Below are 55728 nucleotides of genomic sequence, written 5' to 3' on the forward strand. Positions count from 1 at the left end.
CACCCGCTGATGCGGTCGGCCATCCCGGCGGCCGCGACGCTCACCGAGCGCAGGCAGGCGCACCTGGCGCTCGCGGCGACACTGGTCGCGCACCCGGACCGGCGGGCCTGGCACCAGGCCGCCGCGACCACGAGCGCCGACGAGGCGGTGGCCGGGGAACTGGACGACGTCGCCGAACGGGCCCGCCGCCGCGGCGCGGCCACGGCCGCGATCGCCGCGCTCGAACAGGCCGCCCGGTTGTCCGAGCGGCCGGACCGGCGCGCGGTCCGCCTGCTGCGCGCCGCGGAGCTGGCGGGCGACTGCGGCCGCCGCGAGACGGTCGACCGGCTGGTCCGCGAGGCGCAGACCCTGGAACTCACCCCGCGCCAGCAGGTCGCCGCGGCGTGGCTGCTCAGCGCGTTCGAGGACGGGGTGCGCGAGGACATCACGCGCGTCGCCGAACTCGGCGAGCTGGCCGCGCAGGTCGCCGGCGACGGGCACACCGAAGCCGCGGTGCGCATCCTGTGGAGCACCGCGATGCGCTGTTTCTGGTCCGAACCCGGCCCGGAGACCCGGCGCGAGCTGCTGGCCGTGTCGGACCGGCTGCCGCTGCCCGCCGACGATCCACGCCAGGTCGCGATCGCCGCCTACGTCGCACCGTTCGAGCGCGGCGAGACCGTGCTCGACGGGCTGCGCACCCTCGCCGGCTCCGCGGGGGCGAACTCCGCGGTCGACCGCTACCTGGGCAGCGCGTCCCTGCAGGTCGGGGCGTTCGACCTGGCCGCGCGGTTCTCCGCGGCGGCCGCGCCGGGGTTGCGGGCCCAGGGGCTGCTCGGGCTGCTGCCGCGGGCGCTGGCCGTGCAGGCGTGGAGCCGCACCCGGCTCGGCGATCTGGCCACCGCGGTGCCGATCGCCGCCGAGGCCGCCCAGCTCGCCAAGGAGACGCAGCAGCCGTTCATGTTCGGCCTGGCCACAGCGGTGCAGGCCGAGATCGCCGCGTTGCGGGGCGAGCACGAGCAGGCCACCGCGCTGGCCGACGAGGCCGAGCGCGCTGGGCTCGCCGCGGGCGCCCGGCCGGTGCTGGCGACCGTCCAGCTCGCCCGCGGGCTCACCGCGCTGAGCGAGGGCCGCTACGAAGACGCGTTCGCCGACCTGCGCCGCGTGCTCGACCCGGCCGATCCGGCCTACCAGCTGGCGTTGCGGGCCTACTTCCTCGCCGAGCTGACCGAGGCCGCGGTCCGATCCGGACAGGGCGACACGATGCGGGACATCCTGGCGGAGATGGAACCGCTCGGGAAGACCACCTCGTCCCCCGCGCTCCACATCGGACTGCGGTACGCGCGGGCGGTGCTCGCCTCCACCGACGACGCCGAGGAGCTGTTCCTGGACGCGTTGCGGGCGGATCTGACCGGGTGGCCCGCCGAGCGCGGGCGGGTGCACCTGGCGTTCGGCGAGTGGTTGCGGCGGCAGCGGCGGGTCGTGGAGTCGCGAACGCACCTGCGGACGGCGCGGGAGACGTTCGACGCGCTCGGGATGACCGCGTGGGGTGAGCGGGCGCGGCGGGAGTTGCGCAGCGCGGGGGAGTCGAGCCCGAACCGCGGCCCGGACGCGCGGGAGAAGCTGACGCCGCACGAGCTGAGCATCGCCGAGCTGGCCGCGCAGGGGCTGACCAACCGGGAGATCGGGCAGCGGCTGTACCTGTCGCACCGCACGGTGGGCACCCACCTGCACCGGATCTTCCCGAAACTGGGGGTGAGCTCCCGCGCCGACCTGGCCGGGATTCTGGAAAACCTGGGGTGACGTACACGCGCAGCGTCATCCGACGGGCGCGGAACCCCGTGCGTGGTGCCTAGCGTCGTCGACGTCAACGGGTACCTCGCACGGGAGAGTTTCGAGATGATCAGCAGGAGACTGTTCGGGCAGACGATCGCGGCGGGCGCGGCGGCGGCGTCGCTGGCCGCGTGCTCGCCGAAGGGGGCGCCGGCCGCGGCTCCCGCTCCGGCGCCGGGCGCGGACCTGCGGACGGGCTCCGGCGAGCACACCTCGCTCGGCCCGGTCAAGCAGGTCACCGCCGGGGTGCTGGACATGGGTTACTTCGAGTTCGGGCCGGCGACCGGGCAGCCGGTGGTGCTGCTGCACGGCTGGCCCTACGACCCGTACAGCTACGTCGACGTCGCGCCGTTGCTGGCCGCCCAGGGTTACCGGGTGATCGTGCCGTTCCTGCGCGGGTACGGCAGCACCACGTTCCTTTCGGCGCAGACCGTGCGCAACGGGCAGCAGTCGGCGATCGCGCTCGACGTCATCGCCCTGCTGGACGCGCTCAAGATCGACAAGGCGATCTTCGGCGGCTACGACTGGGGTTCGCGCACGGCCACGATCATCGCCGCGTTGTGGCCGGAGCGGGTCAAGGCGCTGGTCGCGGTGAGCGGGTACCTGATCACGAACCTGGCGGCGAACCTGCAGCCGCTGGCGCCCGCGGCCGAGCTGGGCTGGTGGTACCAGTACTACTTCGCGACCGAGCGCGGGGTGCTGGGCTACACGGAGAACCGCCACGACTTCACCAAGCTGATCTGGAAGAACGCGTCCCCGGCGTGGAACTTCGACGACGCGACGTTCGACCGGAGCGCGGCGGCGTTCGAGAACCCGGACCACGTGGCGATCGTGGTGCACAACTACCGCTGGCGGCTCAGTCTGGCCCCGGGTGAGCCGCAGTACGACGTCTACGAGCAGAAGCTGCAGACCGCGCCTGCGATCACCGTGCCCACGATCACGATCGGCAGCGACTTCGACGGCGCCGCGGCGGACGGCATGGCGTACCGGAGCAAGTTCACGGGCAAGTACGACCACCGCGTGTTCGCCGGCATCGGGCACAACGCACCGCAGGAGGCGCCGCAACCGTTCACGCGAGCGATCGTGGACGCGGACCACTTCTAGGGCTGGACGGTCCACTGAGGACAGCCGCCCGGGGCGCGTGCCCCGGGCTTTTCTCTTTCCCGCGAACCCACCGCCGGCCGCCAACGCAACGCCCTCAGCAGCCCGCCCAGGCCCCTCCCCACCCCCGATCCCCAGCCCAGTTCGGCGGCCGATCAGGGGTTGTCAAGGTACTCTTTCCAGCCTTGACAACCCCTGCTCGGCCGTTGAAAGAATGAGAAATCGGGGCGGGCTTCACCCGGTGCGAGCCTGCGAGCCCGGCGCCCGAGAAACCCGCGTAGCGAAAAGCGCCCGGCCAAAAGCCGGGCGCCCATTCGCACCAAAGTCAGCTCCGCTTCGGAAGAAGAAACGCGAGAAGCGTCCCCAGCACCACCAGCGGCGTGATCCACAGGAACGCCCCACCGATGTTCCCCGCCACATCATCACCCAGCAGCGTCCCGAACACCGCCACCCCGAACGCCGCGCCGATCGACCGGGCGAAGGTCACCACCGCGCTCGCCGCGCCGATGTCCGCCGCCGGGACCGCGTTCTGCGCCGCCGTCAGCGCGACCATCGGCACCATCCCGATGCCGACACCGGTCACCAGGAAGTACAGCACCAGGACGATCTGCGACGCGCCCGGCGCCAGAGTGCTCAGCAGCACCAGCCCGGCGACGTTGAGCACCATCCCGGCCACCAGCACCACCCGCACGCGCGCCGGGTTCGCGATCCACCGGCCGGCCAGCGACTGGCTCACCACCAGCCCGATCACCAGCGGCAGCATGTGCACGCCGGACAGCGTGGCCGACACCCCGTCCACCACCTGCAGGTACGTCGGCAGGTAGACCAGCACGCTGAACATGGCGACGTTGGCGACGAACCCGACCACCGAGGCGATCACGACCGTCCGCGAGGTGAGCATCGACAACGGCAGCACTGGCGCCGCGGCCCGGCGTTCGACCGGGATCACCAGCGCGATCAACACGACCGCCGCCACCGCGAGCCCCAGGACGCCCGGGGACGCCCAGCCCCACCGCTCGCCGAACGAGGTGATCAGGATCAACGCGGTCGCCGCCGCGGCCAGCAGACCCGCGCCCAGGTAGTCGATCCGGGCGGCCGGGCGCCGCGCCGCCGCCGGCAGGTACCGCGCGGCGATCGCCACCGCCACCAGGCCGACCGGCACGTTGATCAGGAACGCCCACCGCCACGACAACTCGTCGGTGAACAGCCCGCCCAGCAGCGGCCCGGCGATGCTCGCGACGCCGTACACCGAGCCGAACCGGCCCTGGTACCGGCCGCGTTCCGCCGGCGCGACGATGTCGCCGACGAGCGCGAACGTCAGGACGATCATCCCGCCGCCGGCCAGTCCCTGCAGGGCACGCGCGGCGACGAGCTGCGGCAGGTCCTGCGCCAGCCCGCACAACGCGGACGCGACCAGGAACGCCGTGGTGGCGACGAGATAGAGGCGTTTGCGCCCCAGCATGTCGCCGAGCTTGCCCCACAACGGGGTGGCCGCGGTCGAGGCGAGCAGGTAGGACGCGGTCACCCACGCGATGTCGCGGAACCCGCCGAGGTCCCCGGCGATCCGGGGCAACGCGGTCGAGACGATGGTCTGGTCCAGTGAGGCCAGCAGGACAGCCAGGACGAGGGCTGTCACCGCCGGTCGCACGGCGGGTCTGGCGGGGATGTCGACGGTCGTCATCGTTGCGCCTGCACCGGGATCGTGACCGTCTTGTACTCGGTGTAGGTGCCGAGCCCGACCGCGCCGTACTCGCGGCCCAGCCCACTGGCCTTGAACCCGCCGAACGGCCCGTCGAACCCGATGGGCGCGCCGTTGACGGTGATCGTGCCGGTGCGGACGCGGCGCGCGACCGCCAGCGCGTGCGCGGGATCGGCCGACCACACGCCGCCGGACAGGCCGTATTCGGAGTCGTTGGCGATGCGGACCGCGTCGTCCTCGTCGTCGTAGGCGATGACGACCAGGACCGGGCCGAAGATCTCCTCCTGCGCGATGCGCATCGAGTTGTCCACGTCGGCGAACAGCGTCGGCGTCACGTAGAAGCCGTTTTCCAGCCCCGCCGGGACTTCCGGGCCGCCGGTGACGAGCCGGGCGCCCTCCTCGATGCCGGTCCGGATGTAGCCGAGGACGCGCTGCTGCTGGTCGCGCCGCACCATCGGGCCGATGAACGTGGTGTCCTGAGCCGGGTCGCCGACACCGAGCGACTCGACGAGCTCCTTCAGCCCGGCGACCACCTCCCCGTAGCGGGCGCGCGGCGCGAGGATGCGGGTCTGGGCGATGCACGACTCGGCGTTGTTCAGCAGGGAGGAGAACTTCACGCCCTGGATCGCGGCGCCGAGGTTGGCGTCCGGCAGGATGATCATGGCGGACTTGCCGCCCAGTTCCAGGCTCACGCGCTTGAGCTGCTCACCGGCCAGCGAGGCGATGCGGCGGCCGGCGCGGGTCGAGCCGGTGAAGGCGATCTTGTCCACGTCCGCGTGCTTGACCAGGTGCTCGCTTGTCTCGCGGTCCGCGGGCAGCACGCTGATCACGCCCTCCGGCAGGCCGGTCTGCGCCAGCAGATCCGCGAGCAGGTTCATGCTCAGCGTGTTCTCCGGCGACACTTTGAGCACGACCGTGTTCCCGGCCAGCAGCGCGGGCAGGATCTTCGCCATCGCCGAGGAGAACGGCGAGTTCCACGGGATGATCGCGGCGACCACACCGACCGCCTCGCGGCGCACGACCGAGCGGAACGGCGCGGCGGGGTCGGAGGGTTCGAGGGTCTCCTCCCAGCCGAACTCCTCCGCCGCCTTCAGGTAGGCGTTCGCCTGACGGGTCAGACCGGGCTGGCCGGCCTTGGTGAACCACAGGGCCGAGCCGTTCTCGGCCGAAATCAGCGCCGCGATCTCGTCGGCGCGCTCCTCGCGGAGCTTGTTCAGCCTGCGGATGACGGCGATCCGCTCCGCGGGCGAGGTGTGCGGCCACGGCCCCTCGTCGAAGGCCTTCCGCGCGGCGGCGACGGCCCGGTCGACGTCCGCGGGCAGCGCCTGCGCGGCGCGGCCCAGCAGCGACTGGTCGTGCGGGGACCGGATGTCCAGCAGCTCCGGGCTGCTCGGGGTGGTCCACTCGCCGCCGATGAAGAGCTGCTCGTTGATGATCACTGGGTGCTCCCTCCGAATTTCAACTGCCTCATCACTGTAGCACTTAATTGCCACAGTGATGAGGCGGTTTCTGTCCGGAGGGTCACACTTCAGCGGAAGCGCCTTCGGCGTTCCGGCTGCCCAGGTGCGCGGTGTGCCCGAGCCCGGCCCGCCGCCGCGCGGTGCCCATTCGTCGCCGGCGCTGGTGATCCTGCAGCCTGGAACTCGTCACGGCGGGCAGGTCAGCTCGCCTGGTGGATCACGTCGACGACGGCCTGCGGGTTCGCCGCCGGCACCGCGTGCGGCGAGTCGACCTCGGTGATCGTCGCGCCCGCGCGCTGCGCCTCGAACCGCTCGGCGGCGGGCGGGATCGCCTGGTCGCGGGTCGCCACGATCGCGAACTTCCGCACGTTGCCCGGCGCCGTGGTGGCGACCTTCTCGTCGAAGGCTGCGGCCAGGATCGGCCGCTGCCCGGCGGCGGACACCGCCGCGTCGGCGGCCGGCAGCCCACCGGCGAACAGCGCCGCGAAGCTGTCGGTGTTGACGTACAGCTCGGGGCCGTCCGGGCTGTCCACGGTGTGCGTCGTGGCCGGGCCGATCAGCGTGCCGGGGAACTGCGAGTTCAGCTGCCCCGCCGTCTCACCGGCCTGCGGGATGAACGCGGCCACGTAGACCAGGGCGCGTACATCCGGCGCGGAGGCCAGCTCGCTGATCAGCAGACCGCCGTAGGAGTGCCCGACGAGGATCTTCGGGCCCTTGATGGCGTTCAGCACACCCTGCAGGGCGGCGGTGTCCGCGGCGACGCCGCGCAGCGGCACGGCCGGCGCGACCACCGGGTAGTTCTCGGACTGCAGCTTCCGCGTCACCTGCGCCCAGGACGACGCGTCCTCGAACGCGCCGTGCACCAGCACGACGGTCGGCTTCGGTCCCGGGGGAGGCGTCGTTTCGGCCTCCGCTCCGCAGGCGGCCAGCACGGACGCGGCGAGCACCGCGGCCACCGCTGGGAAGATCTTCATCGAGGAGCTCCGTTCACTGTGGACAAAACGGGCTCGAGCCCGCCACCGGGGACAGCGGGGGCGGGCTCGAGGTAGGGGGGAGAGGTCAGGCGACGGTGGCGTCGAGGGTGACCTCGATGTTGCCGCGCGTGGCCTTCGAGTACGGGCACAGCTGGTGCGCGCCCTGGACCAGCTCGTCGGCGGTGGCCTGGTCGACGCCGGAGGCCTCCAGGTGCAGCGCCGCGCTCAGCTTGAAGTCGTTGGCCTCGGTGTCGTGGTGCAGGGTGATCTCCGCGACGACGGCGAGGTCGCTCGGGTGGATCTTCTTCGCGGTGGCGACCCGGCGCACCGCGCCGATGAAGCAGGACGCCCACCCGGCGGCGAACAGCTGCTCCGGGTTGGTGCCGTTGCCCGCGCCGCCGAGCGCCTTGGGCACGCCGAGCGTGACGTCCAGCTGCCCGTCGTCGGACCTGGCGTGACCCCCGTTGCGGCCCTCCGCGGTGGAGGAGGCGACCGCGGTGTAGGTGATCTCAGACATCGGCTTTCCTTTGCGTTCCGTGGTGTGTGCCGACCACGTTACGAACGCCGGAACCGCCGCGGCGACCGTCGCACGACGTCACCGGTGTACGTCATCCCCGGATCAGACCAGTGCCGCGCTGATCCGCGCGTGCATCCGCCGCAGTCCGGGGCCGGGCTCCAGTCCCAGGTCGTCGTCGAGCAGCCGGGCGATCCGCTCATACGCCGACAACGCCTCGTCCCGCCGGCCTTCGCTGTCCAGCGCCCACATCAGCAGCTCCCACAACCGTTCCCGGTAGGGCTCGCCGGTCGTGGCCAGCGTCAGCTCGGCGATCGCCTGCGCGCAGTCGCCCTGGCCGATGTCCAGCGCCCAGCGCTCCTCCATCGCCGACGCCCGCAGCTGCTCCAGCCACGTGCGGCGGCCCTCGAAGAACGGGCCGCCCAGCCCGTCGAGCGCGGGCCCGCGCCACAACGCCAGCGCCCCGCGCAGCAGCCGCGCCGCCTCGGCGTCCTCACCCCGGTCCCGTGCGTCACGCGCGTCGGCCGTGGTCTGGCGGAACACCGTCACGTCGACCGCGGCCGGGTCGACGAGCAGCTGGTACCCGCGGCCGGCGGACCGGATCTCCGCCGACGTGCCCCCGCCCGCGGCGCCGGTCAACAGCCGGCGCAGGCGCGAGATGTAGGTGCGCGTCGTGACGACCGCGCTGCGCGGCGCCTCCGGCCCCCACAACGCGCCCACGATCTCCTCGAGCGTGACCTGCCGCCCCTCGCCGAGCAGCAACAGGGCGAGGACCCCGCGCTGCTGCGGGGATCCGGCGTCCAGCTGATGACCGTCGTGCCACACCCTGATCGGGCCCAGCAACCCGAAACTCACCCCGGCCATGATTGGTTCCCCCGCCCTTCCGCGACGCGCGAGATTGTGAAGTCGAGCCTGGGCTCCTGCGACCGGCCCTGCCTCCACTGTGTCAGAGGCGCCGTGCCGGCGTCGCGGGAACCCGCGCACTTCGCTTCGTAGACACGACGTCTACGCGTTGTCTGCACCACTGCTCTAGGAATGGTGCGCCGGCAACGGAAGCGCTGTGAACGAAAGGGTACTCGGTGAGCAAGGACGTGCGGGCCACTGTGGCGGAGCTCGCGGATCAGGGCGTCGTCGGGATCACCGTCGCCTGGGCCGACAACAACGGCATCACCAGGTCGCGGACCGTGCCGCCCCGCGGGCTGCCGTCCGCCGTGCGCACCGGGATCGGCGTCACACCCCCGTGCGCGGTCTTCGACTCGCACGACGCGATCACGTTCGGCCACAAAGGACTCGGCACGCCATCGGGTGACGTCCGGCTCGTGCCCGAAGCAGACCGCATCGTCCGCTTGTCCGGTCAGTCCGGCTTCGCCTGGGCGCCGGGCCGCCTGGTCGCCGCCGACGGCTCGGACTGGCCCTACGACCCGCGCGGGGTGCTCGAACGGCAGGTCGCGCGCGCCGCCGCCGCGGGACTGACCGTGCGCGCGGGCTACGAAATCGAGTTCCAGCTCACCGCGGCCGACGCCGGCGAGTTCCGCCCGGTGCACGACGGGCCCTCCTACGGCCCGCTCCGCACCCTGGCCGTCGACGGGTTCGCCGAGCAGCTGCTGCGCGACCTCGACCACAACGGCATCGGCGTGCACCAGTTCCACGGCGAATACGGGCCGGGGCAGTTCGAGCTCAGCATCACCGCGCAGGACCCGCTCACCGCCGCCGACCAGCAGCTGCTCGCCCGCCAGACCATCCACGCGGCCGCCCGCACCCACGGTCTGCGGGCGAGCTTCGCGCCGCTGGTGGAGACCGGCACGGTCGGCAACGGCTGGCACCTGCACACCTCGATCAGCCGCGACGAGGTCAACCTGCTCGAAGGCGGCAGCGGACCGCACGGGCTCACCGACGACGGCGCCGCCTACCTCGCCGGCCTGCTGCGCGACCTGCCCGCGGTCCTCGCCGTCACCGCCCCGAGCGTCGCGTCGCTGCTGCGGCGGCGCCCCGGATTTTGGTCCGGCGCCTACGGGTTCTGGGGCCCGGAGAACCGGGAAGCCGCGCTGCGGCTGGTCCCGGGCTCGCCGTTCCTGGGCGCCGGCCGCGCCAACGTCGAACTCAAGCCGTCGGACGCCTCGGCCAACCCCTACCTCGCGCTGGCGGTCGTCATCGCCGCCGGGATCGCGGGCGTCGAGGACCGCCTGACCCCGCCGGACCCCGTCCAGCAGGACCCCGGCACCTGGACCGACGCCGAGCGCGCGGCCGCGGGCATCCGGCTCCTGCCCTCCACTGTGGACGAGCAGCTCGCCGCGCTGGCCGGCAACGCGCGGATCTCCGCGGTCCTCGGCGCGGAACTCGCCGACGCGTTCCGCGCCGTGCGGGAATCCGACGCCGCGTGGGCGGCGCAGCGCTCGCCCGACGAGGTGGTCGCGGGACACCGCTGGTTGTACTGACCAGCGGTGACGTACAAGCACAGCGTCACGTGACGCTCGCGAGGGCCGTCCCGGCAGACCTACTTTCCGGGTATGCACCGCCGGGCAGCCGTGATTGGACAGCAGAACGTGGTCTCGACCCCATGCCGTTTCACCATCCTCGGACCGCCCGGCCTCCGCTGCGGCAACGCCGAGCTGGAACTGGGCGCGCCCCAACAGCAGGCCGTGCTGATGCTGCTGTTGTCGCGCAGTGGCAGCTTCGTCCGGATCGGCGAGCTCATCGACGGCCTGTGGGGCGATCGCGCCCCGGCCACCGGTGAGGCCGTGATCCGCACCTACATCTCGCGCATCCGGCGCGTGCTCTCCGAGCACGGCCTCGGCTCGGCGATCCGCTCGCAGTCCGGTGGTTACATGCTCGACCCGTCGCTGTTCGCGCTCGACGCGGACGAGTTCACCCGGCTGGTCGAGACCGCCCGGCAGGAACGCGGGAACGGGGACGTGCCGGGCGCGGCCAAGCACCTGCGCGAGGCGCTCGACCTGTGGACGGGCACCGCGCTGGCCGGGGTGCCGGGCGAGGCCGCCGAGCGGGAACGCTCCCGCCTGGAGCGGCTGAAGCTCATCGCCACCCAGGAGCTGTTGCAGCTGCGCCTGGAGATGGGCGAGCACGCCGAGGTGGTGGCCGAGGTGCCGCTGCTCATCCAGCTGAACCGGCTGGAGGAGCCGCTGTACGAGATCTACCTGCTGGCCCTCTATCGCAGCGGCCGCCGCGCCGAGGCGCTGGAGGTCTACCGGATGGTCTACGACCTGCTCGGCAAGGAGCTGGGCGTCAGCCCGGGGCCGCGCCTGCGGGCCATCCACGAGAAGATCCTGCGCGCCGACATCGACGCCGAGGACGAGTTCGTGCCCGCCCCGCGGCCACGGGCCGTGGCGCCGGTGACCGGGGAGCCGGCGACCCGCCCGGCCGGTGCGGCACTGGACCGCGCCGTCGGATCCCGGTTCGTCGGCCGGGACGCCGAGCGCGCCGCCTTCGCCGCGATGCTCGGCCGCAGGCGCGGCGACGGCCTCGTGGTGTTCTTCGTGTGCGGTCACGCGGGCGTCGGCAAGTCGACCCTGCTGCGCCGCTACGCCGACGACGCCGCGGCCGCCGGCCGGACGGTGTGGCACCTGCACGACGTCAGCACCGCGGAGCTGCGGGAACGGCTGGACCAGCTGGCCGAAGGGCTGACCACGGCGTCCGCCGGGCCCGTGGTGCTCGTCGACTCCTTCGAAGGGCACGGCGAACTCGAACCGTGGCTGCGCGACGAGTACCTCCGCACGCTGCCCGCCGACTCGATCGTCGTCGTGGCGAGCCGGCTCGGGCCCAGCGTCTGCTGGATCACCGACCCGGCGTGGTCCGGTTCGATCGTGGCGCGGCAGCTGGAAGCCCTCAGCGCCGCGGAGTCGGCGGCGCTGGTCGAGGCACGCGGCGTCGATCCCGGGTTCGTGCCGTCCATCGTGGACTTCGCGGCGGGCAACCCGTTCGTGCTGTCGCTGGCCGCCGAGGTCGGCCGCAGCATGTCGGCGACCGGGCAGCCGTCGCGCCGCGAGGCCGTGCGGTTCGTGGTCGACACCGTGCTCGACACCCTGATCGGTGCGGTGCCGTCGCCGCAGCACCGGTGGGCGCTGCACGTGTGCGCGCACGCCCGGTACACCACCGAGGACCTCCTGCGCGTCGCCGTGCCCGGCGGGGACGCCGCGGAGCTGTTCGACTGGCTGCGCGTGCAGCCCTACGTCGAGACGCCCGGGCACGGCCTGGACATCAACGGGGTGCTCCGCGAAGCGCTGGAGGCCCACCTGCGGTGGCGGGACCCGGTGGGCTACGAGCGGATGCACCGGCGGATCCGCGACTACACGATGAACACGCTGCTGCGGGACTCCACCGATCCGCGGGCGAGCGCGGCGGTCCTGCGGACCATCAGCCACCTCCGGCGCCGCGGCGGCGTGACGAACCGGTACGTGTCGGCGACGGGGGAGCCGGACGTGCGGGCCACCGGGGTCACCCCGGCCGACCACGACGAGCTGGTCGCGCTCGCGCACGAAACCTACGGCGAGTTCACCGCGTCGTCGGTCCGGTTCTGGCTGAACCGCCAGCCCGGCGGCTTCTACGTCCTGCGCTGCGTCCACAGCGACCGGTTGCGTGCCTTCATGAGCTGGCTGACCGTGCGCGAGCCGGCGCCCGAGGAGCTGGAGGCCGACCCGGTGATCGCGGACGTCTGGCAGGACGTCGCTCGGCGGAACCTGCCGCCCGGGGCGCACTTCGGCATCGCCCGGCACCTGATCTGCCCGGCGTTCGAGTCCAAGCCGAACCCGATCACCGACGTGTTCCTGGCCAGGATGATGCGGGGCTGGGTGCACGAGCCGGGCCTGGCGGCCTCCTACCTGGTCATCGCGAACCGGCAGCTGTGGGCGCCGTTGATGGACTACCTGGACCACTACGAGGTGAACTGCGCCGGGTCGAGCTACCCGTACGCGATCTTCGGCCACGACTGGATCGCCGACCCGCCGTCGTCCTGGCAGGACCGCCACCTGGAGGACGAACTCTGGGCGCCGCGGCGCCCGGACCTCTTCCGCCGTGAAGGGCATTGAGGCGCCGCGCACGACGCGCCTAACCCGGATCGATCCGTCCGTTGTGGACCCGCACCTCGACGCCCTGCCAGCGTTCGCGGAGGCGGCGGTCGTGCGCGGCCACCACGATCGCGCCCGGGCCGGGGCCCAGCGCGTCCTCCAGTTCGTCGCACAGGGCAGGGGACAGGTGGTTCGTCGGCTCGTCCAGCAGGAGCAGCTGCGGTGGGTTCGCGACCAGGATCGCCAGCGCCAGCCGTCGCCGCTGGCCCACCGACAGCTCGCCGACCGGCTTGCCGGCGTCCCACTTTCCCAGCAGTCCCAACGACTCCAGCGGCACCGCCTCGGCACCGGCGGCCGCCGCATAGGTCTCGCGCGCGGTTCGCGAAGGCACGGCGAACTCGGTGTCCTGGCTCAGGATGCCAACCCGCAGCTCCGGCAGCCGCCGCACGCCGGGCACTTCCAGCCGCCCGGCCAGCACGTGCAGCAGCGTCGACTTGCCCGCCCCGTTCGGGCCGGTCACCAGGAGCCGTGCGGTGGCACCGATGTCCAGGTGCTCCACCGTGAGCCGCCCGGGCACGTGCACGTCCCGCAGCGACACCAGGACCTCTTCCGGCGCCTCCCCGGCCAGCGCGTCCGGGCGGAACCGCAGCGGCGGCGGGGGAGCGGGCACCTGCGTGCGTTCCAGCTCCGCCAGTCGTCGCGCGGCGTTGCGGACCCGGCGCGAGATCGAGTTCTGTACCCGCCCGGCCCGGTGCCCGTAGCCCATCTTCTCGCTGTCCCGCGCCGCCCGGTCCGGCGCGACCCGGTGCGTGGTCACGCCCAGCGAGTCCCGCAGCGCCGCGATCTCCTCCTGCTCCTCGGCGTGACGCCGCTCCCACCGCTCCCGGTCCGCTCGCTTCTGCGCGAGGTAACCGGTGTAGTTGCCGCCGAACCGCACCGGCCCGCCGACCGCCGGGTCGAGGTCGACGATGTCGGTGCACACCGCGTCCAGGAACGCACGGTCGTGGCTGGCCACCACGACCGTGCCGGGCAGGCCGCGCACCTGCTCTTCGAGGAACGCGGCGGCGCCGTCGTCGAGGTGGTTCGTCGGCTCGTCCAGCAGCACCGCGGACGGCCGCCGCACCAGCAGCGCGGCCAGCGCGAGCCGTCCCCGCTGCCCGCCGGACAGCTCACCGAGCCGCCTCTCCGGCGCGACTCCGCCCAACCCCAGCCCGTCGAGGACCATCTTCGCGCGCCGGTCGGCGTCCCACGCGTCGTGCAGCTCGGCGAGCGCCAGCCGCTCGGAGTAGGAGTCGAACAGTCCCTCGTCCTCGGCGAGCAGCGCGCCGAGCCGCTCCAGTTCCGCCAGGTCCTCGCGCGCGCCCGCGAGCGCGTCGTCGACCACGTCCGCCACCGTCGCCGCCGGGTCGAACGGCATTTCCTGGTGCAGGTAACCGAGATCCGCCGGGCGCTCGACGCTGCCGCGGTCCGGCCGGTCCACCCCGGCTAGCACGCGCAGCAACGTCGACTTGCCCGCACCGTTCTCCCCGATCAACCCGATCCGGTGCCCGGGCGCCGCGGTGAGCGACACCCCGTCCAGCACCCGGCGGTCACCGAGGACGCGCACGAGGTCGTGCGCGACGAGAGCCGCCGACATCAGCGGGACTCGGCCAGCTTGCCGCCGTCGAGCCGCAGCCGTCGGTCGATGCGGATCTCACCCAGGAACCGCTCGTCGTGGCTCACCACCACGAACGCGCCCTGGTAGGCGTTGAGCGCGCTCTCCAGCTGCCCGGCGCTGACCAGGTCCAGGTTGTTCGTCGGTTCGTCCAGCAACAGCAGTTGTGGCGCGGGTTCGGCGAACAGGATGCACGCCAGCGTCGCGCGCAACCGTTCCCCGCCGGACAGGACGGAAACGGGCAGGTGCGCCCGGTCGCCGCGGAACAGGAAGCGCGCCAGCAGGTTCATCCGCTGCGCGGGCAGCATCGCGGGCGCGAACGCCGCCAGGTTCTCCGCGACCGTGCGCGTGTCGTCGAGCAGGTCCAGGCGCTGGGACAGGTAGGCGATCCGGCCGTCGGCGCGCTTGATCTCGCCGCCGTCCGGGTCGAGATCACCGGTGATCATGCGCAGCAGGGTGGACTTGCCGGACCCGTTCGCGCCGGACAGCGCGAGGCGCTCCGGGCCGCGGATCGCCAGGTCCACGCCGTCGCCGAAGAGGTCCCGCTTGCGCAGGCCCTCGCCGAGGAACAGCGTCCGGCCCGCGGGCACCGCGGTCTGGGGGAGTTCCAGGGTGATCTTCTGGTCCTCCCGCAGCGACCGCTCCGCCTCGTCCAGCTTGGCTTTCGCCGCGCTGACCCGGGCCGCGTGCGTGCCGTCGGCCTTGCCAGCGGACTCCTGCGCGTTGCGCTTGCGGGCGCCGGCGAGGATCTTCGGCAGACCGGCGTTGGAGAGGTTGCGCTGCGCGTTGCTGGCTCGCTTCGCCGCCCGCTCCCGCGCCTGCTGCATCTCCCGCTTCTCGCGCTTGACCTCCTGCTCGGCGCTGCGAATGTTCTTCTCCGCCACCTCGCGCTCGGCCTGCACCGCCTGCTCGTACTCGGTGAAGTTGCCGCCGTAGTACCGGATCTCGCCGCCGTCGAGCTCGGCGATGCGGTCCATCCGGTCCAGCAGCGCGCGGTCGTGGCTGACCACCAACAGGCAGCCGGACCAGTCGTCGAGCACGGCGTAGAGCTGGTGCCGGGCCTGCAGGTCGAGGTTGTTGGTCGGTTCGTCGAGCAGCAGCACATCGGGCCGCTTGAGCAGCTGGGCGGCCAGGCCGAGTGACACGATCTGGCCGCCGGACAGGGTGCCCAGGGTGCGGTCCAGCGTGATGTCCTCCAGGCCGAGCCGGTCCAGCTGGGCGCGGGTGCGTTCCTCGATGTCCCAGTCCTCGCCGATGGTGGTGAAGTGCTCCTCGGCGACGTCGCCGGACTCGACGGCCGCCAGCGCACGCAGCACCGGCTCGATGCCCAGCACTTCGGCGACGGTCGGTTCACCCGTCAGCGGGAGATCCTGCGGCAGGTAGCCGAGCAGACCGTCGACGGACACGCCGCCGTCGGAGGGCGTCAGCTCGCCCGCGATCAGCTTGAGCAGGGTGGACTTGCCTGCCCCGTTCGGGGCGACCAGACCGGTGCGCCCGTCGGGAACGCTGAACGACAGCTGGTCGAAGACGGGGGTGTCGTCCGGCCAGGAAAAGGACAGACCGGACACGACGATGCGGGATTCGGACATGGGAACGAGACCTCGGAAAGGGAGTGGCGCGGACCAGCGGACCGCGGATACGGGTGGACGACGACATGGCCACCACGGCACTGCTTCGAACTGAAGCGTGGGGGGCCTTGCTCACTCCGGGGGATCACCCGGAGATGTCGTCTTCACCTGCCACGTCGAGTCTCCTCAAAACGGTTCCCTTGCCCGTCCACCATACCAGCCTCGGCGATCACCGGTCGGGTGACCGTGCCCGGCGCTAGCCGTAGGTGAAGTCGTAGCCCGCACCCCGGGCCGACGGCATGGCCTACGGCACGATCACCGCCTGCCAGACAGCGGTCTACATCGCACTGACCGCGTTCGTGCTGAACCTCGCAATCGCCGCGGTGCTGACGCCGCTGTTCAACCGTGGTGACGTACAGGGTCGGCGTCGGATGACGGGCGCGGGGCGGGCCGGCGCGGCCTAGCGTTCGGTGCATGCTTCCTGACACCGAGGTTCGCTGGAACCACCTGCCGGCGGCGGACCTGCGTGGCCTGGCCGCGCGGGACGCCGTGCCCTTCGACGAGATCACCACCTCGGGCGTCGCCGGTGACGCGCGCGCGGCGTCCGCGGACAAGGGGACCAAGCTGCTCGACGGCTGCGCCCAGGCGCTGGCGGACCTCCTCGACGAGGGACTGTGGAAGGAAACCCATGCGACTCGGTGAACTGGACGGGGACGTCACCGGCACGGACGACGGCCGCCCGCCCGTCGTCCTGCTGCACGGCCTGACCTTCGACCGCGCCATGTGGGGGCCGCTGGTCCGCGCGCTGCGCGGCCGCCGGGTGGTGGCGCTCGACCTGCCCGGGCACGGCGCGTCGCCCCGGCGGGAGTCCTACGACCCCTCCGACGTCGCCGACCTCCTGCACGGCGCGGTCACCGCCGCCGGCCTGCGCAGGCCGGTGCTGGTGGGCCATTCCGTCGGGGCCGTCGTCGCCGCGGTGTACGCGGCGAAGTACCCGGCGCGGGCCGTGCTGGACATCGACCAGCCGCTCCTGGCCGGCCCCTTCGGCGAGATGCTGCGCTCGGCCGAGCCCGTGCTGCGCGGGCCGGAGTACCTGAGCGTGTGGAACAAACTGCTCGCCGGGATGGGCGTCGACGAGCTCGCCCCGCAGCGGCGCGACCTGCTGCGGTCCACGCCACTGCAGGACCTGCTCCTCGGTTACTGGCGCGAGATCCTGGAGGTCCCGGCGGACGAGCTGCGGGAGAACCGGATCCGGCAGCTGCTCGCCCTGGGCGCCGGGGAAAGCGCATTCCACCACGTCAGCCGCTCGCCGGTGAACCCCGGTTATGCCACGTGGCTGACGTCGGTCCTGCCGGACGCGCGGTTCACCGTTCTGCCGGGAAGCGGGCACTTCCCCCACATGGGACAGCCCGTCGCGGTGGCGAGAATCGTGGCGGCACTGTCCGAATAGGACACTGTGTGCCGGGTCAGATGGCGCCGGCGCGCAACGCGTAGGTCACCGCGTGGGTGCGGTTGCGCAGGCCGAACCGTCCGGTCAGGTTCTGGATGATCTTCTTGATCGTGCGCTCCGAGAAGTTCAGCTCAGCGGCCACGTGACCGGTGTCGTGCCCTTCGGCGAGCAGCCGGAGCACGTCGACCTCCCGGTCGGTCAGGCCGCCCGTGTTCAGGCCCTGCCCGGCGAGGATCGTCTGCTGGAACGCGCGTGCCTCGTCGAGCAGCCAGCGCGTCACGGCCTCGGGGACGACCGCTCCGCCGGTGCCGCTCGCGAGCACGGCCCGCAGCACCACTCGCGGGGTGATGCCTGCCCGCGGCAGGATGCTCACCACGCCGCACCCCACGACCCGCGCCAGTTGCGGCCCGCGCAGGGGGCCCGACACCAGCACCATCCGCTGGCGCGGGTTCTCCGCCCGCGCGGAGATCTCCTCCATCGAGTCCAGCAGCGACCCGGTGACCGAGGCCGCGACCACCACCACGACGTCGGCCTCGGTGTGCCTGCCCGCGGGGAGCACGCGCACGTCGGGCGCGGCGTTGAGCGGCATCAGCATCGACTCGCCGTCCAGCAGGTCGTCGGCGAACACGCAGGCGGTCACCGTCTCCGTGCGCCGCGCGTCACGGGAGGCGTCCCGGCCGATGGCCGGGTCCTCGCGCGGCAACAGCCCGACAACCAGCTCCGATCCCTCCGGTTCGGTGCGCACGTCGACGCTCACAGGTGCCCCTCCTCGTCCTGGCCCTTCCACTCCAGTCGACCACCGCGACGCCTACAACTCGCCGACAGAACGACGACGACCGGTCGAAGGGCCGGAACCCACCTGGAACGCCTCAGCGCTGTAGCGGTACTCCGTCCCGAGTGCGACACCGAGAGTATGTTGGGGACGTGAGAGCCGACGCCGCGCGCAACCTCGAGCTCGTGCTGACCACGGGTGCCCGCATGCTCGCCGACGACCCCGGCACCAGCATCGCCGCGATCGCGGCGGAGGCCGGCGTCGACCGCCGCACCGTCTACCGGCGTTTCGCCGGCCGGGAAGAACTGCTGACGGCGGTGTACGAGGCCCGCCTCGACGCGATCGAGCAGGCGACCGAGGCCGCCCGGCTGCGGGAGGCGCCGGTGCCGGTGGCCCTGCACCGCTACGTCGAGCTGATCGTCGGCGTGAACCGCAAGTGGCCGACCGAAGTCAGCCGGATGCGCTCGGACCCGGAGATCTGGGCGCGGCGCCAGCGTTCGGTCGACGAGATCGAGCTGTTCCTCCAGCGGGCCACCGACGAAGGCTTCTTGCGGCCCGGCCTGCCCGCCGGCTGGGCGGGCCGCGTGCTCGGGCAGCTGTTGCACCTCGCCACCCGGGAACTGCCCGGCCTCAGCGACGCCCAGGCCGCCGACGTCCTCGTCGAGACGTTCCTGCGGGGTTTCGGGGCGAGCTGACACCGGCGCTCACCGCGCGGGTATGACGAAGTCCAGGGTCTTGCTGTCCAGGATCATGTGCGTCGGGTCGGCCAGGCCGATCCACACGCGGTGCGGACCGGCCGGCAGGCCCTGGATGATCAGCGGCTCGCCGCTCGCGTCGGCCCAGTGCCACGGCGCGTCGTCGACCGTGACGTGGATGTGCCCGATCCGCGGCGACACGTCGAGCGCGTTCGGCCCGTACACCGGCACGATCCGCAGGTTCTCCGCGCGGTAGCGGATGACCACCAGCCCCTTCGCGAGCTGGTCCGGCAACGGCTGGTCCACGACGAGCGCGGGCGGCGGCTGCGACGCGAGCGGCACGACGGGCGCGGGCGACCAGCTCGGATCCACCGCGGCCACCGACGAGGGCGGCGGGGTGCCCGCCGAACAGGCGGTCAGGAGAGCGGCGGCGACGGCGGCGACAGTGGTGACGAGAACTGCACGGATCATGCACCGAACGTAAGCAACCGGCCACCGCCGTCGCGCCCGTCGCGCGACGTCACCGCTGTACGTCACGCGCCGGACCGGCATGGCCTGCATCGGAAGCAACGGGCCGCCGCCGCGCGAGGTCACCGCTGTGCGTCACGCACCGGGGCAGCGGCATCTGCGCCGCGGGGTGCGCGCACCGGAAGCAGCCAACAGGCCGCCGCCGCAGGGGTCACCTTTGTGGGTCAGGCACCAGATCGGCCACCGTCGCCGGTGTCGGAGCTGCGACGATCGCCGCCAGGTGGTCCGCCAGCGCCACGCCGGGCAGCTCCCGGTCCACCGCCGCGATCATCGCCAGCAGGTCGATCGACGTGCCGCCGAGCCGGTGGAAGTCGCTGTCCGCGGCGATCGTGCCCGCGGGCAGGCCGAGCGTCCGCGCCCAGATGCCCAGCACGGCCGCCAGAACCTCGTCGACGGGATCGCCGACGGCCGCCGCGACGGGGGAGGGCCCGGGCAGCGCACGCAGGTCCACCTTGCCGTTCGCGGTGCGCGGGAACTCCTCCAGCACCACGAACGACACCGGCACGGCGTAAGGCGGCAGCACCTCCGCGGCGTGCGCCGCGAGGTCCTTTTCGGACACCTCGGCCGAAGCGGTCAGGTAGGCGTGCAGAACCTGACCGCGCGCGATCACCACCGCGCGCTCGACCGCCGGATGCCGTGCCAGCGCGTGCTCGATCTCCGCCGGCTCCACGCGGTGACCGAGGATCTTGAGCTGCGCGTCCGCCCGGCCCAGGCATTCCAGCTCACCACTGGGCAGCCGCCGCGCCAGGTCGCCGGTGCGGTAGACGCGGGTGCCGTCCGCGAGCTGGGTGAAGGACCGGTCGGGACGGCCCCGGTAGCCGCGGGCCACCTGCTCGCCCGCCAGGTGGATCTCACCCGTCTCACCCGCGGCCACGTGGGCGCCCTGGTCGTCCAGCAGGTGCACCGACGTGGTGCCCGCGGGCCGTCCGATCGGGACGGTCGCGCCGGTGTCGGCAGCCGGGTCGTAGGTGTGCACAACACACCCGACGGTCGCCTCCGTGGGCCCGTACTCGTTGACGATCCGGCAGTCCGGTCCGAACAGCTCCCGCGCGATCGCCGCCAGCGACCCGGTCAGCGCCTCGCCGCCGACGACCGCGAGCCGGATGCCCGACGGGCTGATCCCGAGGCGGTGGAACAGATCGAGGTGCGAAGGCGTGATCTTGAGCGCGGTGACCCCGCTCCCGGTCAGCACGCGCTCCAGGTTGACGTGGTTGGGGGCCTCCGGCACCAGCACGACCCGGCCACCCGCGAGCAGCGGCAGCAGTGTGGTCACGGCGAGGTCGAACGCGAGCGAGGTGAACAGCGGGAAGCAGGTCGCGCTGTCCACTTCGTACTCCTGGAGCGCGAAACCCAGGTAGGCGGCCAGGTTGCGGTGCGTGACCTCGACGCCTTTCGGCTCGCCGGACGTGCCGGAGGTGTAGATCACGTAGGCGAGGTCCTCGCCGGTGACCGCGGCGGGCGTCGCCGCGGCCGGCGGCACGTCGTCGAGAACCACGGTGGCACAGCCGAGAGGCCGCTGGTCGTGGGGCCGCGGCGCGAGCAGCACCCGCACGCCCGCGTCGTCAAGGATCCCGCGCAGCCGCTCGTCCGGATCGCCGGGGTCGAGCGGCAGGTAGGCCGCCCCGGCCATCAGCACGCCCAGGAGCGCGGCGGCACCCGCGACCGACCGTTCCGCCACCACACCCACCAGGTCGCCGCGTCCGATGCCACGATCCGTGAGCTGCCGCGCGACGCCCCCGGCGAGCCCGAGCAGCTCGGCATAGGTGACCTCCCGCCCGGACTCGCTCAGCGCCACGCGGTCCGGAGAGGTCGTGACCACCTCGGCGAACCGGGGGACCAGGTACACCTCCGGCGAGGTGTCGCGGCCACGCAGGACCGCCTCGGGCGGCGCCAGCGCATCGCCGATCGTGTCGAGGAAACGGCGGGCCAGCGCGGTGTGGGTGTCGTCGCCGCACAGCACGATCTCCGTGCGTGCGCCGGTCTCCACCAACGTGACCATCGGGATCATGCAGACGCCCCAGGTGGGCAGCGAGTAGATCGTCTCCGCGGTGAACCCGCCGCCGCCGAAGTCGGCGAGGTCGAGCCGTCCCAGGTGCGACACCTGGAACCCGGCGTACGCCTTGCCCTGGCCGAACCGGGCGTCGATGCCGCGGTACAGCGCCCGGGTCACCGGCGCGGGCAGCGCGCCGAGCATCCGGATCACCGGCAGCGGCGGGGTTTCCCGCAGCTCGTCGCGCACGGCCAGGCTTTCCAGCATCCGCTGTTGCACGTCGCGCCACGTGTCGTCCGCGCGGACCGGCAGGCTGAGCGCGTAGGACAGGCTCGCGGTGGTCCGGGCCTCCGGCACGTGGCGGCGCAGATCGACGGTGACCGAAACGTCGAGGTCGCCCCCGGCGCACCGGGCGAGCGCGTGCGCGATCTTCGCGGTCACGGCCGACGGGCGCCCGTCGACGGTGCGCCGCAGGAACGCGGGACGGCGTTGTTCGGGCGGTCCGGCCGCACGCAACGGTGGCTGGGAGTTCTGCGGGATCGTCTTGCGTGGCCCGGTTCCGGCGCGGCGCAGCAGCTCGACGGCGTCCAGGTCGTCCGCGGCCGTCTCCGGGGTTTCGCCGCGCAGGGCCTGGAAGACCGCGCGGGCGAACGTCAGCAGGCCCTGCGCGTCCATCACGGCGTGGTGGGCGCGGAAGACCAGGGCCGGGCGTGCGCCGGTCAGCACCACGACCTCGCAGGTGGGACCTCCGCGGTCGCCGGCGAGCGGCCGGTACAGCGCGGGCAGCCCGGTCAGCGTCTCCCGGTCGAAGGCGTCCCCGTCGAGTTCGCGGACTTCGGGTGTGCGACCGGTGTCGACCCAGCGGTGGCCGTGGCGCGTTAGCCGCGCCCCCGGGCAGGCCTCCGCCGCGACGCCGACCGCCGCGGCGAGCGCCGTCCGGTCCGGCAGAGCCGTGCCCTCGACGACGATCTGGACGCAGATCGGCCACGCCGGATCGCTGGCCAGCCGCAACCAGTCATCGGCGACGACCCGGCGGCTGTAGCGCGCTGCACTCATGCGCCGATGCCACCACAGGGCGGTATACACGCCATGGACGGCGGACAGGACCACGGCTGCGGTGAGGAACTGACCGCGGATGTGTCGCGGGTGAGCGTGTCCGTGCCGGAGTGGCTGGAGCCGATGACCGCCCGGCGCGGCGGCGGCGGGATCGCGGTCGAGGTGGCCGCCACCGGGACCGGCCTCAGCGCTGAGGAGGCTGGCACTAGCTTGGAACGGCTACCACCGTGCCGAGGTTCGCACTGTCGAAATCGAGTGGGGAGTGTCCCTTCAGGTTGGTTACGTCGGGTGGAGCGGGCTGCCGGTTCCGCCGCCGAGGAAGTTGCCCGTTGGGCGCAGAGGCGACCGAAGTAGGGCGCGTGACAGCAGGCCGCCTCGGGGGATCATGTGTCGAGCCGCGCCGGTCCGCAAGGGGAGATGCGTGCCTTCGCCCCTCGGCGCCTACTCGCCGGACATGCCGGTCAGCAGGGCGGTGAGGATCGCGGTCAGGCGGGGTTCCACGTCGACCAGGGCGTGGGTCAGTTCGGGGTGCGTTTCGTACAGGGTGCGCAGCGTGGTGCCGGGTGCGGCCATCTGCCACAGCGCACCCGCCATGGCTGTCGCGGTCGCGACGGCGTCGGCGGCGGCCGGTTCGGGGAGGGCGAGCAGGCGCCGCAGTTCGCCGGCCACCGTGGCCACGTCGCGCAGGACGCTTCTCTTGAAGGCGACGACCGTGTCGAGAGAGACGTTGCGTTCCAGGTTCATCGGGGCGTGGGCGAGCAGGTCGCAGAACAGCGGCCGCGCCACGAGCGACCGCGCGAGAGCGGATGCGAGCTCCTCCGGCGTCGCGGATTCGAGCGGCCGCAGCTCCGCGCACACGGCGGCCGTCCACTCCTGCCAGCTTTCGGCGGTGAGGGTCAGGAAGATCTGCTCCCGCGTCTCGAAGTAACGCAGCATCGCGGACTTGTGCATGCCCACCTCGGCCGCGATGTCGGTGAGCGTGACCGCGCGGACGGTGCGCTCGCTGCCCAGCGCGCGGGCCGCGTCGAGGATGTCCCGCTCCCGCTGGTGCTTCGCCTCCGCGCTGCGGGCCCGTTGCGGAGTGTGACCCATGACTCGAAACTTTAGCACAACCCTGTTGCGCAATTAACGCAACAGAGTTTTACTAGAGTCATGACTCAAACGTGGTTCATCACCGGCTCGTCCCGCGGCTTCGGGCGAGCCCTCACCGAAGCGGCACTGGAGGCCGGCGATCAGGTCGTCGCGACGGCGCGCAAGCCGGAACAGCTCGACGCCCTCGTGCGGAAGTACGGCGACGCCGTGTTGCCGGTCGCCCTCGACGTCACCGACCGCGCCGCCGCGGTCGCCGCTGTGGAGGCCGCGGTCGCGCGGTTCGGACGGCTCGACGTGGTGGTCAACAACGCCGGGTACGCGAACGTCGCGCCCGTGGAGACCGCGGACGAAGAGGACTTCCGTCGGCAGTTCGAGACGAACTTCTGGGGCGTCTACAACGTGTCGACGGCCGCGCTGCCCGTGCTCAAGGCGCAGGGGGCGGGCACGATGGTGCAGTTCTCCTCGATCGGCGGCCGGGTCGGCGGCACGCCGGGCCTGGGTTCCTACCAGGCGGCGAAGTTCGCGGTCGACGGCTTCACCCGCGTTCTGGAAGCCGAGACGGCGCCGCTGGGAATCCGTTGCCTGGTGGTCGAACCGGCCGGTTTCGCCACCGACTGGGCGGGCTCGTCGATGGAGATCGCCGACATCCCGGCCGAGTACAGCGCGACGGTCGGCGAACTGGTGCGCAACTTCGAACAAATGGGTTCCGCCGCGGGCGATCCGCAACGCGCCGCGGAAATCCTGGTCCGCGTCGTCAAGCGCGAAAACCTCCCGTCCCACCTGCTCCTCGGCGCGCTCGCGGTCGAGATGGCGCAGAACTACTCGCGCGCCCAGCTGGAGGAGGCCGCGACCTGGCAGGAAGTCAGCGCCTCCGCCGACTTCGGCCGCGCCTACCCCGTCGAGCTGCCGGCCGACTGACGTGCGGGGAGGTCCCGCAGGCGGCGCAGCGGCGCGAGGACCGGGAGGGCGGCGATCAGCAGCCCGGCGGCGGCCCACAGCGCTTCGCGGACGCCGATCGCCTCGCCCAGTGCTCCGCCGAGGAGGGCGGCCAGCGGGATGGTGCCGTAGTTGACCACCATCGCGCTGGAGGCGACCCGCCCGAGCAGCTCCGGTGGGCAGTAGGACTGCCGGAACGCCGTGGCCAGCACCTGCGACGCCGCGAGCCCGGCGGCCAGCCCGGACTGCCCGAGCACGAACAGCACCAGTCCCCACCCCGGCAGGCTGAACGTGCCGAGCAGCATCATCGCCGCCGCGAAGCCTTGGCAGAGCAGGAAAGTGCGCGCTGTGCCGAAGCGGGTGCTCAGCCGTCCGGCCGCGGCGGCACCGGCCAGGCCACCCGCCGCCGCGAGCGCGAGGACCAGGCCCACCAGGCCCGGCGCGGTGCCCAGCGTGCGGGAGAGGAACACGATCTCCAGCGAGGCGTACACGGTGAGCGCGACGTTCGACGCGGCTCCGAAGAGCATCAGGGTCCGCAGGTAGCGGTCGCGCGCGACGAAGCGCAGCCCTTCGCCGATCTGGGCCCGCAAGGACGGCCGCGCGGTGGGCGCGACCGTTTCCCGCACCCGGATCGCCCGCAGGCACAGCGCGGAGACGGCGAAAGTGGCGGCGTCGACGAGGATTCCGCTGACCGGCCCGGAGATCTGGGCGAGCAGCCCGGCGAGCCCTGGCCCGCCGGTGTCGGCCGCGGCGGAGCCGGCCTGCAGCTTCGCGTTGGCGCCGATCAGTTCTTCCCGGCTCGCCACGGCAGGCAGGAACGCGCGGTAGGCGACGGAGAAGAACACCTTGGTGAACCCGCCGACCAGCGCGGCCGCGATCAGGTACGGCACGGTCAGCGCGCCGAGCGTGGCCAGGAGCGGAACGGTGCCGAACACGGCGAAGGCGACCACGTCGCAGGCCAGCATCACCGGCCGCTTGGGCAGCCGGTCGATCCACGCGCCCGCGGGCAGGCCGATCAGCAGCCAGGGCAGCCACGCGGCCGCCGTCAGCAGGCCGGTCTCGAAGGTCGTCGCACCGAGGGTGACCACCGCGGCCAGCGGCAGCGCGGTCGTGGTGATCGCGCTGCCGACCATGCTGGTGGTCTGGCCGGTCCACAACAGACGGAACTCGCGATTGGCCAGGGGCATCGGCTGGCGGCACTCCTCGTTTCGGGAAGAACGCGCCCCGGGCCGCGCGGGCCCGGGGCGCCGGCCGATCATCGGGATCAGTAGTCGGGGGGCCAGCTGCCGATCATCGTCCCTCCATTCGCCGTCGGTGACGAGGAACCCTGTCAGGCTAAGGATTTCCGGGCCCGGCGCGGTGGCGCCGGGCATCAAGGGGAGCGACGCCGTGCCTGATCAGGCACCGCCGGCCGCGGATGCCGATCTCCTTGTGGTGGAATGCGCCGGATGACGAAGAAACTCCCGTTGGACCCCGAACTCGCCGCGCTGCTGCCCGCTCTGGAGGGCCGGGTGCCGGTCGGCATGACGGCGGATCGTCTGGACCACTTCCGCGCCCTGCCGTTCCCGGCGATCGAGGAGCAGATCGGCGGCCGCCCGGTCACCTGGACCGACCACACGATCCCCGGGTATCGCGGGGCGGAGATCACGGTCTCGGTGATCGCGCGCGAGGACCACCGCGACCGGGGGCCGGGGATCTTCCACATCCACGGCGGCGGGATGGTCATGGGGGACCGGTTCGCCTCCGTGCACCCGTTGATCGACTGGGCGATGAAGTACGACGCGGTGTCCGTCACCGTCGAGTACCGGCGCGCGCCGGAGCACCCGCACCCGGTGCCGGTCGAGGACTGCTACGCCGCTCTGCGCTGGATGGCCGGGCACGCGGACGAGCTCGGGTTCGACCCGGCGCGGCTGGTCGTCTTCGGCGGCAGCGGCGGGGGAGGGCTGGCCGCGGGGACGACCCTGCTGGCGCGCGACCGCCGCGGCCCCGCGTTGTTCGGTCAGCTGCTGCAGTGCCCGATGATTGACGACCGCGGCGAGACCGTGTCCGCGCGCGAGTACGACGGCGTCGGGGTGTGGGACCGGACCAGCAACCTGACCGCGTGGACGATGGTCCTGGGCGAGCGGCGTGGCACCGCCGACGTGTCGCCCTATGCGGCCCCGGCGCGCGCCACGGACCTCAGCGGGCTGCCGCCGACGTTCGTCGACGCCGGTGCGGTCGAGGTCTTCCGCGACGAGGCGGTGGCGTTCGCGAGCGCCATCTGGGCCGCCGGGGGCGAAGCCGAGCTGCACGTGTGGGGCGGGGCCTTCCACGGCTTCTACGACATCGCCCCCGGCTCGGCGGTGGCCAGGGCGTGCGTGGCCGCGCGGGAGTCGTGGCTGGAGCGGTTGCTCAGCCGCTGATCACAACGCGGCGTCGACGGCGCGCTTGACTTCGTCCAGGTTGTCGGTGGCCGGGATGAGGACGAGGTCGGTGGCGCCCAGGTCGCCGAACGCTGTGATGGCGTCGGTGATCGCGCCGGGTGCAGTGGCCACAGTGGACGAGGTGAGCTGCGCGTAGTCCGCGCCCGCGGCGCCCCAAGTGGGCCATCCGCTTCATCGGGACCGGGCTGAACCCGCCGACGCCGACGGTGAGCCGCCCGCCGGACGCGTCGACATCGCGGACCTGGTTGGGCAGGGCGGTACCGATCCGCATGGCCCGAGCCTGGATCGCGGACCGGCGGCGGGCCGGGAAGGGCACCGAGCACGGCGGTGCTACGAGCCCGCCGTCTCGGCCACGGCCGGGCTCATGGCGAGCAGGAAGTCCAGCGCCTCCTGCGACGGCGAGCCGGGCTCGGCGGTGTAGGCGACGAGTTGCTGGTCCGGCTGGGTGTCGACGGAGAACTGCTGCACGTCGAGCGTGATCGGGCCGGCGACCGGGTGCAGGTAGGTCTTCACCAGCTGCCGCGGCCCGCGCACCTGGTGGCTCGCCCACCAGGTGCGGAAGTCCGGGTCGCGGACGCTGAGCTCGCCGATGAGCGCGGCCAGTGCCTTGTCGCCGGGGTTGCGGCCGGCTTCCATGCGCAGGACGGCGACGCATTCGCGGGCCGCGCGCGGCCAGTCCGCGTACAGGGCGCGGTAGGCGTCGTCGAGGAAGGTGAGCCGGATCAGGTTCCGCTCGGCGGCGGGCAGCGCGCCGAAGTCGGTCAGGAGCGCGGCCGCGCCGCGGTTCCAGGCCAGCACGTCCATGCGCCGGTTGAGGATCATGGCCGGGACGTCGCGCATGCCGTCGAGCAGCTGCCGCAGCTGCCGGTCGACCTTGGGCCTGCCCGGTTGCCGGGCCGGCGCGGCCGGCGCGACCTCGGCGACGGTGAACAGGTAGTCGCGCTCGTCCGGGGCGAGCTGCAGCGCGTCGGCGAGCGCGTCGAGGACCGGGCGGGACACCCGCCGCGTGCGGCCCTGTTCGAGCCGGACGATGTAGTCGACGCTGATGTGCGCGAGCTGCGCCAGTTCCTCGCGGCGCAGGCCCGGCACGCGGCGCAGCCTGCCGTCGTCGGGGAAGCCCGCGCGGGCCGGGTCGAGTGCGGCGCGGCGGGCGCGCAGGAACTCGCCCAGCTCGTTGGTCTCCATGACTCCAGTGTCCACATCGCGGGGACGGCGTGCCTGGTACTGGGTTGCATAGGCAGTTCCTTCCCTGGTACGGGCCTTCGGCGCGGACGAATCTGGGACGCATGAGAACGAACGTCACTTTCCCCAGCAACGGACTCCAGCTCGCCGCCGACCTGTACACCCCGGACACCGGAAGCGGCCCGTGGCCCGCGCTCGTGGTCGGCCACCCCGGCACGAGCGTCAAGGAGCAGACCTCCGGCCTGTACGCGCGGCGAATGGCCGAGCAGGGCTTCGTCGCCCTCGCCTACGACGCCGCCTACCAGGGCGCGAGCGAGGGCGAGCCGCGTGGCCTGGAGGACCCGGCGCAGCGCGTCGAGGACTTCAAGGCCGCGGTCTCCTACCTCACCACCCGGCCCGAGGTCGACCCCGAGCGGATCGGCACGCTGGGCATCTGCGCCTCCGGCGGCTACTCGATGGCCGCGGCCGCGGGGGACCACCGCGTCAAGGCCGTCGGCACCGTCAGCCCCGTCGACGTCGCCCGCCAGTTCCGCCTCGGCGCCGACGGCACGCAGGACCCGGCCGTGTTCCAGGGCATGCTCGACGCGGCGGCCGCCGCCCGCACCGCCGAGGCGCGCGGCGAGGGTGTGCAGACCTTCCAGCTCTTCCCGGACACCGTCGAGCAGGCCCGCGAGCTGGGCGGCAAGCACGGGGTCGAGGGGTTCGAGTACTACTGCACGGACCGCGCCCAGCACCCGCGCTCGGCGAAGCTGCTGCCGTGGATCAGCGTGGACCGCCTGGCGCTGTTCGACGCCTTCCGCTTCGTGAGCCTCATCGCGCCGCGCCCGCTGCTGTTGATCGCCGGCCGCGAGGCGGTGACGTCGTGGATGGCGGTGGAGGCCTTCCAGGAGGCGCGCGGTCCGAAGGAACTGCACTGGATCGAGGGCGCCACGCACGTCGACCTGTACGACCGCGAGCCGCACGTCACCGCGGCGGTCGAGAAGCTGACCGGCTTCTACCGGACGCACCTGGCCTGACCTCGGGAACCGTGTGGGCGTCGCGGACCTTCGTCAGCGCGGCCGCCATGACCCGCTTCTCCTCGGCCGTCAGGTGCCGGGAGAAGTGCTCCTCGATCCCGCGCAGGTACTGCGGCGCGGTGGTGCGGAAGGCGCGTTCGCCGGACCGGGTCATGGCGGCCCACACCACCCGCCGGTCCTCTTCGTCGCGGATCTTCTCGACCAGCCCGGCGCTCACCATCTCGTCCACCAGGCGGCTGACGCGGGTCCGGCTGAGCACGACCCGTTCGGCCAGGTCGTTCATGCGCAGCCGCCGCCCCGGGCCCGCGTTCAGCTCCAGCAGGACGTCGTACCAGGTGAGGGGAATGGTGCCGGACCTGGTCAGGTCGGAGTCGATGGCCCGCAGCGCGGCGTTGTACGCCTGCAGCATCGCTCGCCAGGCCGCCAGGCCCTTGTCGTCGGACGCGCTCATGGGGTAAGGATAGTAAATGTGTGCGTGCGCACGCATCTACTGCCAAGGAGGAACTCCCGATGACCGGATCAACGACGCCCACCCGCAGGCTGGGCGAGGTGGAGCTGCCTGCCGCCGGCACGTGGCGGATCGACCCGGGGCACGCCGAGGTCGCCTTCATCGGACGGCACTTCATGCTGACGAAGGTGCGCGGACGGTTCACCGGCGTGGACGGCGTGGTGGAGATCGCCGAGAACCCCGCGGACAGCAAGGTTTCGGTGACCATCGACATGGCCTCGGTGCACAGCGGGGACCAGGCCCGCGACGACCACCTCAGGTCGGCCGACTTCTTCGACGTGGCCGCGCACCCCACGGCCACCTTCACCTCCGCCGAGGTGCGGTGGGCGGGTACCGGTGGCTCGATGACCGGCGAGCTGACGATCAAGGGCGTGACCAGGCCGGTCACCCTGACCGTCGACTACCTCGGCTACGCCCAGGACCCGTGGGACAACCACCGCGCGGTGTTCTCCGCCCGGGGCCGCATCGACCGCGAGGACTGGGGGCTGACCTGGAACATGCCACTGGCCAAGGGCGGACTGCTGGTGTCGAAGGAGATCGACCTGGAGCTGGAGATCGAACTGATCCACGCCGGCTGATCACGGACTGCCGGGGCGGGCGCGGCGCCCCGGCAGCTTCCGGCCACCCGGGCCGGAGGGCGGTCCGGAGTCCTTAGCGTGGACGGCATGGCAGATCTCGGCCCACTCGTGCAGTCCTACCCCAGCGACAACGCCCGCCGGTTGCGGCAGGCGGTGCTGTGCCTGGTCGCGACCGCCGGCCTCGTCCCGCTCGGCCTGCTCATGGTGAAGCTCGACGAATACCTCTACGGCAACACGCCCGCGGAGACGTCGATGACGGCGCCGGTCTGGATCGGGAGCGCGTGTTTCGGGCTCAGCGTGCTGCTCCTGCCCTACGGGCTGCGACGGCTCGTCCAGGGGCTGCGGCACCGCGGCGAACGGATCAACCTGCACGCAGGCGGTTTCGTCCACCACCGCAACGCCGGGGACCGGACGGAGTTCCCGTGGAGCGACGTCGCGGTGGTCGACGCGCGGGGGAACTGGCAGCCCGGCAAGCTCGGCCACCGCCTCGGCATCGACTGGCGCTGCGTCGTCAAGCGCGCCGACGGGCGGAAGGTGGTCGTGAACGCCTTCTTCCCCGGAGCGCGAGAACTCGCCGACCGGATCGCCCGCGCGGCGGCGCCACGCCCGCGCTGAGCGATGCACCGGCGGGACAAGGCGGTGCTCGCGGCCGCGGCGGTCGTGGGGGTGGGCGCCGTCGCCACGGGGGTGGCGATCATCTGGCTGACCCTCGCCGGGGTCGATCTCCTGGCCGCGCTGCACGGCGAAGACGCGCAGGGCGTGCGACACGGGAACACCGTCGTCGAGTCGGTGTTCCTGATCGCTCTCGGCGCGGGTGCCATCCTGTCGGTCCTGGTGCCCCTGGGGAAGATCGTGACCCGCCGGCGGTCCGGGCCGGACGGCTGACCGCCCGGCCCGGATCCTCAGTACACCTCGGCGAGCAGCTCGCGCACTTCGGTTTCGGACGGGGTGCGCGGGTTGTTCCGGGTGACCGGGTCCGCCACCGCGGCGCGGGCCAGCTCCGGCAGCAGGTTCCGCTCGACGCCGAGCTGCCGCAAGGGCTTCTTCACGTCGAGCGGGCCGGAGAGCTCCCGCACCGCGGCGATGGTCGCGGCCGTCCCGTCGCCCTCGAACGTGCCCAGCGCCCGCGCCGCCTGTTCGTGCGCCGCGGCCGCGGCCGGGGCGTTGAACGCGATCACCGCTTCCAGCACGGCGGCCAGCGCGACCCCGTGCGGGGTGCCGGTGCGGGCGGTGATCGCGTGCCCGATCCCGTGCACCAGGCCCAGCCCGGACAACGTCAGCGCCTGCCCGGCCAGGTGGGCGCCGAACATCAGCTGGGCCCTGGCCTCCAGATTTGAGCCGTCCCGGTGGGCCACCGGCAGCCACTGCCCGATCAACGTCACCGCGTGCCGGGCGAACGCGGCCGACATCGGGTTCGCTCCGCGGGAGGCCAGCGACTCGATCCCGTGGACGAGCGCGTCGACGCCGGTCGCCGCGGTGACCCGGGACGGCAGCCCGAGGGTCAGCTCGGGGTCCAGGACCGCGATCCGCGGCCGCACCGACGAGTGTCCGATGTAGACCTTGCGTTTGGCGCAGGTGTCTTCGATGACGCCGAACCCGTTGGTCTCCGCACCGGTGCCCGAGGTGGTGGGCACCGCGATCACCGGCAGCCCGTCCGCGGCGTCCCACAGCCGGTCGGCGTCGGCCGCGGCGGCGTCCGGGTTGCCGGCCAGCAGCGCGATGCCCTTGGCCGCGTCGAGCGGCGAACCGCCGCCGAGCGCGATCACCACCGCCCGGCCGAACGCCCGGGCACGGGCGGCCCCGCGATCGATCTCCGCCGTCGACGGGTTGGCGCTGATGTCGTCGTGGATCTCGTGCTCGATCCCGGCGGCGTGCAGGATCTTGCCGACCCGCGGCGCGATGCCCGCGGCCTGCAGCCCGCGGTCGGTGACCACCAGGGCGCGCTGGTGCCCCAGCTCGGTCACGAACCGCGGCAGGTCGTCCACCGCGCCGGCGCCGAACTCGACGCGGCAGGCGGGTTCGATCGTCAGGCGCCCCGCGGTCACCGCGCACCCGCCGGAGTCAGGCGGAACGGACGGCCGGCCAGCCCCTCGTACAGCCGCACCGGGCTCATCTCGCCGGCCAGGTCGCCGAACTGCGCCTTGGCCCGCCGGTAGATCTGCTCGACGAGCGCGGACACCTCGGTGGACACGCCCAGCTCGCGGCCGAGGTCGACGGCCAGGCCGAGGTCCTTGCAGGCCAGCGCCATCGCGAACGAGTCGTCGTAGTCGCCGTCGGCCAGCACCGACTCGATGTCGCGTTCCAGGAAGTTCGACGCGGCCGGGCTCGCCAGCAGCGACGCGCGCAGCACGCCGAGGTCCACACCGGCCTTCACGCCCATCGCCAGCACCTCCGAGGTGGCCACGACGTGGCAGAACCACAGCAGGTTGATCATGAGCTTGGCGGTGTAGCCGGATCCGGCGGCGCCGATGTGCAGGATCCGGGCGGGGTCGCCCATCGCGGTGAACAGCGGCATGGCGCGCTGGAACTGGGTGGCGTCCCCGCCGGCGAAGATCTGCAGCGTGCCCGCTTCCGCGCCGCGCGCCATCCCGCTGACCGGCGCGTCCAGCCGGTGCACGCCGCGGGAGTCGAGCACCTCCTGGGCGACGCGCTCGGCGGCCGCCGGGGTGGAGGTGGACATGTCGACCCACAGCGCGCCCGGGTCGAGCGCGGCGGCCGCGCCGCCCCGCAACAGGACGTCCTCGACGATGCGCGGGGTGGGCAGCATGGTGATCAGGACCTCGGCGCCCGCCGCGCACTCGGCGGGGCTGCCGGCCCAGGTCGCGCCCAGTGCCAGGTGCTCGGCCGCCGCTTCGGGGCGGGCGTCGTGCACGGTGACCTGGTGACCGGCGTTGATCAGGTGGCGGGCCATGTGCCTGCCCATGTTGCCCAGTCCGATGAAACCGACTCGCATGGTTGTTCTCGCAATCCGGAAGCTGTCCGAAGAGCCGACCGTCAGGACAGGTCGACCCAGGTGGTCTTGAGCGCGGAGTAGGCGTCGAGCGCGTGCAGGGACTTGTCCCGGCCCGCCCCGGTCGCCTTGAAGCCGCCGAAGGGGGTGATCACGTCGCTGGCGTCGAAGGTGTTGATCCAGACCGTGCCTGCCCGCAGGCGCCGCGCCACGCGGTGCGCGGTGGTCACGTCCCGGGTCCACACCGAGGCGACCAGGCCGAAGTCGGTGTCGTTCGCGAGCCGGGCACCTTCTTCGGCGTCGCCGTCGAAGGTGATCACCGACAGCACCGGGCCGAACACCTCCTCGCGGGCGATGGTCATGTCGTTCGACACACCGTCCACAATGGTCGGTTCGAGGAAGGTGCCGCCGGTCCCGTCGAGGATCCGCTGTCCGCCGAGCACCGTCGCGGCACCTTCGGCCTGGGCGGTGTCCAGGTGGCCGAGGACGCGCCGCAGCTGCGTCTCGTCCACGATCGGGCCCATCACGGTGGCCGGGTCCAGCGGGTCGCCCACCCGGAAGGTCTCCCGTGTGATCTTGACGATCTCCGCCAGCAGCCGGTCCTTCACCGCGCTGTGCACGATGAGGCGGGACCCGGCGTTGCAGGTCTGGCCCGCGTTGTAGAAGATGCCCCACGCCACGGCGGACGCGGCGGCCGGGATGTCGGCGTCCGGCAGCACCAGCTGCGGTGACTTGCCACCCGCTTCGACGGCGACCTGCTTGCCGTTGGACTCCCCGGCGTACACCTGGAAGCGCCGCGCGACCTCGGCCGAACCGGTGAAGGCGATCTTGTCCACGTCCGGGTGCCTGCCGAGCGCCTGTCCGGCGACCTCACCCCGTCCCGGCACGACGCTGAGCACCCCGGCGGGCAGGCCGGCCTCGTGCCCGAGCCGCGCCAGCAGCAGGGCGGCCAGCGACGTCTGCTCGGCCGGTTTGAGCACCACCGAGTTCCCGGTCGCCAGCGCGGGCCCGAGCTTCCAGGAGGCGATCAGCAGGGCGTAGTTCCACGGCACGACCGCGCCGATCACGCCCAGCGGCTCGCGGGTGATGAACGCCAGCGCGTCGCCGGGCGCGGGCGCGACCTCGCCGTAGGTCTTGTCGATCGTCTCGGCGTACCAGGCGATGGTCTCCGCGGTCTTGGCCACGTCGACCCGCAGGGCCTCGGTCACCGGTTTGCCCATTTCGAGCGTGTCGAGCAGGGCGAGCTCCTCGGCGTGCGCGGTGATGGACTCCGCCCACCGCAGCATGATCCGCTTGCGGTCCTTGGGCGGCAGGTCGCGCCAGCGGCCGTCGTCGAAGGCGGCCCGCGCCGCGCGCACCGCACGGTCGACGTCCTCCGCGCCGCCGGCCTGGACCTCGGTGAGGACCCTGCCGTCGCGCGGCGAGGTCGAGGTGAACACCTCGCCGGACAGGGCGTCGGTGAAGGCGCCGTCGATGAACGGCCGGGTTTCGAAGGTGATCCGTTCGGCGGCGGCCAGCCACGCCGCGTGGTCCCGCTGCACGGTCATCGGATCCTCCACCGCCGCACGGCGTCCTCGTCGAGGTCGGCGCCGAGGCCCGGCGCCTGCGGGACTTCGAGCTCACCCGCAGTGTTGATCATCACCGGTTCGGCGAGCATGAAGTCGCGCCGCTCCGGCGTCCAGCCCGGCGGGTCGAACGGGAACTCGAAGTACGGGCCGCCCCCGACCCCGGCGGCGACGTGCAGGTTCGCCAGCACGCCGATGCCGTTGGTCCAGCTGTGCGGCGTGAACTGCCGGTGCTTGAGCCGCGCCAGCTCGGCGAGGGTGCGGGCGCGGTGCATGCCCACCGCCAGCACGACGTCCATCTGGTAGACGTCCAGCACGTCGTGTTCCAGGTACCGCAACAACTCCGGCACCGAATGGTGCATCTCACCCGCGGCGATCCGCACCCCCGGGTTGTCCGCCCGCAGCACCCGGAAGCCCTCCAGATCGGCGTAGGGCAGCGGTTCCTCGACCCAGAACACGTCCAGCTCGGCCAGCCTGCGCACGATCCGCCGCGTCTTGACCAGGTCCGAGGCGTCCGCGGTGTCCCCGGCCATGCGCCAGGACTGGTTGAGGTCGACCATGATCTCGAAGTCCGGGCCGAGCTCGGTGCGCACCGCCTCCACCGCGGCGATGCCCTCGGCCATCCGGTCGCGGTCGATGCGGATCTTGAGTGCCCGGAACCCGGCCGCGCGAGCCCGCAGCGCGGTCTCCACCCGCTCCTCCGGCGATTTGAGTTCGGCACTGGAGGCGTAGGCGGGCAGGGACCGGGCCGCGTTGCCGAACAGCGCGGCCACCGGCAGGCCCGCGGTCTTGCCGATGATGTCCCAGAGCGCGACCTCCAGCGGCCAGTAGTGGCCGCCGTGGAAGTTGGCGGTCTCGATGGCCTTCACGTGCCGCACGATGTCGAGCGGGTCGGCGCCCAGGAACAGGTCCTGGAACGCCTCGAACCCGTCCATGGTGTCGCCCGAGCCGATGCCGGTGATCCCCTCGTCGGTGTGGACCCGGACGATCGTGGCGTCGAAGTGCCGCCGCGGCTCGGGATCCCACGCGGCGCGCAGCGGCGGGTCGAGCTCGAGCCGCAGCCGGTCGAGGGTGATGTCGGTGATCTTCATCGGGCGGCCTCCGGGGCGGGCGCGGACTCGGCGAGCACGGTGGCACCCGGCTCGTAGAACGGGTTGGCCGCGCCGGCCCGCGCCGCCGCCCGGACCTCGTCGACGGTCGGCGTGCCTGCCACCGCGGCGCGGATCGCGCCGAACGCGGCCGCCCGCTGATTGCGGAAGGACTCGTCGAGGTCGGCCACGCCGGGGTTGACCCAGATCGCGGCGATGATCAGCAGGTCGTCCGCCTCGGCGGCGGGGATCAGCCCGTGCTCGACCGCGTCCGCGACGCCCTGCGCCAGCCCGGCCTGGGCCGAGCCCCAGGTGGCCCGTTCGTGCAGGTCGCCGGACGCGGCCGCCTTGGTGACGAACAACGTCAGCGGCTTGACCGGCACACCGGGCCGCACGACGGTCACGAACGGCACGTGCCCGGCGCTCGGGGTGGCCAGCGCGGTCGCCCAGGCGGTCTCCACGGGGCCGCCCTTGCGCCCCACCACGATGTTGGTGTGCGCGGCGTTGACCCCCGTGCCGACGAACGACTCGCCGACCAGCGCTGCAGGCGCGAAAGTCATGGAATCTCCAGAAGTGGCGGATGGTGTTGACGCAGCCGAACGGTAAGGAGCCGGGGGAGGGCGCGGCAAGGAGTTCCGGCCGATCGCAACGTCGGTTGCGATGGCGGCAACCGCGGTCCTGACCAGCGCCGTTACCCCTGGTTTACGCTACGGCCGTGAGTTCGGACGGTCGGCGCGCCACCGCGGGTGCGCGCAACCAGGGCCACGGCCTGCGCCGGGACATCGATCTGCTGGAGGCGCTGGCGTCGGAGGAGGCCCAGCACGCCGGCGGTCTGGGCGTGGTCCGCCTGGCGCACCTGGTCGGCCGCGAGAAGAGCCAGGTGTCCCGTGCGCTGAAGGCGCTCGCCGAGGAGGGCATCGTCGAGCGCGACCCGGACACCCTGGAGTACCGGCTGGGCTGGCGGCTGTTCTCCCTGGTCGCGCGCACGGTCGAAGACCGGCTGCTGCGTGCCGCGGAACCGGCCATGCGCTCGCTGTCCGGCGAGCTGGAGGAGACCGTCCACCTGTGCGTGCTCCGCGACAACCAGGTGCTCACGCTGCTGTCGGTGTCCGGGCACTCCTTCCGCGTGCAGGGCTGGGAAGGCCGGGGCGTGCCCGCGCCGTGCACGTCCGCTGGCCGGGTCCTGTTGCAGGACGCCACACCGGACGATCTGTATGTCCGGTTCGGACTGCGGGCCGACCTCGGCGACGGGTGCCCGCGGTCCGAGGTGCGCACGCTGCCCGACCTGTGGTTGCGAATCCAGCGGGGCAAGCGCGACGGCTACGCCGCCGTCCGCGAGGAGTTCGAAGAGGACCTCGTCGGGGTTTCCGCGCCGGTGCGGGACTTCCGCGGCCGTGTGGTCGCGGCGCTCAACGTCTCCGCCCCCAAGGACCGGTTCGGCGCGCGGCTGGACGAGGCCGGCCGGATCACGGCACGGGCGGCCGGGGCGGTCTCGGAGCAACTGGGCTGGCGGATGCGCCCCGTCCCGCCCGCGTCCCGGCGCTTCACCTGAGGCGGTTGTCCTCACCGCAACTCAGGTTGCGAAACACCGGGATCTCTTGCCCCGCAACACGTCCGGCTCATACGTTGCCTCGCGCCAGGTCAGGGTGTGAGGAGAACAGAATGGACATCGACGCGATCGCCAAGACCGCGGCGGGGGAGGGCGACCTGTTCGTCGGCGGGCACTGGCGGTCCGCGGCCGGCGGCCGGACCTTCCCGGTCTTCGACCCGGCCACCACCGAGCCGGTCCGCGAGGTGTCGGCGGCCTCCGCCGAGGACGCCCGGGCCGCGCTGGGCGTGGCGCAGGACGGGTTCGAGCGGTGGCGGGAGGTGGCGCCGCGGCGGCGGTCCGAGGTGCTGCACGCCGCCTTCGCCGCGATGCACGAGCACGCCCCGGCGCTCGCCCGGTTGATCACCCTGGAGAACGGCAAGGCCTACCGGGACGCGCTCGCCGAGGTCTCCTACGCCGCGGAGTTCTTCCGCTGGTTCGCCGAGGAGGCGGTCCGGATCGGGTCCGGGTTCGCCGACGCGCCCGGCGGCGGATTCCGGCACGTGGTGCGCAAGCAGGCGGCCGGGGTCGCGGCGTTCGTGACCCCGTGGAACTTCCCGGCCGCGATGGCCACGCGCAAGATCGCGCCCGCGCTGGCCGCCGGCTGCTCGGTCGTGCTCAAACCCGCGCCGGAAACCCCGCTCACCGCGCTGGCGATCGCCGGGTTGCTCGCCGAAGCCGGACTGCCCGCCGGGGTGTGCAACGTCCTGCCCACCGACCGGGCCGCCGACGTCGCCGGCGTGTGGCTGCGCGACGAGCGGGTGCGGAAGTTCTCGTTCACCGGATCCACCGCCACCGGCCGGGTCCTGCTGCGGCAGGCCGCCGACAACATCGTCAACGTCACCATGGAGCTCGGCGGGAACGCCCCGTTCATCGTGTGCGCCGACGCCGACGTGGACGCCGCCGTGCGCGGCGCGATGGACGCCAAGATGCGCGGCGGTGGCGAGGTGTGCATCGCCGCCAACCGGTTCTACGTGCACGCCGATGTCGCCGAGGAGTTCACCGCCAAGCTCGGCGAGGCGATGGCGGCGGTCCCGATCGGACCCGGGCTCGGCGACGGGGTCGGCCTCGGGCCGATGATCAACCAGGACGCGGTGGACAAGATCGCCGGTCTGGTCGCCGACGCCGTCGCCCGTGGCGCCACGATCGCGGCGCAGGGCCCGCGGCCGGACGGGCCCGGGTGGTACCACCCCGCGACCGTGCTGGCCGGCGTGCCGGACGACGCGGAGATCATGCGCACCGAGGTGTTCGGCCCGGTCGCGCCGATCACCACCTTCACCGGCGAGGCCGGCCTGCTCGCCCGCGCCAACGACACCGTGCACGGTCTCGCCGCCTACGTCTACTCGGCCGACCTGGGCCGTGCCCTGCGGATCGCCGACCGCCTGGAGACCGGGATGGTCGGCGTCAACCGGGGCCTGATCTCCGACCCGGCCGCGCCGTTCGGTGGCGTGAAGCAGTCCGGACTCGGCCGCGAGGGCGGCCGCGAAGGGATCGACGCCTTCCTGGAGACCAGGTACCTGGCCGTGGACTGGCCGGCCTAGCCCCGCATTTCCCCCATCCCCACGAGAACAGGACGGATCATGGCAGCGTTGCCCGATACCGACACCGGCGGCTCCGTCACCGACGAGCGCGGCCGGCGGCGACTGCGCACGAAACTGATGCTCGCCACGCAGGTGGGCCAGGGCATCGACGGCTACATCCTCGGCGGGATCGGGGCCGCGATGCCCGCGATCGTCGCCGACATGCACATGTCGGACTGGACCGCCGGCCTGATCGGCGCGTCGGCGCTGGTCGGCATCTTCGTCGGCGGGCCGCTGTTCGGCTGGTTCGCCGACCGCTTCGGCAGGCGGATCGTGTTCCTCACCGACATGATGATCTTCCTGATCGGCTCGATCGCGCAGTTCTTCGTGGACAACGCGTGGCAGCTGTTCGTCATCCGGCTGGTGATGGGCATCGCGATCGGCGGCGAGTACGCGATCGGCGCGCCCCTGCTGTCGGAGTACGCGCCACGGCACAACCGCGGGCGGCTGCTGGCCAGTCTCGAGGTCAGCTGGTACGTCGGGTTCATGCTGGCCTTCGCGGTCGGCTACGCCCTGTCCGATGTGGACGACGGCTGGCGCTGGACGCTGGGCAGCAGCACGCTGATCGCGCTGGTGTGCGTGGCGCTGCGCGGCGGCATCCCGGAATCCGCGCGGTGGCTGCTGAGCAAGGGCAGGCGCGCCGAGGCCGAGGAGCTGATCCGCCGCTACGGCATGGACGTCGACGTGGACACCGAACTGGCCGACGGCGAGCGGCGCAACAGCCTGCGCCTGCTGTTCACCCGCCGCCACCTGCGCAGCACCGTGTTCGCGAGCACGTTCTGGGCGGCGCTGGTGCTGCCGTACTTCGCCATCGGCACGTTCTCCCCGCAGGTGCTGGAGGCACTCGGCCTCGGCGACGCGCTCGCCGGTTCGCTGGCCAGCAACGCGCTCGCGGTCCTGGGCGTGACCGCGGGGTGCCTGCTGGTCGAGCGCATCGGCCGCCGCAAGCTGCTGATCCCGCCGTTCTGGATCACGGCGGCGGCGCTGGCGCTGATCGGGTTCTGGCCCACCGCGCCGATCGCCGTGGTCGTCGTGTGCTTCCTCGTGTTCGCGTTCCTGAACGCGGCGTCCAGCGCGCTGACGGCGGTGTACCCGCTGGAGGTGTTCCCGACCGCGATCCGCACGACCGGGGTCGGGTTCGCGACCGCGATGAGCCGGGTGGGAGCCGCGATCGGCACCTTCCTGCTCCCGGTGACGCTCACCCACCTCGGCGTTGGCCCCACGATGCTGATCGGCGCGGGAGTGCTCGCCGCGGGCGGCCTGCTGTCGCACTTCCTCGCCCCGGAGACCGCCGGGCTCGAACTGAGCCACGCCGCACGCGCGGCGACCGAGGCGAGCAACCGGTAAGCGCGCTCACGCCTCTCGGGTTGCAGTGCCCGGCGCGGGGCGCCGCCGATCACCTCGGCGGCGCCCCTGCCGCGCGAGAACATGCCGCTCGCCAGGGGCGGTCTGCGGCGGACCACGGCGCAGGGGCGGCGCCGGCGCGGTCAGAGCCGCAGCGCCATGCCGACCGATGCCGGCGCCGTCTCCTCGAAGCCGTACTTGGCGTAGAGGTGCCGAGCGTCGCCGTCGGCGATGAGCGAGACGTAGGCCGAGCGCGGCGCCCGCTCGCGCAGGTGGTCCACCAGCGCCGCCATGATCTTCTTGCCGACGCCCCGCCCCTGGTGCTCGGGCAGTACGCACATGTCGACGATCTGGAATGCGGTGCCACCGTCGCCGATGACGCGGCCCATCCCGATCGGACGGTCACCGTGGTAGGCGACGACCGCGAACCACGATCCGGCCAGGCCCGCCGTCGCCGCCACCGTCGACTTCGGACTCAGCCCGGCGCCGACGCGCAGGCGCTGGTACAGCTCGACCGCGGGCGTCTCGGCCCGCACCGCGTAGTCCATCAGGACCCCGCCTCGTCGGTGCGGGCCCCGGCGAGGACGGCGTCCAGCAGGCCCGGGTAGCGCGCGTCCAGGTCGTCGCGGCGCAGGGTCAGCAAGTTCTCCCGCCCGGACGGCTCCTGGATGATCACGCCGCTGTCCCGCAGCACCCGCCAGTGGTGGGTCATCGTCGACTTGGCCGGGACGCCGATTTCGGTCAGGACGCTGGTGCAGTTGTGCTCGCCGCCGCCGGCCAGCACGCGCACGGCGGCCAGCCGCACCGGGTGGCCCAGCGCGGACAGCACCTCGTCGACGCGGATCTGGTCGCGCTCCGGATGACGGTACTTCACCGTACTACCGTACCGCAAAAGTCGAACAATCCTCTTGCTTGCCGGCCCTACTGTACGTAATTATGCGTACGATCGTACTTTCGAACCTGGAAGGTGTGCTTCCGCATGTCCGCTCTTCCGAGACCGGCCGCCGGGCCGCGGCTGGGCTGGGTGCTGGCCCTGCTCGCGCTCGCGCAGCTGATCTACTCGCTGGACCTCAACATCGTGTTCGTGGCCCTGCCCGAAATCGGCGCCGACCTGGGCTTTCCCGGTCAGACCCAGCAGCTGGTGGTGAGCGCCTACGTCGTGTTCGCCGGCGGGTTCCTGCTGTTCGGCGGCCGGGCCGCCGACCTGCTCGGGCGCCGCCGCGTCTTCGTGCTGGCACTGGCCCTCTACGCGGTCTCGTCGCTGGCCGGCGGGCTGGCGCCGACCCCAGCCACGATCATCGTCGCCCGCGCGGTGCAGGGGATCGGCGGCGCGCTGCTGCTGCCGTCCACCCTGTCGCTGATCAACACGTTGTTCCCCGAGGGGTCGCAACGCAACCGCGCACTGGCCGTGTGGGGTGGCGCGGGTGCCAGCGGGCTGACCATCGGCGCGCTGCTCGGCGGTGTGCTGACCGAGAACTTCGGCTGGCCCGCCGTCTTCTACGTCAACGTGCCGCTGGCCGGTCTCGTGGCGCTGGCCGCGCTCGCGGTGATCCCGCGCGACCCGGCCGGCGGGCCGCGCCGGCGCTTCGACCTGCCCGGTTCGCTGACCGTCACCGGGGGCGCGACGCTGCTCGTGTTCGCGCTGGTGCAGGGCCCCGAGCAGGGCTGGGGCAGCGGGCTGGTGCTCGGCGCGTTCGCGCTGTCCGCGGTGCTGCTGGTGGCGTTCGCGGTGATCGAACGGCGCAGCGCGGACCCGCTGATGCCGTTCCGGTTGTTCGGCAACCGCAGCCTGACCATCGGCATGAGCGTCACGTTCATCTACATGGCCACGTTCGGGGTGCTGCCGTACTTCCTGACCGTCCTGATGCAGAGCGTGCACGGCTACAGCGCGCTGCAGACCGGGCTCGCGTTCCTGGTCCCGTCGCTGGCGATCGCGACCGGCACCCAGCTCGGCGAGCGGCTGACCACGCGGATCGGCCTGCGCACCACGCTCGTGGGCGGCTTCGCGGTCGGCGTGGTGGGCACGGCGGTGATGGCGATCGGGTTCGACGCCGGCGCCGGGTACGGGCTGCTGGTGCCCGGGCTGGTGGTGTCCGGCGTCGGCCAGGGCGTCGTGTGGACGGCGATGTGGATCGCTGCCGCCACCGGCACCGCGGCGGCCGAACAGGGCGTGGCGAACGGCATCGCGTCGACGGCGTTGAACATCGGCAACGCGATCGGCCTCGCCGTGTTCACCGCGCTCGCGGACATCGGCACCGACGGCAAGACCGGCGAGGCCCTGCGTGCCGCCACCGCGGACGGCGAGTTCCTGGTCGTGCTGCTGACCGCCGCCGGGATGGTGCTCGGGCTGCTGGTCAGCCTCGCGCTGGCGCGCAAACCCGCCGCGCCCCTGGCCGAACCGGTCGCCGCGCCGTGAGCGACCCGGGCAGGGCGGGGCCGCCGCCCCGCCCGGGTTCCCGGCGACTCAGGCGGTCGTGCGGGCGTAGTGCTCGGCGATCTCGTCGCTGGTGGTGAGCCAGACGTCGTCGTGGCTCGCGATGTAGGCCAGCGCCTCGTCGAGGTAGCGGGCGCGGAACGGCTGGCCGATGATGAACGGGTGCAGCGGGAGCGCCATGACGCGGCCGCCGCTCGCGGAGTCGGCGTAGAGCTGGTCGAACTGGTCCTTGACGATCTGCAGCACCTCGGGGCCGGTGAACCCCCGGGTGATGAACATCAGCAGGTCGTTGACCTCGACCGTGTAGGGCACGCTCAGCATGCCGGGCACGTTCAGCCGGTACGGCTGGTCGTCGTTGGTCCAGTCGAGCACGTAGCTCAGGCCGAGTTCGGCGAGCAGCCGTGGCGTGTCGAAGGTTTCGGTGAGGCCGGGGCCCATCCAGCCCTTCGGCCGCAGGCCGGTCGCCTTCTCGATGGTGGTGACCGCGTCGGTGAGGATCTCGCGTTCCTCGTCCGCACCGAGGTTCGCGTGCAGCCGCGAGTTGGTCTGGCCGTGCACGAGCCAGGCCCAGTCGCGGGCCCGGCCTGCCTCGATCACCTGGGGGTAGTGCTGCGCGACCTCGGAGTTGAGCAGCGCCGACGCGCGGATCCCGTGCCGGTCCAGGATGTCGATGACCCGCCAGATGCCGACGCGCAGGCCGTAGTCGCGCCACCCGTAGTTGAGCGCGTCGGGCACCAGCGTGTTCGTGGACGCCCAGATGCTGGTGGACGGCTTGTCGACGTGGAAGTGCTCGATGTTGAGACCGACGTAGAACGCGAGGCGGGCCCCGTCCGGCCAGGCGATCGGCTCCCGCTCGGTGATCGGCTGGTAGTCGAAGAGTTCCAGGCTCATGCGGCCAGGGTGCAACGTTGCCACTAGTGGAAGGGTCAAGCCGCGGGATGTGATCGTGCTCGCTTCCGGCATCGGGCGCTGCCGGCCGGGATCAGCCGGGCAGGCGGCCGCCGCATTCGCGGACCAGCGTTGCCATGATCTCGCGGTCCGCGGGGGACACGTGGTCGGCGTAGTAGGCGTACAGGGTTTCCCGCGCCAGCCGGGACGCCAGCAGGCCGTCGCGGTCGGAGATGGCCGCGAACACCGCCCGGTGGTGGCGGATGGACTGCAGCATGAGCGCCGTCTGGTCGTCGGCGTCGAGGATCGTCTGCTGGATCAGCTTGAGGATCGCCTCGCGGGTGACGTCGCCGTAGACCTGCACCAGCCGGTTGCCGCCGGCCTCGGCGATGAGCTCGTGGAACTCCAGGTCGGCCTGGCTGAACTCGGCGTAGCCGCGGCTCATGCACGCCCGCATCCGCGCCATGTTCCGCTCCAGCGCGAGCAGTTGCTCGTCGGTGCGGCGGGCGGCCGCGAGCAGGTTCGCGGAGGCGTCGGCGATCATCCGGAACTGGACGAGCTCGGCGAGCCCCAGCGCGCCGCCCGAGGTGAGCATCGCGATCGAACGGCGCACCGGTTCGACCGACAACGGCAGGATCAACGGCCCGCGCGGATCCCGCGGCTGGGACTTGACCAGGTCCATGTTCTCCAGCACCCGCAGCGCCTCCCGCACCGAGGCGCGGCCGATCCCGAACTGCTCGACCAGTTCCCGCTCGCTCGGCAGGCGATCACCCGGCTTGAGCTCCCCGGAGGCGATCGCGTTCTGCACGTAGTCGACGACGCGCTGGAAGAGCCGCCCGTTGGTCGCGCTGGTCTGGCTGCCCACCCTCACCCCTCCCGGCCGGTGCGCTGCGGATTCCCCGAGGATACCGGCCGGGAGGTGGGAGCGTGCCCGGTCAGCGGGGCAGCACGCCGGCCGTCACCGGGGAGCGAGCCGGGCCAGGCCGGTCATCAGGGAGCGCTCCGGGTCGCCGATCTTCGCCGGGTCCACGTCGGTGACCCGGTCGGCGATGCGGCGCCCGATCTCGGCGGTGTCCCCGCCCATGCCGGGCCCGGCCAGCGCGGGCAGTTCGGCCAGCACGGACGCCGCGGCGGCCTCCAGCGCCAGCGCGCCGTCCCGCTCGCCGAGACCGGCCAGGCACAGCGCCGCCGACAACGCCGCCGCGGCCGGGTTCGCCCAGCCCTTGCCCGCGATGTCCGGCGCCGAGCCGTGCACCGGCTCGTACATGCTCGGCGCGTTGCCACGCGGGTTGTGGTTGGCGCTCGCGGCGAGCCCGAGCCCGCCCTGGACGGTGGCGCCGAGGTCGCTGAGGATGTCGCCGAACAGGTTGTCGGTGACCACCACGTCGAACCGGCCCGGATCCATCGGCAGGTGCAGGCACATCGCGTCGGCGTGGACGTAGTCGTGCTCGACGTCCGGGTACCGGGTGGCGACCTCGTCCACGACGTCCTGCCACAGCTGCCCGGCGTGCACCAGGATGTTCTTCTTGTGGCACAACGTCAGCCGCTTGCGCCGGGCGGAGGCGAGCCGGAACGCGAACTCCACCGTCTCGGTCGTGGCCGGGACCGTGGTGATCGAGTTCTGGATCGCCACCGCGTTCGGCGTGCCCGCGTGCGAGATCGAGCCGCCGCCGGTGTAGAGGCCCTCGGTGTTCTCCCGGATGATCACCAGGTCGCAGTTGTCCGGCGAGACACCGGCGATCGGGCTCTCGACACCCGGGTAGAGGCGCACCGGCCGGATGTTGACCGACTGGGCGAACGCGACCCGCAACCCGACGATCAGTCCGCGTTCGAGGACGCCCGGTGTGACGCGGGGGTCGCCGACCGCGCCGAGCAGGACGGCGTCGTGCCCGCGGAGCGCCTCGATCGACTCCTCGCCGAGCGCGACGCCGGAGCGCAGGTAGGCCTCGGCGCCGAGGTCGAACTCGGTGGTCTCGACCGCGAAGCCGTACCGGTCGGCGGCGGCCCGGACACCGGCGAGCGCGGCCGCGGTGACGTCGGGCCCGATGCCGTCGCCGCCGATGACGGCCAGGTGGTGGGTGCGCATGTGCTGCGGTTTCTCCTTGAGGTGGGGGATCAGTCGTGCAGGGCGAAGTCGCGCCAGGTCTTGCCGCCGGCCGGCTCGACGTCCACCCACAGCGCCGTGACGCAGTGCGGGCAGACGTAGGCGACGGCCGCGAGGTCACCGTGGACCTCGACGCGGGCGCCGAGGTCGTCGGCGCCGAGCACGACCCGGCCCGCGATCGCCTCCCACCCGCCGGTCAGGTCGCCGAGCACCTGCCCGCAGTGGCGGCACGACCCGGTCAGCCCGTCGGCGGTCCGGTGCGTCACGAGCGCCGCGCCCCAGATGCCGGTGGGCTCGCCCGGCGCGGCCACCGGTTCGGTGCGCGGTGCGGCCATCCGGCTGCGACGGGACTCCCGGATTTCGGCCCGCCGCGCGTCGGTGGCCGCCTGGTCGACCTCGCCGTCTCGCAGTTCCACCCCGTAGAGGCGGGCGGCGGATTCGACGGTCACCGCGCCGGATTCCACGTCGGCGGCGACCTTCGCCGGGTCACGCAGCAGCGGATCGCCGTAGCCGCCGCCGTTCTGCACAGTGCACTCGAAGACGTCGCCGTACGCGATCCGGGCGGCCGGCGCGACACCGGGCAGCACCTGGTGGTCGCCGTCGAGGTCGGTCAGCGCGACGACGGGGGCGCCGCTGCCGAGGCGGTCCAGCGCGCCCGCGCCGGTCACCCGCTCGAAGCGCGCGCAGGACCCGGGCAGACCGCCGAACAGGCCGGTCCGGTTCGGCAGCGCGACACCGTGTGTGCCGAGCACCCCGGTGACCTCCTGCGTGTCGATCGGGGTCAGCGCGAACTGGATCCCGTTGCCACCACGGAAAGTCCCGGCGCCACCGGAGTCGGGCACCATGCGGCGCCACAGGTACAGCAGCGGGTGGCGCATCTCCTGCTGCTCCACGTCGGTCGCGCCGCCGGAGAGGATGACCATCGCGCCACCGGCGTCGACCCCGTCGCGGAAGGAGAACGCCGGGCCGCCCCACAGCAGCGAGTCCATGTACATCGAGGCGAACGGCTCGCCGTGCTGGTCGACGCCGCCGAACTGGTTGAGCTGCCAGGACCCGTCGGACGGGCCGAACGCGTAACCCTCGTACTTCTCCGAGAACGACAGCATCTTCGCGATCGCGCCACCGGCGGAGCAGGTCGCGGTCCAGTTCGCGCCCGCCGCGCCGCCGGAGACCGGCATCGGTTCGACCGCCGTGACGCACAACCCGTCCGGCGCGGTCACCTCGACCGGCCGCATCAGGCCGTGGTTCCACGGGATGTCGGACCCGAAGGTGATCAGCATCAGCGTCGCGACCGCGCCGAGCAGGCCGCCGCGCGTGGTCATGCCGTAGGCCGGCGACTGCGGGCTCGCGGCGGAGAAGTCGAACACCAGCCGGTCACCGGTCTTCTCCAGGCGGCACGGCACCTGCAGCAGCTCGATGCCCTCGCCACCGTCCGGACGGTCCAAATAGGACGTGTGCTCGTACACGCCGTCCGGCAGCTCCCGGAGCAGGGCCCGCAGGTCGGCCTCGGAGTTGTCGAGGGTCTTCTCCATCGTGGCGCGGACGGCGTCGGCGCCGTAGCGGTCGCACAGCTCGTGGAAGCGCTGCTCGGCCACGCGCAACCCGGCCAGGAACGCGCGGAAGTCGTTGGCGACGGTGTCGTGCATGCGGGAGTTGAGGACGATGGTGTCCCACAGCTCCTGGTTCAGCACGTCCTTGCGCACGATCCGGCCCGGCGGGATGCGAATGCCTTCCTGGAACACGTCGGTGGCGGTGGTGCACCAGCTGCCCGGGTCCATCCCGCCGAGGTCGACCTGGTGGGCCATGCAGCCCAGCCACGCCACGATCTCGCCGTCGCGGAACACCGGCTTGCAGAACTGCACGTCGTTCTGGTGCATCGCGGCCAGGTACGGGTCGTTGATGATGAAGACGTCCCCGGGCTCGATGTCGTCGTAGCGGTCCAGGAACACCTCGATCGCCATCGCCCCGGTGTAGATGGGGGTGAGCAGGTAGGTGCCGATGATCGCCATCTCACCGGCGGCGGTGTAGATGCCGAAGTTGTAGTCGGTGGCGTGCACGACGGGGGAGCCGGACACGTGCTCGACGGTGGTCCCGCCCTCCGAGTTGATGGACCAGAGCTTGTGCCGGATGACCTCGTAGGTGACCGGGTCGACGGTGGTGGTCATGCGTTGTTCTCCTTCCCGGTCAGCGGTTCTGGATGATGATGTCGCCGAAGCGGTCGACCTCGGCGTCCTGCCCTGGCCCGATCACGACGGTGGTGTCGCGGAGTTCGACGATGGCGAGGCCCTCGATGCGCAGCCCGTCGTGCAGGTGCTCGGCGCGGTAGACCGCGGCGTCGCGCCACTGGCCGCCGGAGAACACGCGGCGCGTGCCCGGTTCGGCGCCGCCCGCCTTGCCGAGTGCGCCGGTGTCGAACTCGGCGCGCGGCACGGGACTGGTGGCGACCACCCGGAACGTGGTGATCTCCACCCCGCCTTCCAGGAACGCGGCGCCCTTGCCGAAGCGGCCCTCGTAGATCTCGACGAACCGCTCCACCATGGCGTTCACATCGGCCGGGGTGATCCGGTCCGCCTCGACCGGCACGGTGAGCACGTGGATCTGGGCGCGGAACCGGATCTCCACGAACTTCGCGAACGTGATCGAGTCCTCGGCCGCGCCCGCGGCGATCAGGTCGCGCCGGGCGCGGGCGGCCAGCTCGTCGAACGTGGCGTTGAGCTCGTCCGGCGCCAGCGCGGTGGCGTGGTCGGTGGTGCCCGGCGGTGTCTGCAGCGGCTTGGACAACTCCTCGACCATGGTCAGGTCGGAGCAGCCGATGCCGAAGGCGGAGTGCACGGACGCGGTGAGGGGCACGACGATCTGCGGGCAGCCGAGCTCGGCGCCGTAGGAGAAGGCGTGCAGGGGACCGGCGCCGCCGTAGGCGAACACGGCGAAGTCGGCCGGGTCGTAGCCCTGCTCGACGGTGACCTGTCGGACCAGGTCCGCCATCCGGGCGTCCACAATGGTCTTGATGCCTTCCGCGGCCTGCTCGATCGTCAGACCCGCGGGCTTGGCCACGTGCTCGTCGATCGCGGCGCGGGCCTTGTCCACGTCCAGGGTGAGCCTGCCGCCGAGGAAGTTGTCCGGGTTCAGGTAGCCCAGCACCAGGTCGGCGTCGGCCACCGTGGGACGGGTGCCGCCCCGGCCGTAGCACGCCGGGCCTGGGCGCGCGCCTGCCGACTCCGGGCCGACCTGCAGGACGCCGTTGCGGACCGAGGCGATCGAGCCCGCCCCCGCGCCGATCGCGCGCACCGCGACCGACGGCAGGGCGAGTTCGTCGCGGCCGATGAGCGTCGTGTTCGACATGACCGGCCGCCCGTCGAGGACCAGCCCGACGTCGAAGCTCGTGCCGCCCATGTCGGTGGTGACGATGTTGCGGTACCCGTTGCGCGCGCCCGCGAACTGCGAGGCGACCACCCCGCCGACCGGGCCGGACATGACGGTGGCCGCGGCCCGCTTCTCGACTTCGGCGAAGGTCGCCAGCCCGCCGTTGGACTGCATGAGCAGCGGACCCGTCTTCAGGCCCGCCTTGGCCAGGGTGTTCTCGAACGAGTCCAGCGAGGTCTTCAGCACCGGGCGCAGGCTCGCGTTGACGGCGGTGGTCAGCGTGCGCTCGTACTCGCCGATGCGGGGCAGGAACTCCGAGGACAGGGTGACCGACGCGCCCGGCGCCTCCTCGGCGATGATCTCCGCGACGCGCTTCTCGTGCACGTCGTTGGCGAACGACCACAGCAGGGACACCGCGAACACCTCGGCGCCCGCCTCCTGGAGGCGGCGCACCGCGCGGCGCACGTCGTCTTCGTCCAGCGGGCAGACGACGCGGCCGGCGTAGTCGATGCGCTCGGTGACCTCGGCGATGAGGCGGCGCGGCACCGCGGCAGGCTGCTTGACCAGCGTGCGGAAGCGCTTGATGTCGTCTTCGTCCAGGCCGGTGGCCTTGAAGCCGCGCATGATCGTGAGCGTGTCGCCGAACCCGCGGGTCTGGATGAGCCCGACCTTGCGGCTGCGACCCTCCAGCATCGCGTTGGTGGCGACGGTGGTGCCGTGGGCGAACACCTCGACGTCGGCCAGCAGCTGTTCCAGCGGGACACCGCGTTCGTCGGCCGCGAGCACGAGGGTGTCGAGCACGCCCTGCGCCGGGTTGTCGGGCACCGTCGAGGACTTGTAGCGGCCGACGGCGCCGTCCGAGTCGATCACGACGGTGTCGGTGAAGGTGCCTCCGATGTCGGAGGCCACGTAGTAGCTGGGCATCCCGGCGTTTCACTCCTTTGTGCGCTGACGGGGACCGTCGGGGTCAGGACGCGTCCTCGGCCGCCGATGTCTTCTTCTGCTCGAGTTCGGTGATCGTGGCTTCGATGTGGGCACGCGCGAGCCGCTCGGCCGCCTGGCCGTCGCCTGCCTCGATGGCGTCGGCGATGGCGGTGTGCTCGGCGATCGCGCGGATCGCGCTCTCCGGCCGCACCAGCGCGACCGGCGCGAACACCTGCGCGGTCATCCGCAGGATCGGCAGCTGGCCGATCACGAAGTCGTTGCCGGACAGGTGGATGACGTGCTCGTGGAAGTCCACATTGGAGTCGGTGTAGTCGCGCGGCGCCCACGGGTCCACCGCCGCGCGCTGCACCTCGATGGCCCGGCGGAGCTGGCGGATCAGGCCACCGCCCCGGTTGTTCTCCGCGGCCAGCCGGGCGGCGAGACCGTCCACCACCGCGCGCAGCTGGTAGGCGTCCAGCAGCGTGTCCAGGTCACCGGTGATGACCTGGGCGCCTTGCCCGGCGGTGACCTTGACCAGGCCCTCCTGCTCCAGGACGCGCAGCGCCTCGCGCAGCGGGGTGCGGCTGACACCCAGTTCGGCGGACAGGTGTTCCTGCCGCAGCCACGACCCGGTCGGGTAGCGGTGGGTGTAGATCCGCTCCCGGATGATCGCGGCCGTTTCGTCCACGAGCGGGATGCGCGATGGCGCTCCCGCCCGGTCCTCTCGTCTGGCCAACGCTCGCCGACCTTCCTTGCTCGACGGCTGGATACAGCGCCGTCAGACTGGCCGATGGGCACCGGCTCGTCAAGCCCGGGGCATCGACATTCACCCGGTTCGTGCGAGTAGGCGCAGCTCAGAGCGTCTTTTTTCGCGACAACTTGACTCGCCGACCGGCGCTGGTTCATGCTCGTGGCATCACGAGCTGGTCCGACCAGCAGTCGATCGCCGGTGTTGCCGACCTGGCTGGCAAGACCTGGGACGACGACGTCCAGAGGAGAATTTCCGATGAGTTCGCATGCGGGCTTCGCGCTGCCCGAGTTCCCGTCCGGACTGCCGGTCGGCCCCGGGTGGGTCACCGGCGCCGGAACCGCGCCGGTGGTGTTCCCCTACGACGGATCGGTGGTCGCGCACGCGCCGGTCGGATCGGTCGGCGACGCCCACGCCGCCCTCGACGCGGGTGCGGCCGCGGTGAAACCGGCCGGCAAGCTCACCTCGGCGGTCCGCCGCGCGATCCTGCTCGACGTGGAGGCCGCGCTCCGGGCGCACGAGGCGGAGCTGGTCGACCTGCTCATCGCCGAGACCGGCAAGACCCGCGGCGACTGCGAGGTGGAGTTCGCCCGGACGGTCTTCACCTGGTCGGCCGCGGCCGAGGAGGTCGCCCGCATCCACGGCGAAACCGTGCCGCTGGACCTGCAGCCCTCCGGCGCGGGGATGATCGGGTTCTGGACCCGCCGTCCGATCGGCCTGGTCGTCGGCATCGCCGGGTTCAACGGCCCGCTCCTGCTCGCCAGCCACAAGATCGCGCCGTCCATCGCCGCGGGCTGCCCGGTGATCTGCAAGCCCGCCCCCGCCACGCCGCTGACCGCGCTGTGGCTGGCGGACCAGGTCCGGCAGGCCGCCGCCCGGCACGGGGCGCCGCCGGAGATCGTGCAGGTCATCACCGGCGACGCCGAGGTCGGGCACACGCTGGTGACCGACCCGCGCGTGGCGGCGGTGTCGTTCACCGGTTCCGCCGCCGTCGGGCACCGGATCGCACGCGACGCCGCGCCGCGGAAGGTCCTGCTGGAACTGGGCTCCAACGCGGCGCTGGTGGTCGACACCGACGCCGACCTCGACAAGGCCGCCGACGCCGTGCTGCGCGGCGGCTACTACTTCAACGGCCAGGCCTGCATCGCCGTGCAACGCGTGATCGTGTGCGAGCCGGTGCGCGAGGAGTTCGTCGGCAAGCTCACCGCCCGCATGGGCGAGCTGACGGTCGGCGATCCGCGCGACCCGCGGACCCGGGTGGCGCCGCTGATCAACGAGGCGGCGACGCGGCGCACCCTTGACTGGATCGAGCAGGCCGAGCAGGCCGGGGCGAAGGTCCTGCACGGCGGCCGGGTGATCGACCGCACCGTCGAGCCGACCCTCCTGCTCGACGTGCCGGAAACCGCCGACGCGTGGTGCGAGGAGATCTTCGCCCCCGTCGTGGCGATCCGGTCCGTGCCCGACCTCCCGGCGGCGCTGGACCTGGTCAACCGGTCCCGCTACGGCCTGCACGCCAGCGTGTTCACCCGCTCGCTCGCCACCGCGTTCGCCGCCATCGAGGAACTCGAGGTCGGCGGAGTGGTGATCAACGAGGTGCCCGGTTTCCGGTCCGACATCATGCCCTACGGCGGCGTGAAGGACTCCGGCATCGGCCGGGAGGGACCGCGCTTCGCGATCGAAGAACTGACCGTCACCCGCATGGCCGTGATCCGGCCGGAATGAGCGAGACCATGACCGACTACACCACGCTGTTCCGGCTCGACGGCAAGCGCGCGCTGCTGATCGGGGCCGGCGGGATCGGCCGCGAGGCCGCGCTCGCGCTCGCCGCCCACGGCGCCGAGTTGATCTGCGCCGACAAGGACCCGCTCACCGCGAAGGCGACCGCGGCCGACACCGGCGGCGAAGCGCTCGAACTCGACATCACCGACGCGGCGGCCGTGCACCGGGCCGCCGCCGAACTCGGGGACCTCGGCGTCGTGGTCCTCACCGCGGCGACCAACGTGCGCAAGCGCATTCTCGACTACGCGCCCGAGGAGTTCGACCGCGTCGTCGCGCTCAACCTCAAAGCGACCTTCACCGTGCTGCAGGCGTTCGGCCGCGGGATGGTGGAGCGCGGCCGCGGCAGCATCGTGGTCTTCTCCTCGGTGCGCGGGTTCGTCGTCGAACCCGGCCAGTCGGTGTACGCGGCCACCAAGGCCGGCGCGATCCAGCTCGTCAAGACCGCGGCCGCCGAATTCGGCGAAGCCGGCGTCCGCGTCAACGCGATCGCCCCCGGCGTGGTGGAAACCCCGCTGACCGACCAGATCAAGAACGACCCCGGCTGGTACCGGGCCTACGCCACCAAAAGTGCGCTCGGCCGCTGGTCCCAGCCCGGCGAACTGGCCGGAGCCGTCGTGTTCCTGGCCTCCGACGCGGCCGCCTACGTCACCGGATCGACCGTCATGGTCGACGGTGGCTGGACGGCCGTGGACGGACGTTTCACCCCACCGGCCTGACCCCCAACCCCCCGGGAGAACCCATGTCCGGCAACACCGGCGTTGCCGACCACGACGAGCTCGCGCGGACCACCCTGCGCAAGGTCACGTGGCGGCTCGGCGTTCTGCTGTTCTTCGTCTACGTCCTCAACTACCTCGACCGCACCAACATCTCCATCGCGAAGCTGAAGATGCAGCCGGACATCGCCTTGAGCGAAACGGCTTTCGGCCTCGGCGCGGGCTTGTTCTTCGTCGGCTACGTGCTCTTCGAAGTGCCCAGCAACATGATCCTCTACCGCGTCGGCGCCCGGTACTGGATCGCCCGCATCATGTTCACCTGGGGCCTGGTGTCGATGGCGATGTTCCTGGTCCGCGACGAGTGGAGCTTCTACGCGCTGCGGTTCCTCCTCGGCGTCGCCGAAGCCGGCCTGGTGCCCGGCGTGATCCTCTACCTCAGCCAGTGGGTCCCCGCGGTGCGGCGGGCGCGGCTGATCAGCGTCTTCTACATCGCCGTGCCGGTGTCGACGGTCATCGGCGCGCCGCTGTCGACCTGGCTCATGGGGTTCACGCCGTGGGGCCTGACCGGCTGGCAGTTCATGTTCCTGGCCGAGGGTTTCCCGTGCCTGGTCATGGCGTTCGTCGTGGTGCGGTACCTGACGGACAAGCCCGCGCAGGCGACGTGGCTCAGCGAGCGGCAGCGCGCGTGGCTGGTCGCGGAGCTGGAGCGGGAGGACAAGGCCAACTCCGCGGGTGGGCACCGCGCCGGCTCGCTGCGTGCGGCGGTGCGCGACCGGGGTGTGCTCGGCATGTCGTTCGCGTTCTTCGCGATGATCATCCCCCTGTACGCGATGGCGTTCTTCCTGCCGACCATCGTCCGGCAGATGGGGTCGTTCAGCACCGGGCAGATCGGGTGGCTCACCGCGATCCCGTACGTGTTCGCCGCGCTCGCGATGTGGTTGCTGGCGCGCAATTCCGACCGCACCGGGGAACGCACCCGCCACTACGTGGTGCCCGCGCTGGCCGGCGTCGCCGGGCTCGTGCTCGGCGCGCTGAGCCTCACCGGATCCCCGCTGCTGGCGCTGACCGGGTTCACGCTCGCCGCGATCGGCTGCATCTCCACGCTGCCAGTGTTCTGGGCGCACGCGCCGTACCTGCTCAGCGGCCCGGCGACGGCCACCGGCATCGCGTTCATCACCGCGGTCGGCAACCTCGCCGGGTTCGTCTCGCCGTACATGGTGGCGCTGATCAAGGGCGACGGCCCGGGACAGGGCAACAGCAGCGCCGCGGTGCTGGTGACGGCGGTCTTCCTGACCGGTGCCGCGGTCACGATGGCCGGCGTCGGCCGCCGGATCCGCAGGCGTTCCGGTGTGGCCGCGGGCGCCCCCGCCACGCAACCGTCCGCGAACACCTGACCAACCCCTACCACCGGTCGGCGCGGCCCGCGACTGCCACGAGCGGTCGCGGGCCGCGGCGACCGGCCTGACCCCTCGCCACCCCGACCGGTTGACGGAGAGCCCAGTGACCACCCAGACCACCACCGTGTCCCTCGACGACAAGTACACCGCCGAGCGCGGGCGGGTCCTGCTGTCCGGGATCCAGGCCCTGGTGCGCCTGACGCTCGAACAGCGCCGCCTGGACGCCGCCCGCGGGCTGTCCACCCGCGTGTTCGTCTCCGGCTACCAGGGTTCGCCGCTGGGCGGGGTGGACCTGGAGATGGGCCGGGCCGCGCGGTTCCTCGACCCGGCTGGCGTGGTGTTCCGGCCGGGCGTCAACGAAGAGCTCGCTGCGACCGCCGTCGCGGGCACGCAGCTGCTCGACCAGCTGCCCGGGCGGCGGCACGAGGGGGTCACCGGGTTCTGGTACGGCAAGAACCCCGGCCTGGACCGGGCCGCCGACGCGATCCGGCACGGCAACATCTCGGGCACCGCGCCGCTCGGCGGGGCGGTCGCCTGGATCGGCGACGACCCGGCGAGCAAGTCCTCGACGGTGCCGAGTTCGTGCGAGCCGATGATGCAGAGCCTGTCCATGCCGCTGCTCGCACCCGGCTCGGTGGCCGAGATCGTCGAGTTCGGGCTGCACGCGGTCGCGCTGTCCCGCGCGAGCGGGTTGTGGACCGGGCTGAAGATCGTGGCCGACATCGCCGACGCCTCGGCGACCGTGGACGTGGCCGACCTGCGGGCCGGCATCCCCGAGCCGGCACGCCGCGAGCGCGGCCCGTTGCCGACCCTCCTCGGCCCGGCGGCGCTGGACGCCGAATTCGACATGCTCACCCGACGCCTGGACCTCGCCCGCGCCTACGCCCGCGACGCCCGGCTCAACCGGGTGGTGTTCACCGCCGCTTCCGCCCGCTTGGGGATTCTCGCCTCCGGCACCGGGTTCGCCGTCCTGCAGTGCGCGCTCGACGACCTCGGGCTGGACGAAGCGGCGCTGGACGCGCTCGGGCTCCGGCTGATCCGGCTCGCCATGCCCTTCCCCCTCGACGACCAGGAACTGGTCCGGCTGACCGAAGGCCTGGACGAGGTGCTCGTCGTGGAGGACAAGGTGCCCTTCCTGGAAGGCCACCTGAAGGAGGCGCTGTACCGGCGGCCGGGCGCGCCGAATGTCGTGGGGCGGCGGGACGAGACCGGGCGGCCGTTGCTGACCGCGCGGGGACAG

At 72.5% G+C, this 55728-nt stretch carries 50 protein-coding genes (2 of these 50 running past the window's edge); 22 read left to right on the forward strand and 28 right to left on the reverse strand.

What is annotated here, in order from left to right:
* Together AMY39116_RS0319360 and AMY39116_RS0319365 are read left to right on the forward strand one after the other, a co-directional pair.
* Positions 1-1779 carry the 3' portion of an AAA family ATPase gene (locus AMY39116_RS0319360; protein ID WP_020419293.1) on the forward strand. Its footprint begins 933 nt before the window's first position, so the window shows 1779 of its 2712 coding nt (coding positions 934-2712); the start codon falls outside the window, past its left edge; the stop codon is at positions 1777-1779.
* Between the two features lie 96 nt (positions 1780-1875).
* Complete coding sequence (locus AMY39116_RS0319365; RefSeq protein ID WP_027936059.1) at positions 1876-2913, forward strand: alpha/beta fold hydrolase; 1038 nt, start codon at positions 1876-1878, stop codon at positions 2911-2913.
* Between the two features lie 322 nt (positions 2914-3235).
* On the opposite strand, the gene AMY39116_RS43225 is transcribed toward AMY39116_RS0319365, so the two are convergent.
* The 5 genes from AMY39116_RS43225 to AMY39116_RS0319395 all read right to left on the reverse strand — a co-directional run bounded on the left by AMY39116_RS43225 (position 3236) and on the right by AMY39116_RS0319395 (position 8421).
* Positions 3236-4591: an MDR family MFS transporter gene (locus tag AMY39116_RS43225; protein ID WP_020419295.1), complete on the reverse strand. Its 1356-nt coding sequence runs from the start codon at positions 4589-4591 to the stop codon at positions 3236-3238.
* Entirely contained in the window at positions 4588-6048 is a 1461-nt protein-coding gene (locus tag AMY39116_RS0319375) for an aldehyde dehydrogenase (RefSeq protein ID WP_020419296.1), read from the reverse strand. The genes AMY39116_RS43225 and AMY39116_RS0319375 overlap by 4 nt, the downstream gene beginning before the upstream one ends.
* A 221-nt stretch (positions 6049-6269) precedes the next feature.
* Complete coding sequence (locus tag AMY39116_RS0319385; RefSeq protein ID WP_020419297.1) at positions 6270-7043, reverse strand: alpha/beta hydrolase; 774 nt, start codon at positions 7041-7043, stop codon at positions 6270-6272.
* A gap of 85 nt (positions 7044-7128) precedes the next feature.
* Complete coding sequence (locus AMY39116_RS0319390) at positions 7129-7560, reverse strand: organic hydroperoxide resistance protein (protein WP_020419298.1); 432 nt, start codon at positions 7558-7560, stop codon at positions 7129-7131.
* A gap of 102 nt (positions 7561-7662) precedes the next feature.
* On the reverse strand, positions 7663-8421 hold the full coding sequence (locus AMY39116_RS0319395) for an AfsR/SARP family transcriptional regulator (protein WP_020419299.1): 759 nt from the start codon (positions 8419-8421) through the stop codon (positions 7663-7665).
* A gap of 215 nt (positions 8422-8636) precedes the next feature.
* Between AMY39116_RS0319395 and AMY39116_RS0319400 the strand changes: the two genes are divergently transcribed.
* Both AMY39116_RS0319400 and AMY39116_RS46200 read left to right on the forward strand, forming a co-directional pair.
* The gene (locus tag AMY39116_RS0319400) at positions 8637-9992 is read left to right on the forward strand and encodes a glutamine synthetase family protein (RefSeq protein WP_020419300.1); all 1356 of its coding nucleotides are present in this window, start codon (positions 8637-8639) and stop codon (positions 9990-9992) included.
* Positions 9993-10064: 72 nt separating this feature from the next.
* Positions 10065-12596, forward strand: a complete 2532-nt coding sequence (locus AMY39116_RS46200) for a BTAD domain-containing putative transcriptional regulator (RefSeq protein WP_157358614.1) — start codon at positions 10065-10067, stop codon at positions 12594-12596.
* A gap of 19 nt (positions 12597-12615) precedes the next feature.
* On the opposite strand, the gene AMY39116_RS0319410 is transcribed toward AMY39116_RS46200, so the two are convergent.
* Both AMY39116_RS0319410 and abc-f read right to left on the reverse strand, forming a co-directional pair.
* Complete coding sequence (locus AMY39116_RS0319410) at positions 12616-14211, reverse strand: ABC-F family ATP-binding cassette domain-containing protein (protein ID WP_020419302.1); 1596 nt, start codon at positions 14209-14211, stop codon at positions 12616-12618.
* The gene (gene abc-f / locus AMY39116_RS0319415; RefSeq protein WP_020419303.1) at positions 14211-15818 is read right to left on the reverse strand and encodes a ribosomal protection-like ABC-F family protein; all 1608 of its coding nucleotides are present in this window, start codon (positions 15816-15818) and stop codon (positions 14211-14213) included. Before abc-f ends, AMY39116_RS0319410 begins: the two co-directional genes overlap by 1 nt.
* 278 nt (positions 15819-16096) lie before the next feature.
* On the opposite strand from abc-f, the gene AMY39116_RS46205 reads away from it, so the two are divergent.
* The 3 genes from AMY39116_RS46205 to AMY39116_RS0319430 are packed head-to-tail and all read left to right on the forward strand — an operon-like array spanning position 16097 to position 17247.
* Positions 16097-16261: a hypothetical protein gene (locus AMY39116_RS46205; RefSeq protein WP_020419304.1), complete on the forward strand. Its 165-nt coding sequence runs from the start codon at positions 16097-16099 to the stop codon at positions 16259-16261.
* Positions 16262-16271: 10 nt separating this feature from the next.
* Positions 16272-16499 (forward strand): hypothetical protein, encoded by a 228-nt coding sequence (locus tag AMY39116_RS0319425; protein ID WP_020419305.1) that lies wholly within the window; start codon positions 16272-16274, stop codon positions 16497-16499.
* Complete coding sequence (locus AMY39116_RS0319430; RefSeq protein WP_020419306.1) at positions 16486-17247, forward strand: alpha/beta fold hydrolase; 762 nt, start codon at positions 16486-16488, stop codon at positions 17245-17247. Before AMY39116_RS0319425 ends, AMY39116_RS0319430 begins: the two co-directional genes overlap by 14 nt.
* A 16-nt stretch (positions 17248-17263) precedes the next feature.
* Here AMY39116_RS0319430 and AMY39116_RS0319435 read toward each other — a convergent pair whose 3' ends face one another.
* The gene (locus tag AMY39116_RS0319435) at positions 17264-18004 is read right to left on the reverse strand and encodes a response regulator transcription factor (protein WP_020419307.1); all 741 of its coding nucleotides are present in this window, start codon (positions 18002-18004) and stop codon (positions 17264-17266) included.
* 167 nt (positions 18005-18171) lie between these two features.
* Between AMY39116_RS0319435 and AMY39116_RS0319440 the strand changes: the two genes are divergently transcribed.
* The gene (locus AMY39116_RS0319440) at positions 18172-18714 is read left to right on the forward strand and encodes a TetR/AcrR family transcriptional regulator (protein WP_020419308.1); all 543 of its coding nucleotides are present in this window, start codon (positions 18172-18174) and stop codon (positions 18712-18714) included.
* 9 nt (positions 18715-18723) lie between these two features.
* Here AMY39116_RS0319440 and AMY39116_RS43235 read toward each other — a convergent pair whose 3' ends face one another.
* The 3 genes from AMY39116_RS43235 to AMY39116_RS0319455 form a co-directional block, all read right to left on the reverse strand.
* Positions 18724-19185, reverse strand: coding sequence for a DUF6130 family protein (locus AMY39116_RS43235; protein WP_020419309.1), 462 nt, complete (start codon positions 19183-19185; stop codon positions 18724-18726).
* Positions 19186-19393: 208 nt separating this feature from the next.
* Positions 19394-22288: a non-ribosomal peptide synthetase gene (locus tag AMY39116_RS44740; protein ID WP_020419310.1), complete on the reverse strand. Its 2895-nt coding sequence runs from the start codon at positions 22286-22288 to the stop codon at positions 19394-19396.
* Between the two features lie 441 nt (positions 22289-22729).
* Entirely contained in the window at positions 22730-23380 is a 651-nt protein-coding gene (locus AMY39116_RS0319455) for a TetR/AcrR family transcriptional regulator (protein ID WP_020419311.1), read from the reverse strand.
* Between the two features lie 60 nt (positions 23381-23440).
* Between AMY39116_RS0319455 and AMY39116_RS0319460 the strand changes: the two genes are divergently transcribed.
* Positions 23441-24298, forward strand: a complete 858-nt coding sequence (locus AMY39116_RS0319460; protein ID WP_020419312.1) for an SDR family NAD(P)-dependent oxidoreductase — start codon at positions 23441-23443, stop codon at positions 24296-24298.
* Here AMY39116_RS0319460 and AMY39116_RS0319465 read toward each other — a convergent pair.
* Positions 24271-25503 carry an MFS transporter gene (locus AMY39116_RS0319465; RefSeq protein ID WP_020419313.1) on the reverse strand — a complete coding sequence of 411 codons (1233 nt, stop codon included), beginning with the start codon at positions 25501-25503 and terminating at the stop codon, positions 24271-24273. The two genes, AMY39116_RS0319460 and AMY39116_RS0319465, sit on opposite strands and share 28 nt — an antisense overlap.
* A gap of 261 nt (positions 25504-25764) precedes the next feature.
* Here AMY39116_RS0319465 and AMY39116_RS0319470 point away from each other — a divergent pair, with 261 nt between their 5' ends.
* Positions 25765-26718, forward strand: coding sequence for an alpha/beta hydrolase fold domain-containing protein (locus AMY39116_RS0319470; protein ID WP_020419314.1), 954 nt, complete (start codon positions 25765-25767; stop codon positions 26716-26718).
* Here the strand turns inward: AMY39116_RS0319470 and AMY39116_RS47865 are convergent, their stop codons facing one another.
* Both AMY39116_RS47865 and AMY39116_RS0319480 read right to left on the reverse strand, forming a co-directional pair.
* The gene (locus tag AMY39116_RS47865; protein WP_020419315.1) at positions 26719-26850 is read right to left on the reverse strand and encodes a hypothetical protein; all 132 of its coding nucleotides are present in this window, start codon (positions 26848-26850) and stop codon (positions 26719-26721) included.
* A gap of 219 nt (positions 26851-27069) precedes the next feature.
* Complete coding sequence (locus AMY39116_RS0319480) at positions 27070-27924, reverse strand: helix-turn-helix transcriptional regulator (protein WP_020419316.1); 855 nt, start codon at positions 27922-27924, stop codon at positions 27070-27072.
* A gap of 101 nt (positions 27925-28025) precedes the next feature.
* Here AMY39116_RS0319480 and AMY39116_RS0319485 point away from each other — a divergent pair, with 101 nt between their 5' ends.
* Positions 28026-28937, forward strand: a complete 912-nt coding sequence (locus tag AMY39116_RS0319485; RefSeq protein WP_020419317.1) for an alpha/beta hydrolase — start codon at positions 28026-28028, stop codon at positions 28935-28937.
* Here AMY39116_RS0319485 and AMY39116_RS0319490 read toward each other — a convergent pair.
* The gene (locus tag AMY39116_RS0319490; RefSeq protein WP_020419318.1) at positions 28885-29388 is read right to left on the reverse strand and encodes a MarR family winged helix-turn-helix transcriptional regulator; all 504 of its coding nucleotides are present in this window, start codon (positions 29386-29388) and stop codon (positions 28885-28887) included. The two genes, AMY39116_RS0319485 and AMY39116_RS0319490, sit on opposite strands and share 53 nt — an antisense overlap.
* A 59-nt stretch (positions 29389-29447) precedes the next feature.
* Here AMY39116_RS0319490 and AMY39116_RS0319495 point away from each other — a divergent pair, with 59 nt between their 5' ends.
* The 3 genes from AMY39116_RS0319495 (at position 29448) to AMY39116_RS0319505 (ending at position 30908) form a co-directional block, all read left to right on the forward strand.
* Positions 29448-30023 (forward strand): YceI family protein, encoded by a 576-nt coding sequence (locus AMY39116_RS0319495; protein WP_020419319.1) that lies wholly within the window; start codon positions 29448-29450, stop codon positions 30021-30023.
* A gap of 87 nt (positions 30024-30110) precedes the next feature.
* A complete protein-coding gene (locus AMY39116_RS46210) occupies positions 30111-30638 on the forward strand; it encodes a hypothetical protein (protein WP_157358616.1) in 528 nt (175 codons plus the stop codon).
* Positions 30639-30641: 3 nt separating this feature from the next.
* Positions 30642-30908 carry a hypothetical protein gene (locus AMY39116_RS0319505; RefSeq protein WP_020419321.1) on the forward strand — a complete coding sequence of 89 codons (267 nt, stop codon included), beginning with the start codon at positions 30642-30644 and terminating at the stop codon, positions 30906-30908.
* Between the two features lie 17 nt (positions 30909-30925).
* On the opposite strand, the gene AMY39116_RS0319510 is transcribed toward AMY39116_RS0319505, so the two are convergent.
* The 5 genes from AMY39116_RS0319510 to fae are packed head-to-tail and all read right to left on the reverse strand — an operon-like array spanning position 30926 to position 36186.
* Entirely contained in the window at positions 30926-32068 is a 1143-nt protein-coding gene (locus AMY39116_RS0319510; RefSeq protein ID WP_020419322.1) for an iron-containing alcohol dehydrogenase family protein, read from the reverse strand.
* The gene (locus AMY39116_RS0319515) at positions 32065-32976 is read right to left on the reverse strand and encodes an NAD(P)-dependent oxidoreductase (protein ID WP_020419323.1); all 912 of its coding nucleotides are present in this window, start codon (positions 32974-32976) and stop codon (positions 32065-32067) included. Before AMY39116_RS0319515 ends, AMY39116_RS0319510 begins: the two co-directional genes overlap by 4 nt.
* Before the next feature lie 41 nt (positions 32977-33017).
* Positions 33018-34520, reverse strand: a complete 1503-nt coding sequence (locus AMY39116_RS0319520; RefSeq protein ID WP_020419324.1) for an aldehyde dehydrogenase — start codon at positions 34518-34520, stop codon at positions 33018-33020.
* Positions 34517-35629 (reverse strand): mandelate racemase/muconate lactonizing enzyme family protein, encoded by a 1113-nt coding sequence (locus AMY39116_RS0319525; protein WP_020419325.1) that lies wholly within the window; start codon positions 35627-35629, stop codon positions 34517-34519. Before AMY39116_RS0319525 ends, AMY39116_RS0319520 begins: the two co-directional genes overlap by 4 nt.
* Positions 35626-36186, reverse strand: a complete 561-nt coding sequence (gene fae, locus AMY39116_RS0319530; RefSeq protein ID WP_020419326.1) for a formaldehyde-activating enzyme — start codon at positions 36184-36186, stop codon at positions 35626-35628. Before fae ends, AMY39116_RS0319525 begins: the two co-directional genes overlap by 4 nt.
* A gap of 155 nt (positions 36187-36341) precedes the next feature.
* On the opposite strand from fae, the gene AMY39116_RS0319535 reads away from it, so the two are divergent.
* The 3 genes from AMY39116_RS0319535 to AMY39116_RS0319545 all read left to right on the forward strand — a co-directional run bounded on the left by AMY39116_RS0319535 (position 36342) and on the right by AMY39116_RS0319545 (position 40141).
* Positions 36342-37178 (forward strand): IclR family transcriptional regulator, encoded by an 837-nt coding sequence (locus AMY39116_RS0319535; RefSeq protein WP_020419327.1) that lies wholly within the window; start codon positions 36342-36344, stop codon positions 37176-37178.
* Positions 37179-37288: 110 nt separating this feature from the next.
* Positions 37289-38755, forward strand: a complete 1467-nt coding sequence (locus tag AMY39116_RS0319540; RefSeq protein WP_020419328.1) for an NAD-dependent succinate-semialdehyde dehydrogenase — start codon at positions 37289-37291, stop codon at positions 38753-38755.
* Positions 38756-38794: 39 nt separating this feature from the next.
* Positions 38795-40141 carry an MFS transporter gene (locus AMY39116_RS0319545; protein WP_027936063.1) on the forward strand — a complete coding sequence of 449 codons (1347 nt, stop codon included), beginning with the start codon at positions 38795-38797 and terminating at the stop codon, positions 40139-40141.
* Positions 40142-40281: 140 nt separating this feature from the next.
* On the opposite strand, the gene AMY39116_RS0319550 is transcribed toward AMY39116_RS0319545, so the two are convergent.
* On the reverse strand, positions 40282-40686 hold the full coding sequence (locus tag AMY39116_RS0319550; protein WP_020419330.1) for a GNAT family N-acetyltransferase: 405 nt from the start codon (positions 40684-40686) through the stop codon (positions 40282-40284).
* Positions 40686-41012, reverse strand: a complete 327-nt coding sequence (locus AMY39116_RS0319555) for a helix-turn-helix transcriptional regulator (protein ID WP_020419331.1) — start codon at positions 41010-41012, stop codon at positions 40686-40688. Before AMY39116_RS0319555 ends, AMY39116_RS0319550 begins: the two co-directional genes overlap by 1 nt.
* 105 nt (positions 41013-41117) lie before the next feature.
* On the opposite strand from AMY39116_RS0319555, the gene AMY39116_RS0319560 reads away from it, so the two are divergent.
* Positions 41118-42554, forward strand: coding sequence for an MFS transporter (locus AMY39116_RS0319560; protein ID WP_020419332.1), 1437 nt, complete (start codon positions 41118-41120; stop codon positions 42552-42554).
* 48 nt (positions 42555-42602) lie between these two features.
* Here AMY39116_RS0319560 and AMY39116_RS0319565 read toward each other — a convergent pair whose 3' ends face one another.
* The 6 genes from AMY39116_RS0319565 to AMY39116_RS0319590 all read right to left on the reverse strand — a co-directional run bounded on the left by AMY39116_RS0319565 (position 42603) and on the right by AMY39116_RS0319590 (position 50539).
* On the reverse strand, positions 42603-43463 hold the full coding sequence (locus tag AMY39116_RS0319565) for a polysaccharide deacetylase family protein (protein WP_020419333.1): 861 nt from the start codon (positions 43461-43463) through the stop codon (positions 42603-42605).
* 91 nt (positions 43464-43554) lie between these two features.
* Positions 43555-44325: a FadR/GntR family transcriptional regulator gene (locus tag AMY39116_RS0319570; RefSeq protein ID WP_020419334.1), complete on the reverse strand. Its 771-nt coding sequence runs from the start codon at positions 44323-44325 to the stop codon at positions 43555-43557.
* A 93-nt stretch (positions 44326-44418) separates the two neighbouring features.
* Positions 44419-45546 carry a 3-isopropylmalate dehydrogenase gene (locus AMY39116_RS0319575; protein WP_020419335.1) on the reverse strand — a complete coding sequence of 376 codons (1128 nt, stop codon included), beginning with the start codon at positions 45544-45546 and terminating at the stop codon, positions 44419-44421.
* 29 nt (positions 45547-45575) lie between these two features.
* On the reverse strand, positions 45576-47729 hold the full coding sequence (locus AMY39116_RS0319580; protein ID WP_020419336.1) for a hydantoinase B/oxoprolinase family protein: 2154 nt from the start codon (positions 47727-47729) through the stop codon (positions 45576-45578).
* Positions 47730-47748: 19 nt separating this feature from the next.
* Positions 47749-49851 (reverse strand): hydantoinase/oxoprolinase family protein, encoded by a 2103-nt coding sequence (locus AMY39116_RS0319585; RefSeq protein WP_020419337.1) that lies wholly within the window; start codon positions 49849-49851, stop codon positions 47749-47751.
* Between the two features lie 43 nt (positions 49852-49894).
* The gene (locus AMY39116_RS0319590) at positions 49895-50539 is read right to left on the reverse strand and encodes a GntR family transcriptional regulator (protein WP_020419338.1); all 645 of its coding nucleotides are present in this window, start codon (positions 50537-50539) and stop codon (positions 49895-49897) included.
* A gap of 318 nt (positions 50540-50857) precedes the next feature.
* On the opposite strand from AMY39116_RS0319590, the gene AMY39116_RS0319595 reads away from it, so the two are divergent.
* From AMY39116_RS0319595 to AMY39116_RS0319610, 4 genes are all read left to right on the forward strand, one after another.
* Complete coding sequence (locus AMY39116_RS0319595) at positions 50858-52321, forward strand: aldehyde dehydrogenase family protein (protein WP_020419339.1); 1464 nt, start codon at positions 50858-50860, stop codon at positions 52319-52321.
* A complete protein-coding gene (locus AMY39116_RS0319600) occupies positions 52318-53094 on the forward strand; it encodes an SDR family NAD(P)-dependent oxidoreductase (protein WP_020419340.1) in 777 nt (258 codons plus the stop codon). Before AMY39116_RS0319595 ends, AMY39116_RS0319600 begins: the two co-directional genes overlap by 4 nt.
* A gap of 23 nt (positions 53095-53117) precedes the next feature.
* Entirely contained in the window at positions 53118-54485 is a 1368-nt protein-coding gene (locus tag AMY39116_RS43245) for an MFS transporter (RefSeq protein ID WP_020419341.1), read from the forward strand.
* 106 nt (positions 54486-54591) lie between these two features.
* Positions 54592-55728: the start of an indolepyruvate ferredoxin oxidoreductase family protein gene (locus AMY39116_RS0319610; RefSeq protein WP_020419342.1), read on the forward strand. 2316 nt of this gene lie beyond the right edge of the window; the window shows 1137 of its 3453 coding nt (coding positions 1-1137); the start codon lies at positions 54592-54594; its stop codon lies beyond the right edge, outside the window.

Source organism: Amycolatopsis sp. ATCC 39116 (assembly GCF_000231075.2).
Taxonomy (GTDB): domain Bacteria; phylum Actinomycetota; class Actinomycetes; order Mycobacteriales; family Pseudonocardiaceae; genus Amycolatopsis_E; species Amycolatopsis_E tucumanensis.

Excerpts from the sequence above, each read along its gene's own strand:
- fae (WP_020419326.1), bottom strand. The coding sequence starts at position 36,186 with ATGACTTTCGCGCCTGCAGCGCTGGTCGGCGAGTCGTTCGTCGGCACG.
- AMY39116_RS0319460 (WP_020419312.1), top strand. The coding sequence starts at position 23,441 with ATGACTCAAACGTGGTTCATCACCGGCTCGTCCCGCGGCTTCGGGCGA.
- AMY39116_RS0319390 (WP_020419298.1), bottom strand. The coding sequence starts at position 7,560 with ATGTCTGAGATCACCTACACCGCGGTCGCCTCCTCCACCGCGGAGGGC.
- AMY39116_RS0319480 (WP_020419316.1), bottom strand. The coding sequence starts at position 27,924 with ATGGAGACCAACGAGCTGGGCGAGTTCCTGCGCGCCCGCCGCGCCGCA.
- AMY39116_RS0319385 (WP_020419297.1), bottom strand. The coding sequence starts at position 7,043 with ATGAAGATCTTCCCAGCGGTGGCCGCGGTGCTCGCCGCGTCCGTGCTG.
- AMY39116_RS0319575 (WP_020419335.1), bottom strand. The coding sequence starts at position 45,546 with ATGCGCACCCACCACCTGGCCGTCATCGGCGGCGACGGCATCGGGCCC.
- AMY39116_RS43235 (WP_020419309.1), bottom strand. The coding sequence starts at position 19,185 with ATGATCCGTGCAGTTCTCGTCACCACTGTCGCCGCCGTCGCCGCCGCT.
- AMY39116_RS0319600 (WP_020419340.1), top strand. The coding sequence starts at position 52,318 with ATGAGCGAGACCATGACCGACTACACCACGCTGTTCCGGCTCGACGGC.
- AMY39116_RS43245 (WP_020419341.1), top strand. The coding sequence starts at position 53,118 with ATGTCCGGCAACACCGGCGTTGCCGACCACGACGAGCTCGCGCGGACC.
- AMY39116_RS0319365 (WP_027936059.1), top strand. The coding sequence starts at position 1,876 with ATGATCAGCAGGAGACTGTTCGGGCAGACGATCGCGGCGGGCGCGGCG.
- AMY39116_RS0319525 (WP_020419325.1), bottom strand. The coding sequence starts at position 35,629 with ATGAAGATCACCGACATCACCCTCGACCGGCTGCGGCTCGAGCTCGAC.
- AMY39116_RS43225 (WP_020419295.1), bottom strand. The coding sequence starts at position 4,591 with ATGACGACCGTCGACATCCCCGCCAGACCCGCCGTGCGACCGGCGGTG.
- AMY39116_RS0319490 (WP_020419318.1), bottom strand. The coding sequence starts at position 29,388 with ATGAGCGCGTCCGACGACAAGGGCCTGGCGGCCTGGCGAGCGATGCTG.
- AMY39116_RS0319455 (WP_020419311.1), bottom strand. The coding sequence starts at position 23,380 with ATGGGTCACACTCCGCAACGGGCCCGCAGCGCGGAGGCGAAGCACCAG.
- AMY39116_RS0319560 (WP_020419332.1), top strand. The coding sequence starts at position 41,118 with ATGTCCGCTCTTCCGAGACCGGCCGCCGGGCCGCGGCTGGGCTGGGTG.
- AMY39116_RS0319505 (WP_020419321.1), top strand. The coding sequence starts at position 30,642 with ATGCACCGGCGGGACAAGGCGGTGCTCGCGGCCGCGGCGGTCGTGGGG.
- AMY39116_RS0319465 (WP_020419313.1), bottom strand. The coding sequence starts at position 25,503 with ATGCCCCTGGCCAATCGCGAGTTCCGTCTGTTGTGGACCGGCCAGACC.
- AMY39116_RS0319565 (WP_020419333.1), bottom strand. The coding sequence starts at position 43,463 with ATGAGCCTGGAACTCTTCGACTACCAGCCGATCACCGAGCGGGAGCCG.
- AMY39116_RS46205 (WP_020419304.1), top strand. The coding sequence starts at position 16,097 with ATGGCCTACGGCACGATCACCGCCTGCCAGACAGCGGTCTACATCGCA.
- AMY39116_RS46200 (WP_157358614.1), top strand. The coding sequence starts at position 10,065 with ATGCACCGCCGGGCAGCCGTGATTGGACAGCAGAACGTGGTCTCGACC.
- AMY39116_RS0319585 (WP_020419337.1), bottom strand. The coding sequence starts at position 49,851 with ATGCCCAGCTACTACGTGGCCTCCGACATCGGAGGCACCTTCACCGAC.
- AMY39116_RS0319430 (WP_020419306.1), top strand. The coding sequence starts at position 16,486 with ATGCGACTCGGTGAACTGGACGGGGACGTCACCGGCACGGACGACGGC.
- AMY39116_RS44740 (WP_020419310.1), bottom strand. The coding sequence starts at position 22,288 with ATGAGTGCAGCGCGCTACAGCCGCCGGGTCGTCGCCGATGACTGGTTG.
- AMY39116_RS0319550 (WP_020419330.1), bottom strand. The coding sequence starts at position 40,686 with ATGGACTACGCGGTGCGGGCCGAGACGCCCGCGGTCGAGCTGTACCAG.
- AMY39116_RS0319425 (WP_020419305.1), top strand. The coding sequence starts at position 16,272 with ATGCTTCCTGACACCGAGGTTCGCTGGAACCACCTGCCGGCGGCGGAC.
- AMY39116_RS0319515 (WP_020419323.1), bottom strand. The coding sequence starts at position 32,976 with ATGCGAGTCGGTTTCATCGGACTGGGCAACATGGGCAGGCACATGGCC.
- AMY39116_RS0319580 (WP_020419336.1), bottom strand. The coding sequence starts at position 47,729 with ATGACCACCACCGTCGACCCGGTCACCTACGAGGTCATCCGGCACAAG.
- abc-f (WP_020419303.1), bottom strand. The coding sequence starts at position 15,818 with ATGTCCGAATCCCGCATCGTCGTGTCCGGTCTGTCCTTTTCCTGGCCG.
- AMY39116_RS0319495 (WP_020419319.1), top strand. The coding sequence starts at position 29,448 with ATGACCGGATCAACGACGCCCACCCGCAGGCTGGGCGAGGTGGAGCTG.
- AMY39116_RS0319395 (WP_020419299.1), bottom strand. The coding sequence starts at position 8,421 with ATGGCCGGGGTGAGTTTCGGGTTGCTGGGCCCGATCAGGGTGTGGCAC.
- AMY39116_RS0319410 (WP_020419302.1), bottom strand. The coding sequence starts at position 14,211 with ATGTCGGCGGCTCTCGTCGCGCACGACCTCGTGCGCGTCCTCGGTGAC.
- AMY39116_RS0319520 (WP_020419324.1), bottom strand. The coding sequence starts at position 34,520 with ATGACCGTGCAGCGGGACCACGCGGCGTGGCTGGCCGCCGCCGAACGG.
- AMY39116_RS0319595 (WP_020419339.1), top strand. The coding sequence starts at position 50,858 with ATGAGTTCGCATGCGGGCTTCGCGCTGCCCGAGTTCCCGTCCGGACTG.
- AMY39116_RS0319540 (WP_020419328.1), top strand. The coding sequence starts at position 37,289 with ATGGACATCGACGCGATCGCCAAGACCGCGGCGGGGGAGGGCGACCTG.
- AMY39116_RS0319485 (WP_020419317.1), top strand. The coding sequence starts at position 28,026 with ATGAGAACGAACGTCACTTTCCCCAGCAACGGACTCCAGCTCGCCGCC.
- AMY39116_RS0319545 (WP_027936063.1), top strand. The coding sequence starts at position 38,795 with ATGGCAGCGTTGCCCGATACCGACACCGGCGGCTCCGTCACCGACGAG.
- AMY39116_RS0319470 (WP_020419314.1), top strand. The coding sequence starts at position 25,765 with ATGACGAAGAAACTCCCGTTGGACCCCGAACTCGCCGCGCTGCTGCCC.
- AMY39116_RS46210 (WP_157358616.1), top strand. The coding sequence starts at position 30,111 with ATGGCAGATCTCGGCCCACTCGTGCAGTCCTACCCCAGCGACAACGCC.